The organism is Arthrobacter yangruifuii, from assembly GCF_009192775.1.
In the GTDB taxonomy this organism is placed as follows: domain Bacteria; phylum Actinomycetota; class Actinomycetes; order Actinomycetales; family Micrococcaceae; genus Arthrobacter_B; species Arthrobacter_B yangruifuii.
The window spans coordinates 113631-170136 of the sequence record NZ_VTFX01000005.1 but is presented as its reverse complement, the minus strand read 5'-3'; the positions used below and the strand labels follow the sequence as shown (position 1 = coordinate 170136).

52 protein-coding genes (1 of these 52 running past the window's edge) are annotated in these 56506 nt (G+C 66.4%); 33 read left to right on the top strand and 19 right to left on the bottom strand.

Going from position 1 to position 56506, the window contains the following annotated elements:
• The 3 genes from GD627_RS11750 to GD627_RS11740 form a co-directional block, all read left to right on the top strand.
• Window positions 1–1020 carry the 3' portion of a 5-oxoprolinase subunit B/C family protein gene (locus tag GD627_RS11750; RefSeq protein WP_152272657.1) on the top strand. Its footprint begins 828 nt before the window's first position, so 1020 of the gene's 1848 nt are visible here — the last part of the coding sequence; its start codon lies off the left edge, out of view; its stop codon occupies window positions 1018–1020.
• Window positions 1017–2777, top strand: a complete 1761-nt coding sequence (locus GD627_RS11745) for an acetyl/propionyl/methylcrotonyl-CoA carboxylase subunit alpha (protein WP_152272656.1) — start codon at window positions 1017–1019, stop codon at window positions 2775–2777. The genes GD627_RS11750 and GD627_RS11745 overlap by 4 nt, the downstream gene beginning before the upstream one ends.
• 352 nt (window positions 2778–3129) lie before the next feature.
• Window positions 3130–4716, top strand: coding sequence for an HNH endonuclease signature motif containing protein (locus GD627_RS11740; protein ID WP_152272655.1), 1587 nt, complete (start codon window positions 3130–3132; stop codon window positions 4714–4716).
• A 50-nt stretch (window positions 4717–4766) separates the two neighbouring features.
• Here GD627_RS11740 and GD627_RS11735 read toward each other — a convergent pair whose 3' ends face one another.
• Both GD627_RS11735 and GD627_RS11730 read right to left on the bottom strand, forming a co-directional pair.
• Window positions 4767–5951 carry an NRAMP family divalent metal transporter gene (locus tag GD627_RS11735; RefSeq protein WP_194266061.1) on the bottom strand — a complete coding sequence of 395 codons (1185 nt, stop codon included), beginning with the start codon at window positions 5949–5951 and terminating at the stop codon, window positions 4767–4769.
• 356 nt (window positions 5952–6307) lie between these two features.
• The gene (locus tag GD627_RS11730) at window positions 6308–7075 is read right to left on the bottom strand and encodes an MBL fold metallo-hydrolase (RefSeq protein WP_152272653.1); all 768 of its coding nucleotides are present in this window, start codon (window positions 7073–7075) and stop codon (window positions 6308–6310) included.
• 210 nt (window positions 7076–7285) lie between these two features.
• On the opposite strand from GD627_RS11730, the gene GD627_RS11725 reads away from it, so the two are divergent.
• From GD627_RS11725 to GD627_RS11700, 6 genes are all read left to right on the top strand, one after another.
• The gene (locus GD627_RS11725; protein ID WP_152273071.1) at window positions 7286–7654 is read left to right on the top strand and encodes an ArsR/SmtB family transcription factor; all 369 of its coding nucleotides are present in this window, start codon (window positions 7286–7288) and stop codon (window positions 7652–7654) included.
• Window positions 7651–8157, top strand: coding sequence for an SRPBCC family protein (locus GD627_RS11720; RefSeq protein ID WP_152272652.1), 507 nt, complete (start codon window positions 7651–7653; stop codon window positions 8155–8157). The genes GD627_RS11725 and GD627_RS11720 overlap by 4 nt, the downstream gene beginning before the upstream one ends.
• A complete protein-coding gene (locus GD627_RS11715; protein ID WP_152272651.1) occupies window positions 8157–8645 on the top strand; it encodes an SRPBCC family protein in 489 nt (162 codons plus the stop codon). The genes GD627_RS11720 and GD627_RS11715 overlap by 1 nt, the downstream gene beginning before the upstream one ends.
• A 9-nt stretch (window positions 8646–8654) precedes the next feature.
• The gene (locus GD627_RS11710; RefSeq protein ID WP_152272650.1) at window positions 8655–9092 is read left to right on the top strand and encodes a VOC family protein; all 438 of its coding nucleotides are present in this window, start codon (window positions 8655–8657) and stop codon (window positions 9090–9092) included.
• 145 nt (window positions 9093–9237) lie between these two features.
• Window positions 9238–9777, top strand: a complete 540-nt coding sequence (locus tag GD627_RS11705) for a hypothetical protein (protein WP_152272649.1) — start codon at window positions 9238–9240, stop codon at window positions 9775–9777.
• 318 nt (window positions 9778–10095) lie between these two features.
• Window positions 10096–11466 carry an amino acid permease gene (locus GD627_RS11700; protein WP_246165525.1) on the top strand — a complete coding sequence of 457 codons (1371 nt, stop codon included), beginning with the start codon at window positions 10096–10098 and terminating at the stop codon, window positions 11464–11466.
• Between the two features lie 10 nt (window positions 11467–11476).
• Here GD627_RS11700 and GD627_RS11695 read toward each other — a convergent pair whose 3' ends face one another.
• Entirely contained in the window at window positions 11477–11782 is a 306-nt protein-coding gene (locus GD627_RS11695) for a hypothetical protein (protein ID WP_152272647.1), read from the bottom strand.
• 79 nt (window positions 11783–11861) lie between these two features.
• On the bottom strand, window positions 11862–12149 hold the full coding sequence (locus tag GD627_RS11690; RefSeq protein WP_152272646.1) for a hypothetical protein: 288 nt from the start codon (window positions 12147–12149) through the stop codon (window positions 11862–11864).
• A 158-nt stretch (window positions 12150–12307) separates the two neighbouring features.
• Here GD627_RS11690 and gluQRS point away from each other — a divergent pair, with 158 nt between their 5' ends.
• On the top strand, window positions 12308–13198 hold the full coding sequence (gene gluQRS, locus GD627_RS11685) for a tRNA glutamyl-Q(34) synthetase GluQRS (protein WP_152273070.1): 891 nt from the start codon (window positions 12308–12310) through the stop codon (window positions 13196–13198).
• A gap of 40 nt (window positions 13199–13238) precedes the next feature.
• Window positions 13239–15026 (top strand): glycoside hydrolase family 15 protein, encoded by a 1788-nt coding sequence (locus tag GD627_RS11680; protein WP_152272645.1) that lies wholly within the window; start codon window positions 13239–13241, stop codon window positions 15024–15026.
• Here the strand turns inward: GD627_RS11680 and GD627_RS11675 are convergent.
• A complete protein-coding gene (locus tag GD627_RS11675; RefSeq protein WP_152272644.1) occupies window positions 15023–16090 on the bottom strand; it encodes a GmrSD restriction endonuclease domain-containing protein in 1068 nt (355 codons plus the stop codon). The genes GD627_RS11680 and GD627_RS11675 overlap by 4 nt on opposite strands.
• A 457-nt stretch (window positions 16091–16547) precedes the next feature.
• On the opposite strand from GD627_RS11675, the gene ppk2 reads away from it, so the two are divergent.
• Together ppk2 and GD627_RS11665 are read left to right on the top strand one after the other, a co-directional pair.
• A complete protein-coding gene (ppk2, locus tag GD627_RS11670; RefSeq protein WP_146362878.1) occupies window positions 16548–17585 on the top strand; it encodes a polyphosphate kinase 2 in 1038 nt (345 codons plus the stop codon).
• A 64-nt stretch (window positions 17586–17649) separates the two neighbouring features.
• Window positions 17650–18447 carry an alpha/beta fold hydrolase gene (locus GD627_RS11665; RefSeq protein WP_152272643.1) on the top strand — a complete coding sequence of 266 codons (798 nt, stop codon included), beginning with the start codon at window positions 17650–17652 and terminating at the stop codon, window positions 18445–18447.
• Window positions 18448–18452: 5 nt separating this feature from the next.
• On the opposite strand, the gene GD627_RS11660 is transcribed toward GD627_RS11665, so the two are convergent.
• A complete protein-coding gene (locus tag GD627_RS11660; RefSeq protein WP_152272642.1) occupies window positions 18453–19028 on the bottom strand; it encodes a GNAT family N-acetyltransferase in 576 nt (191 codons plus the stop codon).
• 165 nt (window positions 19029–19193) lie between these two features.
• Here GD627_RS11660 and GD627_RS11655 point away from each other — a divergent pair, with 165 nt between their 5' ends.
• The 7 genes from GD627_RS11655 to GD627_RS11625 all read left to right on the top strand — a co-directional run bounded on the left by GD627_RS11655 (window position 19194) and on the right by GD627_RS11625 (window position 28030).
• The gene (locus GD627_RS11655; protein WP_152272641.1) at window positions 19194–20225 is read left to right on the top strand and encodes a 2-keto-3-deoxygluconate permease; all 1032 of its coding nucleotides are present in this window, start codon (window positions 19194–19196) and stop codon (window positions 20223–20225) included.
• The gene (locus GD627_RS11650) at window positions 20225–21523 is read left to right on the top strand and encodes a four-carbon acid sugar kinase family protein (RefSeq protein ID WP_152272640.1); all 1299 of its coding nucleotides are present in this window, start codon (window positions 20225–20227) and stop codon (window positions 21521–21523) included. The genes GD627_RS11655 and GD627_RS11650 overlap by 1 nt, the downstream gene beginning before the upstream one ends.
• Window positions 21520–22545, top strand: coding sequence for a 4-hydroxythreonine-4-phosphate dehydrogenase PdxA (pdxA, locus tag GD627_RS11645; RefSeq protein WP_152272639.1), 1026 nt, complete (start codon window positions 21520–21522; stop codon window positions 22543–22545). The genes GD627_RS11650 and pdxA overlap by 4 nt, the downstream gene beginning before the upstream one ends.
• 40 nt (window positions 22546–22585) lie before the next feature.
• On the top strand, window positions 22586–23494 hold the full coding sequence (locus GD627_RS11640) for a GntR family transcriptional regulator (protein WP_152272638.1): 909 nt from the start codon (window positions 22586–22588) through the stop codon (window positions 23492–23494).
• Window positions 23495–23681: 187 nt separating this feature from the next.
• Window positions 23682–26993, top strand: coding sequence for a DEAD/DEAH box helicase (locus tag GD627_RS11635; protein ID WP_152272637.1), 3312 nt, complete (start codon window positions 23682–23684; stop codon window positions 26991–26993).
• A 217-nt stretch (window positions 26994–27210) separates the two neighbouring features.
• On the top strand, window positions 27211–27471 hold the full coding sequence (locus GD627_RS11630; RefSeq protein WP_152272636.1) for a hypothetical protein: 261 nt from the start codon (window positions 27211–27213) through the stop codon (window positions 27469–27471).
• Window positions 27472–27577: 106 nt separating this feature from the next.
• The gene (locus tag GD627_RS11625) at window positions 27578–28030 is read left to right on the top strand and encodes a MarR family winged helix-turn-helix transcriptional regulator (RefSeq protein WP_152272635.1); all 453 of its coding nucleotides are present in this window, start codon (window positions 27578–27580) and stop codon (window positions 28028–28030) included.
• A gap of 32 nt (window positions 28031–28062) precedes the next feature.
• Here the strand turns inward: GD627_RS11625 and GD627_RS11620 are convergent, their stop codons facing one another.
• On the bottom strand, window positions 28063–28980 hold the full coding sequence (locus GD627_RS11620; RefSeq protein ID WP_152272634.1) for an NAD(P)-dependent oxidoreductase: 918 nt from the start codon (window positions 28978–28980) through the stop codon (window positions 28063–28065).
• A gap of 97 nt (window positions 28981–29077) precedes the next feature.
• Window positions 29078–29809 (bottom strand): CE1759 family FMN reductase, encoded by a 732-nt coding sequence (locus GD627_RS11615; RefSeq protein WP_152272633.1) that lies wholly within the window; start codon window positions 29807–29809, stop codon window positions 29078–29080.
• A 279-nt stretch (window positions 29810–30088) separates the two neighbouring features.
• Here GD627_RS11615 and GD627_RS11610 point away from each other — a divergent pair, with 279 nt between their 5' ends.
• Window positions 30089–30619, top strand: a complete 531-nt coding sequence (locus GD627_RS11610) for a hypothetical protein (RefSeq protein ID WP_152272632.1) — start codon at window positions 30089–30091, stop codon at window positions 30617–30619.
• Between the two features lie 131 nt (window positions 30620–30750).
• Here GD627_RS11610 and GD627_RS11605 read toward each other — a convergent pair whose 3' ends face one another.
• Window positions 30751–32415, bottom strand: coding sequence for an FAD-binding dehydrogenase (locus GD627_RS11605; protein WP_152272631.1), 1665 nt, complete (start codon window positions 32413–32415; stop codon window positions 30751–30753).
• A 200-nt stretch (window positions 32416–32615) separates the two neighbouring features.
• Between GD627_RS11605 and GD627_RS16490 the strand changes: the two genes are divergently transcribed.
• Window positions 32616–32762 carry a hypothetical protein gene (locus GD627_RS16490; protein ID WP_153297127.1) on the top strand — a complete coding sequence of 49 codons (147 nt, stop codon included), beginning with the start codon at window positions 32616–32618 and terminating at the stop codon, window positions 32760–32762.
• A gap of 185 nt (window positions 32763–32947) precedes the next feature.
• Here GD627_RS16490 and GD627_RS11600 read toward each other — a convergent pair whose 3' ends face one another.
• Complete coding sequence (locus GD627_RS11600; protein ID WP_152272630.1) at window positions 32948–33184, bottom strand: YegP family protein; 237 nt, start codon at window positions 33182–33184, stop codon at window positions 32948–32950.
• Window positions 33185–33311: 127 nt separating this feature from the next.
• Here GD627_RS11600 and GD627_RS11595 point away from each other — a divergent pair, with 127 nt between their 5' ends.
• From GD627_RS11595 to GD627_RS11585, 3 genes are read left to right on the top strand one after another with little or no spacing between them, the layout of a single operon-like run.
• Window positions 33312–33836, top strand: a complete 525-nt coding sequence (locus tag GD627_RS11595) for a very short patch repair endonuclease (RefSeq protein WP_152272629.1) — start codon at window positions 33312–33314, stop codon at window positions 33834–33836.
• Window positions 33837–33847: 11 nt separating this feature from the next.
• A complete protein-coding gene (locus GD627_RS11590) occupies window positions 33848–34540 on the top strand; it encodes an HAD family hydrolase (RefSeq protein ID WP_152272628.1) in 693 nt (230 codons plus the stop codon).
• A gap of 32 nt (window positions 34541–34572) precedes the next feature.
• Window positions 34573–34827: a hypothetical protein gene (locus GD627_RS11585; protein ID WP_152272627.1), complete on the top strand. Its 255-nt coding sequence runs from the start codon at window positions 34573–34575 to the stop codon at window positions 34825–34827.
• A 111-nt stretch (window positions 34828–34938) separates the two neighbouring features.
• Here the strand turns inward: GD627_RS11585 and GD627_RS11580 are convergent, their stop codons facing one another.
• Complete coding sequence (locus GD627_RS11580; RefSeq protein WP_246165468.1) at window positions 34939–37419, bottom strand: Tex family protein; 2481 nt, start codon at window positions 37417–37419, stop codon at window positions 34939–34941.
• Between the two features lie 53 nt (window positions 37420–37472).
• Entirely contained in the window at window positions 37473–37766 is a 294-nt protein-coding gene (locus tag GD627_RS11575) for a DUF503 domain-containing protein (protein WP_152272625.1), read from the bottom strand.
• Between the two features lie 79 nt (window positions 37767–37845).
• Between GD627_RS11575 and GD627_RS11570 the strand changes: the two genes are divergently transcribed.
• From GD627_RS11570 to GD627_RS11550, 5 genes are all read left to right on the top strand, one after another.
• Entirely contained in the window at window positions 37846–38325 is a 480-nt protein-coding gene (locus GD627_RS11570) for a DUF2243 domain-containing protein (protein ID WP_152272624.1), read from the top strand.
• Window positions 38318–39097, top strand: coding sequence for a cytochrome c oxidase assembly protein (locus tag GD627_RS11565; RefSeq protein WP_194266042.1), 780 nt, complete (start codon window positions 38318–38320; stop codon window positions 39095–39097). Before GD627_RS11570 ends, GD627_RS11565 begins: the two co-directional genes overlap by 8 nt.
• Before the next feature lie 127 nt (window positions 39098–39224).
• Window positions 39225–40430: a type III polyketide synthase gene (locus GD627_RS11560; protein WP_152272622.1), complete on the top strand. Its 1206-nt coding sequence runs from the start codon at window positions 39225–39227 to the stop codon at window positions 40428–40430.
• Complete coding sequence (locus tag GD627_RS11555; protein ID WP_152272621.1) at window positions 40427–41167, top strand: class I SAM-dependent methyltransferase; 741 nt, start codon at window positions 40427–40429, stop codon at window positions 41165–41167. The genes GD627_RS11560 and GD627_RS11555 overlap by 4 nt, the downstream gene beginning before the upstream one ends.
• Window positions 41157–42362 (top strand): FAD-dependent oxidoreductase, encoded by a 1206-nt coding sequence (locus GD627_RS11550; protein WP_246165467.1) that lies wholly within the window; start codon window positions 41157–41159, stop codon window positions 42360–42362. The genes GD627_RS11555 and GD627_RS11550 overlap by 11 nt, the downstream gene beginning before the upstream one ends.
• A 6-nt stretch (window positions 42363–42368) precedes the next feature.
• On the opposite strand, the gene GD627_RS11545 is transcribed toward GD627_RS11550, so the two are convergent.
• The 4 genes from GD627_RS11545 to speB all read right to left on the bottom strand — a co-directional run bounded on the left by GD627_RS11545 (window position 42369) and on the right by speB (window position 47323).
• Window positions 42369–44072, bottom strand: coding sequence for an MDR family MFS transporter (locus GD627_RS11545; RefSeq protein ID WP_246165466.1), 1704 nt, complete (start codon window positions 44070–44072; stop codon window positions 42369–42371).
• A complete protein-coding gene (locus GD627_RS11540) occupies window positions 44069–44575 on the bottom strand; it encodes a MarR family winged helix-turn-helix transcriptional regulator (protein WP_152272620.1) in 507 nt (168 codons plus the stop codon). Before GD627_RS11540 ends, GD627_RS11545 begins: the two co-directional genes overlap by 4 nt.
• Before the next feature lie 127 nt (window positions 44576–44702).
• Window positions 44703–46358 (bottom strand): thiamine pyrophosphate-binding protein, encoded by a 1656-nt coding sequence (locus GD627_RS11535; protein WP_152272619.1) that lies wholly within the window; start codon window positions 46356–46358, stop codon window positions 44703–44705.
• The gene (gene speB, locus GD627_RS11530) at window positions 46355–47323 is read right to left on the bottom strand and encodes an agmatinase (protein WP_152272618.1); all 969 of its coding nucleotides are present in this window, start codon (window positions 47321–47323) and stop codon (window positions 46355–46357) included. The genes GD627_RS11535 and speB overlap by 4 nt, the downstream gene beginning before the upstream one ends.
• Before the next feature lie 124 nt (window positions 47324–47447).
• On the opposite strand from speB, the gene GD627_RS11525 reads away from it, so the two are divergent.
• The gene (locus GD627_RS11525) at window positions 47448–49154 is read left to right on the top strand and encodes an FAD-dependent monooxygenase (protein ID WP_152272617.1); all 1707 of its coding nucleotides are present in this window, start codon (window positions 47448–47450) and stop codon (window positions 49152–49154) included.
• Window positions 49155–49160: 6 nt separating this feature from the next.
• Here the strand turns inward: GD627_RS11525 and GD627_RS11520 are convergent, their stop codons facing one another.
• The 3 genes from GD627_RS11520 to GD627_RS11510 form a co-directional block, all read right to left on the bottom strand.
• Complete coding sequence (locus tag GD627_RS11520; protein ID WP_152272616.1) at window positions 49161–49736, bottom strand: helix-turn-helix domain-containing protein; 576 nt, start codon at window positions 49734–49736, stop codon at window positions 49161–49163.
• A 111-nt stretch (window positions 49737–49847) separates the two neighbouring features.
• On the bottom strand, window positions 49848–51017 hold the full coding sequence (locus GD627_RS11515; RefSeq protein ID WP_152272615.1) for an AI-2E family transporter: 1170 nt from the start codon (window positions 51015–51017) through the stop codon (window positions 49848–49850).
• Between the two features lie 16 nt (window positions 51018–51033).
• Window positions 51034–52833, bottom strand: a complete 1800-nt coding sequence (locus tag GD627_RS11510) for a long-chain-fatty-acid--CoA ligase (RefSeq protein WP_152272614.1) — start codon at window positions 52831–52833, stop codon at window positions 51034–51036.
• A 300-nt stretch (window positions 52834–53133) separates the two neighbouring features.
• Here GD627_RS11510 and GD627_RS11505 point away from each other — a divergent pair, with 300 nt between their 5' ends.
• Complete coding sequence (locus tag GD627_RS11505) at window positions 53134–54264, top strand: VIT1/CCC1 transporter family protein (protein WP_146362934.1); 1131 nt, start codon at window positions 53134–53136, stop codon at window positions 54262–54264.
• A 232-nt stretch (window positions 54265–54496) separates the two neighbouring features.
• Window positions 54497–56392, top strand: a complete 1896-nt coding sequence (locus tag GD627_RS11500) for a BCCT family transporter (RefSeq protein WP_152272613.1) — start codon at window positions 54497–54499, stop codon at window positions 56390–56392.
• Window positions 56393–56506: the final 114 nt, after the last annotated feature.

The following is a 56506-nucleotide window of genomic DNA, read 5'->3' as shown; positions in this document are numbered from 1 at the left end:
GACCTCGGCGTGTCCGTCTCCGGTGCCGCAGACCTCCGCTCTGCCCGGCAGGCCAACCGGCTGGTCGGCAATCCTGCCGGGGCCGCCGTGATCGAGAACCTCTTCGGCGGACTCGAACTGGCGGCCCGGGGCGATGCGGTCCTTGCCCTGACCGGCGCGGAGCTGCCCGCCGCCGTCGTCTCCCCGGACGGCACCCGGGACCGTCCCGCACCCCTGAACGCCCCCTTCGCCCTGCTCGACGGGGAGATCCTGACGCTGGGCTTTCCCTTCCGCGGAATCCGCAGCTATGTCGCGGTGCGCGGCGGGATTGCCGTGGAGCCGGTCCTGGGCAGCCGGAGCACGGACACGATGAGCGGTATCGGCCCGCCGGCTTTGGACGCCGGGGTCCGGGTGCCGGTGGGCCCGGTGTCCGGCGCGGTTCCGGTCGGGGACGCGGAGCCGTCGTCGCTGGGGGCCCTGGAGGACGACGGCGCGCATCCCCGGGACGACGTCAGTGCCGGCGCGGGCGCTGACGGCGCGGGCGTTGGTGTCGACGCGGGCGCTGGTATCGGCACCAGCGGCGGCACCCGTCCCGGCACCCTGGGAACCGGAACCACCCCCACCCTGCTGCGGATCACCGCCGGACCGCGCCAGGACTGGTTTGGTCCCGCCGCCGCCGATGCCCTGGCCAACCGCACCTGGTCCACCACCAACGAGTCCAACCGGATCGGGGTGCGGTTCGCTGCCGATCCCCCGGACGCGCAGCCGCTGCAGCGCATCCGGGACGGCGAGCTGGCGAGCGAGGGCGTGGTCACCGGATCGCTGCAGGTCCCGCCGTCGGGCCTGCCCGTCCTTTTCCTGGCCGATCATCCGGTGACGGGCGGCTACCCGGTGATCGCCGTCGTCGTTCCGCAGGACCTGCCCGTGGCCGCCCAGCTGCCGCCAAGCCATCCCGTACGCTTTGTCTTCGTTGACCCCGATTCCCTGGCACCGCTGTCCGCAGCAGAAACAGCCGCCATGTTTCCGGAAGGAACCCCGTGAAAAAGGTCCTGATCGCCAACCGGGGCGAGATTGCCGTGCGCGTGGCCCGCGCCTGTTCGGACGCCGGGATTTCCTCGGCGGCGGTGTATTCGGACCCCGACGCCGACGCGCTGCACGTGCGGGTGGCCGACGAAGCCTACGCGCTGGGCGGTGCTTCCGGCGCGGACACCTACCTGAACATTTCCAAGCTGATTGACGCCGCGCACCGGGCCGGTGCCGACGCCGTCCATCCCGGCTACGGGTTCCTGTCCGAGAACGCGGACTTTGCGCAGGCGGTGCTCGACGCCGGGCTGACCTGGATCGGTCCGTCGCCGCAGGCCATCCGCGATCTGGGCAACAAGGTGACGGCGCGGGAGATTGCCGTCCGGGCCGGCGCTCCGCTGGTTCCCGGCACCCGAGGTCCGGCGCAGAGCGCGGAAGAAGTCCGGGAGTTCGCCGAGGAGTACGGGCTGCCGGTGGCCATCAAGGCCGCGTACGGCGGCGGCGGGCGCGGGATGAAGATCGCCCGGCGGATGGAGGATGTGGAGGACGCGTTCGAATCCGCCGTCCGGGAGGCCGTCTCCGCCTTCGGCCGCGGCGAGTGTTTTGCGGAACGGTTCCTCGACCGGCCCCGGCATGTGGAGGCGCAGGTGCTGGCCGATACGCACGGGAACGTCGTCGTCGTCGGAACCCGCGACTGTTCGCTGCAGCGCCGGAACCAGAAGCTCGTGGAGGAAGCGCCGGCGCCGTTCCTGAGTGACGAGCAGCGCGCAACCATCCATGCGTCGGCCAAGGCCATCTGCCGGGAAGCCGGCTATACCGGTGCCGGAACGGTCGAATACCTGGTCTCCCCCGACGAGCTGATCAGTTTCCTGGAGGTCAACACCCGGCTGCAGGTCGAGCATCCCGTGACCGAGGAAACCACCGGCGTGGACCTGGTCCGGGAGCAGTTCCGGATTGCCGACGGGCTGCCGCTGTCCCTCACACAGGAGCCGGTGCCGTACGGGCATGCGTTTGAGTTCCGGCTCAATGCCGAGGATCCCGCGCGGGGTTTCCTGCCCGGCCCGGGTCTGGTGGAGGCGTTCGAGCCGCCGACGGGTCCCGGCATCCGGATGGATTCGGGCGTCCGGTCCGGCTCCGTGGTGCCGGCGGAGTATGACTCGCTGATGGCCAAGCTGATTGTCTGGGGTGAGGACCGGCCGCAGGCCCTGCGCCGTGCCCGGGCTGCTTTGGACGAACTGGTGATCCGCGGCGTGCCGACGGTGGTGCCGTTCCACCGCGCCGTGGTCCGGGCCGACGCGTTCACCGCTACCGACCGGCTGGGGGTCTACACCACGTGGATCGAGTCGGAATTTGCCGAGCCGTTGGCTGCCTCGCCGGAAATCGCCGCGTCGCTCGCGGGTGGAAAGCGGGAAACCTTCACGGTCGACGTCGACGGCCGGGCGGTGTCCGTGGGTGTTCCGGCGGCACTGTTGAATGCGTTGCGTGCGGGCGGTTCCGGTTCGGCTGCGTCATCGGGTTCGGCGGTCGGGGATGGGGCGCGGGACTCCGCGCCGGCCGATGACGCCGTTCTGGCCTCGCCGATGGCCGGGAACCTGGTGAAGTGGGTGGCCGACGACGGCGCTGAAATCACGGAGGGCGATCCAGTGGCGGTGCTGGAGGCGATGAAGATGGAAACGACGGTCCGGGCGCACCGTTCCGGTGTCTTCTCCCGGTCGGCCACCGAGCCTGGAGCTGCCGTCCGGCGGGGCGATGCCCTTGGGGAGATCCGTTCCTGAGCCTGGGTCGGAACTCCGGCGAGTCGTCGATGGTCTCCAGGCCTTCTGCGGGTTGCATCCGTGCTCTTCCCCCACGCACTCGTTCTCCCCACTCTTCCTCCCCCGCCCGGATCACGCTTCCTCTCCCCACTCTTCCTCCCCCGGCCGGATCATCCATCCTCCTCCCCCCGCCCTCCTCATCCCCTCCCCGCATCACCGTCCTCTTCCCCCCCCCGCCCGCATCACTCTTCCTCCCCAGCCGGGGCATCACTCGTCCTCCCCAGCCGGGGTCCTGTCGTATGTCACCGCCTCGTTCTCCACAACCGGACTCACTGCGGACGACTGACGCCCGGCATCTTGATGGAATCAGTCCATGCAGTCATACGAGTTCCACGTGTCGGAGACCGGAGCAGCGTGCACCGGTCAGGAGACCTGTGCTGATGCAGCGGCCCCGGTCGATGATGGACTCAGCGGCGACCTGCGGCTTCGGAATCTTCAGTCCCTCGGACGGGAAAGCATCCTGCGTACCGTGGAGAGTCTTGCCTCTCTTATCGGGTGGGCGCAGGCGCAGGAGGCCCGGGCCGTAACTCGGCTGGACGAGTTGGTGACCCGCGACGTGGATCCTGACGGAAGCCAGGGCGATATCTGCGATTCACAGACCGCGTTCCGGCTGGTCGCCTCCGAATTGGGTGCGCTCCTGTCCCTCCCGCCCATGACTGCCCAGCGTCTGGTTATTGATTCCTCCACGCTTTGTTCAGAGTGCCCAGCTGTTCTGGCAGACCTGGAAGCGGGCAGGCTCAGCTACCGGAAAGCGCAGATCATCTGCTCTACGGTCGCCTCCCTGCCGGAGCCCACACGCGTCAAGCTGGAAAGCCAACTGTTGTCCGAGGCTCAAGGGCTCACGGCCGCGCAACTGGAGCGGAAAGCCCGCAGGCTTTACGAGGGCATGGTGCCCGAGTCCGAGCTGGCCGTAAGACACCGCCGTGCCCGTAGTGATCGGCGTGTAACCCTGGAACCCCAGCAGGACGGCATGTGTTTCCTCGGAGCTCGGCTTCCGGCTCCCGAAGGCCAGGCCATCTTCACCGGGCTGACTACCTGCGCCCGGTCGGAGCAAGCTGCCGGCGATTCCCGCACCGTGGACCAGCTCCGGGCAGACATGTTCACATCACTGCTTCTCGGTGGGAACGGTGGCATTGAGGACCGCGAGCGCCCAACTTCCAGATCTGCCCGTTCAGGAGACAGGTTGAACGGTTCTGCAAAAATCTCGCACCGGAACAGTCCGCGCAGGCCTCTCACTCCCCTCGGTCCGCGGGTGAAGGCGGAAGTGATGGTCCTGATCAATGCGGAAACCCTCCTTGGTCTGGACAACAAACCTGCCGAACTGCATGGATACGGGCCCATCAGCGCGGAGGCCGCCCGGGAACTTGTCCGCAGCATCGGGCATTGGACCGGGCTGCTTCGGTCTGGCTCCACCGGCGAGATCCTCGACGTCGGCCGTCAGCGTCGTGTACCTCCCGGTCTCCGCCGCTGGCTGCAGGCACGCGATTCGACCTGCCGTTTCCCGGGTTGCTCCGCCAACGTGATCACGGCCGAGATCGACCACACCGTCCCGTGGGCCAGGGGCGGACCTACCGTTCACGGGCTCGAATGCCTGTGCCGGAAACACCATGCCTTGAAAACCGCAGGTTTCTGGACTGCCCGGCAGCCCGCACCTGGTCTCCTCGAGTGGACGTCTCCGGCAGGCCGCAGGTACCAAACACGGGCGCACCTGCACCTATCCATGGGCGGGAACACGACAGGACCTGTGGGCGCGAAGAAGGCCGAAACTTTGGGTGGGAACGAAACTTTGGGTGGGAGCAGGACCGGAGTGCGGCAGAATTCCGCGCTTGGCGATGCAGCACCCGCGTTCGGTGCCGGCAACCGGGATCATGCCGCCGTCGGCGATCCTCCACCCTTCTGAGCGGACCGGACCGGCTGAATGGGTCTGCTCCCTGAATGGGTCCGCTACGGCTATGCCCAGAGGGCCCGCAACCCCGCAATCGAGTTCCACCCCAGATACAGGGTCAGCAACCAGGCCAGGACACCGATAAGGAGCAGCCACCGCGGATACTGATATCCCGACAGGAGGTCCCGGCGTCGCCAGGCGGCCCAGAGCAGGACGGCAAACCCGAGCGGCAGAATGAGGCCGTTGAAGGCCCCGGCAAAAACCAGCAGGGTCTGCGGCGGCTGGCCCAACAGCAGATAGGCACCAGCGCACACCGCGATGAAGGCAACCGTGAGGAGGTTCCGGACCCGGTCGCTGCCGGAAAGCTTCGTGATGAAGGAAACCGAGGTGTACGAAGCCCCAATCACGGAAGTCAGGGCCGCAGCCCAGAACACGATGCCAAAGAGCCGGATGCCGATTTCACCGGCGGCAATTCGAAAGGCGTCTGCAGCCAGGTTCTGGCCGGTCAGCACCGCCCCGCCGGAAACCACACCCAGGACCGCCAGAAACAGCAGTACCCGCATCACACCCGTGACAATCACCCCGAGCAGCGCCGCCCGTGTGATGGGCCGGATGTTCTCGAGACCGGAGTTCCCCGAGTCGACCATCCGGTGCGCTCCGGCATAGGTGATGTATCCACCGACCGTGCCGCCGATCAGAGTGGTGATCGCTAGGAAATCCACCTGTTCGGGCAGGACGGTGTTCTTCAAGGCGCTGCCCACCGGAGGCGCGGCAACGATGGCGACGTAAAGCATGAGCAGGATCATCAGCACACCCAGGACCACGACCACCCTGTCCAAGGCCAACCCTGCCCGCTTCGAAAGGAAAATGAGAATGGCCAGTACGGCGGATAGGGCGGCGCCGATCTTCGGATCCAGTCCAAGCATGGCGTTCAGTCCAAGCCCGGTTCCCGCCACGTTGCCGACGTTGAAGACAAGCCCGCCGACGAACACCAGGATGGCCAGCACCAGCCCCGCACCAGGAAGGACCTTGTTGCCCAGCACCTGGGCACGCAGCCCGGATATGCCGATGATTCGCCAGACATTCAGTTGGACGGCGATGTCCACCAGGATCGACACCAGAATGGCAAAGGCAAAAGCAGCACCAAGCTGAACGGTGAACACCGTGGTCTGGGTGATGAACCCGGGTCCGATGGCGCTGGTCGCCATAAGGAACATGGCGCCCAGAATGGCTGACCGCTTCGGATCCATCTTCCTGCGTCGTTTTCGCGCCGGCGCCGCGGACGCCCTGGGAGTGCCGGGAGCGCCCGGTGTGCCGGACTCGCTGGGAGCGCCAGGAGTGCCGGACTCGCCGGACTCGCCGGAGGGACCCGTCGATGGATCATGCGGCTGCTCGTCCATGTGCTCATCCCTTTGACGCGGGCCGATGGGGATAAATCGCCGCCAGTTTACGGGCGCAGGGAGGACAGGTGAAGATCCGAAGGGGGTGGCTCAGCGGAGAAGACCGGAAGGAACGGTGACGCGGTAAGACCAGGGAGCTCCGCACCCCCGTCGGAGCCAGCAGAACAAACGCCCAGACCCCTGCCACCAGGACAGACGCCCAAGCCCTATGACGTCCTGGTACCGGCCCGGCGGCGCACGACGTCGACGGCCTCCACAATCCCCATCTTCAGCGCCGGACCGTGCCCGGGCAGGATGAGCGACGCGTCCAGCCCGGCCAGTTCTGCGAGCGCACTGTCCGCCCGGACGCCGTCGTGCTGGAATATCGGATGGAGCGACTGCGGGCCGTTGCGGGTGCTGATCGCGTGCCCGGTCACCAGCGCATCACCGGTGATCACGGCCTTGGCTGCCGGCAGATAGAAGGACGTATGCCCGGGAGTGTGCCCCGGAGTCGGTACGGCAACGGGACCGCCGGGAAGCGATGCGAGCAGAGCATCGTCCCAAACTTCCGCCGTCAGAACGGACACCGGCGTCCTGCCGCCGGCACGAAGCGCACGGGTGCCCCAGCGCAGGACGCGGGGTTTCCAGGCGCGGACCAGCACCTGTCCGGGCGAGACCTGGATTTTCTCCACTCCCACCAGCTGGCGGTGCTCCGCCGCGCTGCTGAACACGGGAGTGCAATATTGACGGGCAAAGTGGGCCGCGGTGCCTGCATGGTCAACATGGGCATGCGTCACCAGTACCGCGTCGCCGTCTGCCGGATCCAGACCCGCGTCCCGGATCGATTCGCGGACCAACGGCAGATCCCCCGGATAACCGCCGTCGACCAGCGTGAACCGCTCGCCACGGCGGAGAATGGTCCAGTTCGACGCCGGCCCCTCCACGAAGAAGACATCGGGTGCCGCTTCGGTGACGGTATATCCGGCTCGTTTCATGGTTCTCTTCCCTTTGACGCAGGTGCCCTGCAGACATGTCGTCCGCGCCACACCACCCTACCCGGAGGCGCCGGTTCCGGATTCCACCGCCCCGAAACGCATCAGCTAAAACCCCTTGACCCGCCCGGCAGCCGGGCGTAGCTTCGTTATCAACCGCAAGGTTGAACAACCAGCACCTTGATTACACATCCACAGAAGCTGACCCTCCGCATGGAATCCCACAGCGACGAACCCCTTCTGGACAAGGCTTTCCTGGCCCTGGCCGATCCGGCCCGCCGCCGGATCATCGCCCGGCTGTCCCGGGGCCCTGCCACGGTCAACGAACTGGCGGAACCCTTCGAGATCTCCAAACAGGCAATCTCGAAGCACATCCAGGTCCTCGAGCAGGCACAGCTCGTCACGCGCAGCCGTGACGCCCAGCGCCGGCCCGTCCACCTGAACCCCGCACGGTTGGAGGCGCTCACCGCCTGGATCGGCCAGTACCGGCTGGTCCGCGAGGAGCAGTTCCGCAGCCTAGACGCCGTGCTCAACGCACAGGCCGCAGCGAAAGGCGGCCCGCAGGCAAAGGATCCATCATGACCAACGCACTGCAGCTCACCGTCCCGGACGGTGTCCCGTTCATCGATTTCAGCCGGGAACTCGACTATCCCGTGGCACAGGTCTTCCGCGCCTACTCCGAACCGGACCTTCTGGTCCAGTGGCTCGGCCCGCGGGGGATGAAGATGGACATCAACCACTACGATTTCCGCACCGGCGGGTCCTACAGCTACATCCACACCGGACCTGAGGGAATCCCCTACGAATTCCGCGGCATCTTCCACACTGTGCGGGAGAACGAATTCGCCATCCAGACCTTCGAGTTCTCCGGTTACCCGGATATCACCAGCCTGGAATTCATGACCATGGAAGCACTCGACGGCGGCCGTACCCGGATCAGCGCCCATGCCGTCTACCCCTCGATGGAGGCTCGTGACGGCATGGCTGCCTCGGGCATGGAGGCCGGCGTCGCCGAAGGCTTCGACCGGATGGAGGAACTGCTCGCCCAGCTCCAGCCGGAGGCACTGCAGGGAAGGGGCGCGTGATGAGCAACCCCCTGACCCTGCATGCCCCCGCAGGAGAACCCTTCCTGGAGTATCAGCGCGAATTCGAATTCCCGGCGGGCGCCGTCTTCCAGGGCCACATGGACCCGGACCTCTTTGTCCAGTGGATTGGGGCTGCGGAGTTCACCGCCCGGCTGGATGTGTTCGAGCCGCGGTCCGGCGGCGCCTACCGGGTCATCCAGTCCCAGGACGACGGCGGGGAGTTTGCCTTCCGCGGTGTGTTCCACACCGTGCGCCAGGACGAGTTCGTGCTGCAGACCTTCGAGTTCGAGGGCTACCCGGACGTGGTGACACTCGAATACAACACCTTCACGGAACTGCCCGGCGGCAGGAGCCGGCTGACCGGCCATTCCCTGTACCCGTCGGTCCAGTACCGGGACGAGTTCCTGGGCAACGGCATGGAAGACAGCATGTCGGCCGGCTATGACCAGCTGGATCAGCTGCTCTTCTCCGTGCAGACCGGAAGGTAGGTGTCGGCTATGGATTGGACCCTGGAAGTGGTGGTGGTCCCGGTCAGCGACCTGGACCGGGCCATCACCTTCTACCGCGAGCAGGCGGGTTTTCACCTGGACCACCGGACGTCAAACGCCCGGATGGATTTCGCGCAGTTGACTCCCACGGGCTCCGGCTGCTCGATCCTGGTGGGGGACGCGGCTTCCAGCCAGGGCATGGCGCCCGGCTCGCTGCGCGGTCTGCAGTTGGTGGTTTCCGATGCGCAGTCCGCCCGGCAGGAGCTGCTGGACCGGGGCGTCGACGCCGGTGAGATCACCGTCTTCGACGAGCGCGACGGGGGAACGTTTTTCAGCTTCCCGGACCCGGACGGCAACACCTGGACGGTGCAGGAAATGAAGGTCCGGGCTGACAATCCCCTGATTCCCCCGGATGCCCGTATCAGCTACGCCCGGGACCCCAGCTGACTCCAAACGAATCCGACGAACCTCTATTGACAGACCGGCGCATTGACCCGAACATGCCTTCCTCGGGGTTGACACTCTCCTACTGAGGAGTAGCGTGGGGGCTCCCCAAAGGCAACGGGACGATCCCGTTGCACGAAGGAGCGACATGTTGAGCACGAGCAAAAGAATGGCCGTCCTACTGTCAACCGCCGGACTCATCTCCGGCTCCGCGGTCCTGGCGACGCCTGCGGCGGCAGCCGGCACCGAATGTGAACCCGGTGACGTGAAAACAAGCTTCAACCATCACTACGTCACCACCAGCAAGGAAGCCGTCTCTTCGATCACGCTGTCTAACGTGTCCGGATCGGAGGCGCCGACGTCAGTTACCGCGAAAACCGATGGCACGGCCACTGCCTCGGTCTCGGGACCCGTCCCCTTTGACGAAATCCTCGCGCCCCTGCAGGCACAGGTCAGCGCCGACGCATCGGCCCGGGAAACCTGGACGGAATCAGACGCCGTGAAAGTGACCGGGCCGATGCCGGCCGGGCAGTCGCGTGTCGCCGAATACGGCTTCACCATCGTGACGTTTTCCGGAGCCCAGCAGACCTGCCAGCTGGACGGGCAATTTGGTCCGCAGGCCCGCTTCGCCGGCACTGCACCCACCGGCACCTACGTGGAGAACTACACGCTGCCGTACGTTCCGTAGCCGGTGATCGTTCCGTAGCCGGTGATCGTTCCGTAGCCGGTGATCAACGACGACGGCGGGGCTTCCCAACGGAGGCCCCGCCGTCGTCCGTGTTCCCAAGGGCGTGTCCCCACAGCCCGTGAGACCGCCCCGTGAGACCGCCCCGGCAGACAACAGTCCCGCCGCCCCATGCCCGGCGGAAAGCAGCGACGCGCCGCAGGCGTAATATGGATTGGCCCCTTATTCGGCCGACCTCCCCACATTCCAAGGTGTGTTCTCTTGAAGTCCTCCTTTACCCAGGCGCTGGCCCGCGGGCTGAATGTCCGGCATATCCGCTTCATGGCGCTCGGCTCGGCCATCGGCACCGGCCTGTTCTACGGATCCGCGTCCGCCATCCAGTCCGCCGGACCGTCCGTCCTGCTGGCCTACATGATCGGCGGCGCGGCTGTGTTCCTGGTCATGCGGGCCCTCGGCGAAATGGCCGTCCGCCATCCGGTGACCGGTTCCTTCGGCCACTACGCCAGCCGCTACCTCGGTCCGTTCGCCGGATTCATCACCGGCTGGACGTTTGCCTTCGAAATGGCCATTGTCGCGATTGCCGATGTCACGGCCTTCGGCATCTACATGGGTTTCTGGTTCGAGGACGTCCCGCGCTGGATCTGGATTCTCGCCGTCATTTTCCTCATTGCGGCACTGAACCTGATGCGGGTGAAGGTCTTCGGGGAAACCGAATTCTGGCTCTCACTGATCAAGGTGGCGGCGATCATCGCGATGATCATCGGCGGGGCGGTGATTGTGGTGTTCGGGTTCGGACTGCCCGACGCCGCGAACCCCGGGCTGGACACGATGCTGGGGTCCGGAGGGTTCTTCGCCAACGGCTTCTGGGGCCTGCTGGCGTCCTTCTCGATTGTGATGTTCGCCTTCGGCGGCATTGAAACCATCGGCATCACGGCCGGTGAAGCGGACAATCCCAAGAAGGCCATCCCCGCTGCGGTGAACACCGTACCGGTGCGTATCCTGCTCTTCTACGTCTGCGCCCTGGGCATCCTCATGATGATCTTCCCGTGGCAGGACATCAACGGGGAGACCAGCCCGTTCGTGCAGATTTTCGATGCCCTGGGCATCCCGGCGGCAGCGCACATCCTCAACGCCGTCGTCATCACGGCTGCGCTCTCCGCCATCAACTCGGACATCTTCGGTGCCGGCCGCGTGTTGTACGGACTTGCCCAGGAGGGCCAGGCCCCGGCGTCGTTCGCGAAAGTTTCCCGGCGCGGCGTGCCGTGGATGACCGTGGCGACCATGGCCGCCGTGCTGCTCGTCGGCGTCGTCCTCAACGCCCTGCTGCCGGAATCCCTGTTCACGATCATCGCCTCCATCGCCACGTTTGCCACCGTGTGGGTATGGCTGATGATCCTGCTCTCGCACATCGCCATGAAGCGCGACATCAAGCGCCGGAACCTGCCGGCGTCGGAATTCGGCGTGCCGTTCTGGCCGGCTGCGTCCTACGCGGCGCTGGCCTTTATGGTCTTCATCGTGGTGCTGCTGGGCATCATGCCGGGCACCCGGGTGGCCCTGATTGTGGGCGCCGTGTGGATTGTGCTGCTGTTCGCCGCCTACCGGCTGTGGGTCCGCGGCGACGGGCGGGTGCGCGCGGAGCTGGTGGATGAAACGGGCGCCGGAGCCCGCGGCAGCGAAGAAAGCCGGGTCTGATCCCCCGGTCCTAGCCCCAGTGAATGGCGGTGGCGATCACCGAGGCCAGCAGCCCGGCCACGGCCAATATCCCGCCGATCACCCGGTTCGGCAGGTCCAGCCAGGACGGCCGGTTGGTCAGAAAGGTGTAGAGCCCGGTGCACAGGGCGATCAGCCCGGCGGATCCCAGCAGTCCGGTGAATCCGGTGGCCACTCCCTGGGCAATGATGAGCAGCAGCATCACCACGCCCACCACCACGATGGTCCACCGGGAGCCGCCCGACGTCGTTGTGCGCTTTCCGCCTGATGAGCTGCGTCCCGCGTAACCACTAGTCATGGAATCTTCCCAACCGGGGCCGCCGTTCCGCCCAGCACGGAAAGCGGCGGGAGCCTCTGTGCCGAAAATGGTACTCCCGCTATCCCGGAAGAAGTCTGGACGTTCCGTGTGAATGTTCGCCCGGGGGTGCGTCGGGCAGCCGGACGGTACGGAACAGGGCCAGCTGGAACCGGCCGAGCCGCAGCGTGGCCACCGGCCAGTCGGCTTTCGCGGGCTCGGACCGGGTCCACTCCGGCCCGTTCCGTCCGGACAGACCGTCCCGCCCCGATCGTTCCCGCATGGCCCGCGCCATATTGTTCCGCCGTTCCGTTTCGGCCGACCGCAGCCGGTGTTCCACCCGGGCGAGTTCGAGCTCCATGAGTCCCATAAGCGCCACGGTAGGCAGCACCCCGGCGGGCACGCCACGGCTATGCGGACACCCTCGGTCCGCAGACCGGACGGGTGCCGGTTCCCCGGGTGGGCGCGCTGCCGCCCGGGGCATCAGCACCCGGGGCGCCGCTGCCCGAATAGACTGAAGAGGTGCCTATGTCCTCCGCCGCCGGCCGTTTTGCCCCCAGTCCCACCGGTGAACTGCATGTGGGCAACCTGCGTACCGGCCTGTTGGCCTGGCTTTTTGCCCGCAGCACGGGCCGCCGGTTCCTGCTGCGCATGGAGGATCTGGACCGCGTCCGCTCCGGTGCCGAATCCGCGCAGCTTCGCGACCTTGCCGCCATTGGCCTGGACTGGGACGGCGGCATCGTCCGGCAGTCCGAACGCGGTGACCTGTATCTGGAGGCAATCGCCCGGCTGCGGAACGCGGGGCTGGTGTATGAGTGCTTCTGCACCCGGCGGGAAGTGGCCGAAGCAGCGTCCGCTCCGCACGCACCGCCGGGCGCCTATCCTGGCACCTGCCGCCATCAGACCGAGGAACAACGTGCCCGACGACGGCGCGAACGTCCGGCCGCCCTGCGTCTCCGCGCACAGGTGGATGAGTTCACCGTGACCGACGAGCTGCACGGCAGCTACACCTCGGCCGTTGATGATCTGGTGCTGCTGCGCAATGACGGCGTCCCCTCCTACAACCTCGCCGTGGTCCTGGATGACGGACTGCAGGGCATTGACCAGGTGGTGCGCGGGGATGACCTGCTCAGCTCGGCACCCCGGCAGGCGTACCTCGGCTCCCTGCTCGGCCTGCCCCCGGTGCGCTACGCCCACGTCCCGCTGGCCCTGAATACCGCCGGGCAGCGGCTGGCCAAGCGCGACGGGGCCGTCACGCTTCCCGATCTGGCCGCCGTCGGCCTGGACGCCGCGGCCGTCCGGACCCTGATCCTCGCGTCGCTGGGCCTGCCGGGGACCCTGGACGACGCGCTGGCGGTCTTTGACCCGGCACGGATTCCGCGGGAGCCCTGGATCTTTGACGCCCGGAAAAGTACCTGACCCACGCCCGCAGACAGACGCCCACCAGAAGGAGCTGCACATGAGCCTGCCCCAACCTGACCGGACCGACGGCTATGTGGACCTGCGCTCCTATGGGGCCATCGGCGACGGACGCACCGTGGCGCTGGTGGCCCTGGACGGCTCCATCGATTGGTATCCCACGCCGGACCTGGATTCCACGCCGGCATTCGCCCGTCTGCTGGACGCGGAAAACGGCGGCCAGATTGAACTGCGTCCCGTCGCGGACTTCACCGTGGAGCGGTCCTACGTTGAAGGCACCAATGTCCTGGCCACCACGTTCACCACGGCGGGCGGCAGCGTGCGGATCACCGACTCGCTGAACACCGGAGTGGCCGGCCGGCTGCCCTGGGGTGAGCTGGCCCGGCGGATCGAGGGGCTCGACGGCGAGGTGGACATGCGCTGGGCCGTCACCCCGGGCAGCAGCTTCAACACCGCGTCCCCGTGGGTGCAGCAGTCAGTGCACGGACCCGTGCTGCAGGTCCAGGGCACCACCATGGCCGTCCGCGGCCGGCACATCGGCGAGGAACGGGTCTCTGACCGTGCGGTCAGCGGCCGCTTCACCACCGGCACCGGCTCGCACCATCTGTTGGCCCTGGTGTCCACCCACGAGGAACCGCTGCCGTTGCCGGATCTGGACACCATCAACGACGGCGTGGACCGGACCATTGCCAACTGGCAGGACTGGTCCCGGGAGTTCCAGTACGAGGGACGCTGGGCGCACGCCGTCGAACGCAGTGCCCTGGCCCTGAAGCTGCTGCTGCACAGCCCCACCGGGGCCATTGCCGCCGCCGCCACGACTTCCCTGCCGGAGAACGTGAACGGCGGAAAGAACTGGGACTACCGCTACGCCTGGGTCCGGGATACCGCGTACACCCTGCATGCCATGATCCGCTTCGGACTGCGCGAGGAAGTGCACGCCGCCGTTTCCGGAATGCTGAAGAGTGTCCGGGAACAGGGCACGGACCTCAAGGTTTTCACCCGGCTCAACGGCAGCCGTGCCGAAGGGGCGGAAATACTGGATATGCCCGGCTGGCGCGGCATCGGCCCTGTGGTCAACGGCAACGACGCCGCAGCCCAGCTGCAGATGGGCGTCTTTGGCGACCTGTTCAACATTGTCCAGATGTACGTGGACGCCGGGCATGTCCTGGACACCGGCACCGGCCGGTATCTGGCCGATCTGGCGGACCTGGCCTGCGACGTGTGGCAGCGCAAGGACTCCGGCATGTGGGAACTGAATGAGGAACGGCACTACACCACCTCCAAGCTGGGCTGCTGGCACGCACTGAGCTGCGCCTCTCACCTGGCCGATCTCGGGCAGATCCCCGGAAACCCGGAACGCTGGCGCGCGGAACAGGCGCGCATCCGCGACTGGGTGGACACTCATTGCTGGTCCGAGGAACGCGGGAGCTACGTCTGGTATCCCGGCACCGAGCAGCTGGATGCCTCCATCCTGCTCCACGCCATCAGCGGCTTTGACCGCGGCGAACGGATGTCCTCCACCCTCGATGCCCTGCGCAGCGAACTGGGCCGCGGGCCCCTGCTCTACCGGTTCAGCGGCGCCGAGAAGGAGGAAGGGACCTTCGTGGCCTGCGCGTTCTGGATGGCCGCAGCACTGGACTGCGTGGGCCGCCGGGACGAGGCCGCCGCGCTGATGGATGAACTGGTGCCGCTGGCCAACGACGTCGGCCTGTACACCGAGATGATTGCCGAAGAAGACTCTTCATTCCTGGGCAATTTCCCGCAGGGTCTGTCCCATCTGGCGTTGATCACGGCAGCCCTGACCCTTGCGGAGGACCGCTCCGCTTAGGACGTGCAGCCCACTCCGTCACCGTCACGGTCGAATTTCGGATCCCAACCGGGGTTTCCGGGGCGGATCGGTGCTGCGCCCGCCGCCTTGACGGCCGTGCAGTTGGCATAGGTAACCGATCCGCCCGGGGCTGCGGGGGCCGGTGCGGGGGCGGCGGGTACTGCAGGAGCGGGCGCGGCGGGTGCTGCCGGTGCAGGTTGCACGGCAGGTGCCTGCTCGGCGGCCGGGGCAGGCTGCGCGGTATCGGCGGAGGCCGCGCGTGTGCCCTCGCGGGCGGGAACCGGTTCCTCCGGGCAGCCGGCCAGGACGGCGGCGATGGCATCGTGTTCGGCCTGCGTCATCCACAGCCGGTATTCGGCCTTGACCGCGGTCTGCCGGGCAACATACTCGCAGCGGAACGCCTTGTTTGCCGGCAGCCAGGTGGCGGCGTCGCCGTCGGACTTGGAACCGTTTGCGGGCCCGTCGGCGGCCAGGAGGTTGAGCGGATCATTGGCCAGCTGCCGGCGCTCCTCGGCGGTCAGCTGCTGGGCCCCCTTCTGCCAGGCATCGGACAGGGCCACCACGTGGTCAATCTGGACGGCTGTGCTTGTGGCGTTGCCGCGGACAAACGCAATGGTGGTTCCCGTATAGGGGTCCAGGAACGTGCCCGAGGCCACCACGCATTCCTTGGTGCCGTCCTTGTAAACGACATCCACGAGGTCCCGGGCGAGGATGTCGTTGCGCGTGTCGCAGCCGTTGTGGTCCGTATCGGCCCAGGCCGGGCCGAACTGCTCGCGGTCATAACCGGTCTTCGGTGCGCGCCCCTTGATCGGGATGCCGGCCAGTTGATCCAGGGCAGTCCCGGCTGCGGCCGGCGCCTGCTCGGCTGGTTCCTGCCCGGCCGGTTCCTGCTCAGCGGGCGCCGGTGCAGCGGATGCTTCATCCGAGGGCCGGGCTGAGGCCGACTCCGAGACGTCAGCGGACGGAAGAGGAGCGGAACTGCTGCCGGTAACCGGGGTGCAGCCCACGGCACCGAGGGAAAGAAGCGCAACGAAGGACAGAGCTTTAATGCGTAGTGAAGTCATCACTATCCATTATGGAGGATTCACAGGGCATGCCTTTACGCGCGCCCGGTTCCCCCTGGCTTGAAGCAGAACAACTGAATTCGCCCCGGATCAATCCAGTGCGGCGCTCTCTTTCGATGAGGCAAATTCTGGAATTGTTCACCGCAGTATTTTGTGACACACATCAATAGACGGGTCTCCAGGCTCGGGATTGCCTTTGTAGCCTTTTAGGGGAAACCGCTTTCGCGCACCGCCCGCCGCGTCGGCGCCCGGACCTCCTGTCCCGGGAACCTCCTGTCCTGAAAATCTCCTGTCCAGGGAAGCACCTGTCCCGGGAAGCACCGCGCAGGACCGGGCCCGTGCCGTCCGGGCCTCGCCGGCCTGGTTGCTGCAAGGGGAAGCCTCTTCCCTCCCCCGCCGCTTCACAGTAGGTTCATAAGCCAACGGACATCCGTTCACGCCTCCCGCAGGAGATTTCATGGCAACCACTAAGAACAGCACCAAGGACGTCGTGGCCAAGCAGCCGCCGGCCACCGATGAGCTGAACAAGGACCAGCCAAGCCCGAACGGGCGGCGCGTGACCGTCGCGGAGGATTACAGCCAGGAACTCGACGAGCTGCAGGACCTCAGAAAGAAGGGCAAAAAGCTCAAAATCAAGGTCGACGACGACGCCTGGCGCCAAAATTACCCCTACGACACCAAGCTCAACCGGCGGACCTATGACAGGCAGAAACGCCTTCTCCAGATTGAGCTGCTGAAGATGCAGCTGTGGGTCAAGGAATCCGGCCAGAAAATGCTCATCATTTTCGAGGGCCGCGACGCCGCAGGAAAAGGCGGCGCCATCAAGCGGTTCGACGAGCATCTGAATCCCCGCGGCGCACGCGTGGTGGCATTGGAAAAACCCACGTCCGAGGAACAGACCCAGTGGTACTTCCAACGGTATATCCGGACCCTGCCCAGCGGCGGAGAGATCGTCATGATGGACCGGTCCTGGTACAACCGGGCCGGCGTCGAACGCGTGATGGGCTACTGCACTCCGGCCCAGTACCTGGAATTCATGCGGGAGGTTCCGGAGCTCGAACGCATGCTCGTCAATTCCGGCACCCTGCTGCACAAGCTGTGGTTTTCAGTGGGGCGGGCGGAGCAGGCGGCGCGGTTTGCTGCCCGTGAAACCGACCCCGTGAAACAGTGGAAGCTCTCCCCCACCGATCTGGCCAGCCTGGACAAATGGGACGCCTACACCGAGGCAAAGGAAGCCATGTTCTTTTACACGGACACCGGAGACGCTCCCTGGACCACGGTGAAATCCAACGACAAAAAACGCGCTCGGCTCGAGGCGATGCGGCATGTGCTGAACACCGTGGATTACCCGAACAAGGACGTGTCCGTTGCCCGTCCGCCGGACCCGCTGATTGTCGGACGGGCCTACAACCATTTCGAAGAGGGCGAAGAACCGCACGGCAGCTTCCCTGTGGTGAAGCCGCAGGGAAACGCTGCGGTTAAGGACCCGGGATAGCCGGACAACCCGCCGCGCGGTAAGGCGTCCGCCCGCATAGCCGGAGCACGCGTAGGCTGCTGCGGTGATAGCCCGTGACATAGGAACCGGCCGCCCGCTAGTGCTCGTGCACGGATTCGGGGTGGACCACCGGATCATGCTGCCCTTGGAAAGCACATTCAAAACCCTCGCCTGGCGCCGCATCTATCTGGACCTGCCGTGGACCGGGAACGGATCTCCCAGCTCGGCCGCCAGTGCTCAGGACGTCGCAGACGGCGTCGTGGAGGAGATCCGGAACCGGCTCGGCGACGAGCCGTTCGCTCTGCTGGGGAACTCCTTTGGCGGCATGATTGCCCGGCACGTTGCCCACACCCTGAAGAACCAGGTGCTCGGGCTGGCCACCCTGGCACCGGTGTTTACGGCAGCACATGAAGACCGGATACTGCCGGACCGGCGCGTTATCCAGCAGGACCCGGGACTGGCCGAGGGCATGGCATCCGCCCGGGACACGGCAGACTTCCGGGACGTGGCAGTCCTGCAGACAGCCGGCACCTACGCCGCGTTCTCCGCCTATGTTGTCCCCGGTCTCCGAGGGGCAAATCAGGCACTCATGGATGAGATTGCGGCGGCCTACGCGCTCGACGACGAGCCGGAGTCCGCGCATCCGGAGCCCTTTGCTGCACCATCCCTGCACATTTTCGGCCGTCAGGACCACGTCACCGGATACGAGGACGGCTGGGCACATCGGGAGCATTACCCGCGTGGAACGTTCAGTGTGCTGGATGCCGCCGGACACAACCTCCATCTGGAGCGGCCGGAGCTGGTCTCGGCGCTCATCCGGGACTGGCTCGAACGCATTGAAGACTGCCCGGGATCTCCTTAACCGGCCTAACCCGCTTCCCGGTACTCCTCTTCCAGCATTCCCAGAAGAACCTGGTCGTGGAACTCTCCGCGGTGGAAGGCTGCTGCACGGCGGCGCCCTTCTTCCCTGAAACCCAGGGACCGGTACAGATGAATTGCCCGCTGGTTATAGGACCACGTCTGCAGTTCAGCCTTATGCGCACCCATTTCCTCGAAGACAATCCGCAGTCCCAGCTGCAGGGATTCCCGCCCCAGGCCCTGGTCCTGGAATTCGGGGCCGATAATGATGGCCATGGTGGCAATCCGTTCGGGAACGGACATTCCCCAGACACTGATATGTCCAACGAGCTTCTCGGCGGGATTGACAATGCTGTAGCCGAAGCCTGACGGCGACTCGTTTTTGCTCCACGTCCGGAACATCGCGGCAGTAGTTTCCAGAGGGCGGGCCGTCACCCGCTCCTGCTGCAGAATGGCCTGGGAAGGGTCATTCCACCATTCGGACAAGTGCGCAAGGTCGGGGTCACGGAGCTCGCGGAAGCGGACATGCTCACCGGAAAACATGAACGCTGACCATTCCTGGAGACCGCCGCCGGAATTATCCATGCGGCGATAATAGCGCCTCCTCCCCCGGGCCGACGCGGAAGGCCCGGACCAAAACAAAAGCGACGGGTCAATCCCGCTTGTGTGATTCGCGCAACACTCCTACTCTTGGTACATCTTGTCCGTACCAAGAGTATGGATCGACATTCACAGAGAGAAGATTCGCCAATGGCAGCCGAATCACTTCCCCAGTCCCGCGTCCCCCTCTTCGACGGCATGAACCGGATCCCCGGCGGCCTCATGCTGATCCCGCTGATTCTAGGCTCCGTTGTCGGCACGTTCTTTCCCGGATTCCTGGAGATGGGCAGTTTCACCACCGCCCTCTTCGCGGACTCCGCCCTCCCCCTCATCGCCATCCTGATTTTCGCCACCGGCATGCAGATCACTGCCAAAGCCTCCGGACCGGTCCTCGCCACCACGGGCGTAGTCTTGCTGTTCAAGACCATCATTCCCGCGGCGCTGGTGGCCGCACTGGGTCTGCTCGTGGGTGTCGACGGCATTCTCGGGATTTCAATCCTTGCCCTGCTGGCCTCCTTCGATAACAGCAACGGCGGATTGTGGCTTGCCTTCACCGGACGCTACGGCGACTACCGGGACCGCGGCGCCTACATGGCCTCCGCAATTAATGACGGCCCCTTCTTCACCCTGCTTTTCCTGGGCCTGTCCGGGCTGGGAAACATTCCCCTGCTGACCTTGGTAGCGGCGATCATCCCACTCGTTCTCGGCTTCATTGTCGGCAACCTCGATGCCAAATGGACGGAGGTCATGCGGCCCGTCCCGAACATCGTGATTCCGTTCTTTGCCTTCGCGCTCGGTACCAGCATTGACCTTGGCGCTGTTCTCTCCGGCGGAATCGGCGGCATTTTCGTCGGCATTGCGGCGACTCTGATCACGGGCGCCCTGGTCTATTCCGGCTACCGTTTCGTCCTGCGCCGCGGCGCCAAATCGGGTGTTGGAATTGCCTCCGCCACCACTGCCGGCAATTCAATTGCGACACCGGCCATTGTGGCGGCCGCAGATCCCACTTTCGCCCCCTACGTAGATGTGGCAACCGCCCAGGTTGCCTCCGCCGTCCTCGTCACCGCCATCTTCGCTCCGCTCCTGGCGACCTGGGTATTGAAGCGGCAGGGCGGGCTGGATACCTCCGGAGCGGCACCCGGGGATGCCCAGGACCGTCCCGGGCTCGAACAGGTGAATTGATGTCTCTGTCCCCGGGTCTGAACCCAATTGTCGGTATTGTGGCCGACGACGTGACGGGAGCCACGGACTCAGTGGTGCAGTTCTCCCGTTCCGGCTGGCCCTCGCGTCTGCTCCTGGACAGTTCTGGCTCCCGTCGGTTTGAACCGGGAAGTGCCGTGGCCCTGACCTCGGACGCGCGTCCGATGGACACGGTGTCGGCACGGAACGCGACGGAGCTGTCCGTGGAAAACCTCGTCCGTTCCGGCGCCGACCACCTGTACCTGAAAATCGATTCCACCATGCGCGGCAGCGTGGCCGGCCAGCTGGCCGGCGCACTGTCCGCGTGGGAAAAGCTTCATCCCGGCTGTTTCGCGGTCCTCTGCCCTGCCTATCCCGCCATGGGACGCACGGTCAAGAACGGCCTTCTGCGGGTGCACGGCCTGCCGGTGGAGGATTCTCCGGCCGGCCGGGATCCGGTAACACCGGTGAGGACGAGCGATCTGGCCTCCCTGCTGCCCGGCATCCGCACACTTCCCCTGACCGGAGCCTCACCCGAGGAAAACGCCCGGATCCTGCAGAGGGCGGCCGCTGAGGACGGGATGGTGGCCGTGGACGCCGCAACCGAGGCCGAGTTGCAGGTTCTCGCCGATGCGCTTGTTGCCGCGGGGCCCCTTGCCATTCCGGCCGGTTCCGCAGGACTGGCCATAGCCATGGCACGGTCCTGGGCAGAGGTGCGCCACGCCCCGGCCGCGCCGGAACCCGCGTCCTCTGCCCCGGCAGCGCAAACCGTCGTCGTCGTCAGCTCGGTTCACGACATTGCACGCGCCCAGGCCGCATACCTGTGCGCCCACCTGGCCCCGGCCGATCTGCAGGTCCTGCAACCGGATCCGTCGCTGCTGCACAACGGCATCGCGCTCGGAGAGTGGACCGCCGCCCGGCTGGCGGAACACGTCCTGCCTCCCCGGGTGCTCCTCATTCTCTCCCCCGCCGCAGACGTGCAGCTGCCCCTTTCCGGTGCCGCCGTCGCCCGACGCCTGGCGGCGGTAGTACAGCAGACGGTGGAGACCGGCGACGTCGGTTCCCTGGTACTCGTGGGCGGCGACGGCGCCCACGCTGTCCTGGATGCCCTCAGTGCCACGTCCCTGCTGATCACCGGAGCCGTGCAGGAGGGAATTCCGCGCGGCTACATCGAAGGCGGCGGCGCCTCCGGGCGAGTCGTCGTCACGAAGGCCGGCGGGTTCGGAGACATCACCGCCCTGCTGGACACCGTCAACGACCTGACCAATTACACAGCACTACCATCGGAGACACACTCATGAGCAACCCCGTCCTGGCCGTAACCCTCGGCGACGTAGCGGGAATCGGTCCGGAGATTACGGCAAAAGCCCTCCTCGGACACGACGATCTGCGCCTTGAATGCACACCCATCGTGATCGGTGACGAGGCGGCCATGCGCGCAGGAGTAGTCAACGTCGGCGGGGACCCGGATGTGGTCCATGTCCTGGAATCCGTTGAGGACGCCACCAATAAGCCCGGCACCATTGAACTCCTGCAAACGGGTCCGTCCCTGGCGGATGTTCCGCTGGGAGAGCTCAGCCCCGTCGCCGGTGATGCCTCCTACCGCTTTGTGGTCGAAGCCTGCCGGCTGGCCCGCGAAGGCAAGGTCCAGGGCATCGTGACCGCCCCCTTGAACAAGGCAGCCATGCACGCGGGCGGACACAAATGGCCGGGCCATACGGAATTGCTCGCCCATGAATTCGGGGTGGAGAACTTCAGCCTCGTCCTGTCCGCCGGCGACCTGTACTTCTTCCATCTGACCACCCACGTCTCCCTGCGCCGGGCCATCGATGACATCACCCCGGAGCGGACGGGTAACGTCATTGAACTGGTGAGCGCCTTCACGAAGGCCCTGGGGCGGCCGGACGAGCCCATCGGCCTGGCCGGCCTGAATCCGCATGCCGGTGAAAACAGGCTCTTCGGCGACGAGGATGCTGACATCCTGGCACCGGCCGTAGCAGCTGCGCGCGCGGCAGGAATCAACGTTTCGGGACCGCTGCCCGCCGATGCCCTCATTCCTGCCGCCGTGAACGGTAAGTGGAACATGGTGATTGCCTGTTACCACGATCAGGGCCACGCGCCGTTCAAAGCCGTGTACGGCGACGACGGCGTCAACATCACCGTGGGCCTGCCGGTGGTGCGCGTGTCCGTAGACCACGGCACCGCCTTCGATATCGCCGGAAAGGGAATTGCCCGGGAAACGAGCCTTGTCCTCTCCCTCCGACGTGCAGCCGCGCTGGCGCCCGGGTGGGAGCACGTCTGGCGGACGGCGCAGCAGAAGTAGACGCCGAATCCCCGTCCCGGGTCGGCCATAATGGGTTGTGATGCATACGACTGACGACCCGGGACGCGCTCTGGGAGGCAACGAGCCGCTCCACCTGCAGCTCCGTGAGCACCTGCGCGCACAAATCATGAATCATTCCCTGCCTCCGGGGACTTCTCTGCCCAGCGAGGCACAGCTGCAGGCGCGTTTCGGTGTTTCCCGCTCAGTTGTCCGGCAGGCCCTTGGAGCGCTTGAAGCGGACGGGCTCATCCTGCGCGGCCGCGGCCGGGGAAGTACGGTGGCCCCCCGCCGCGAACACCACCGGCTGGTGCATCGGACCTCGGGCCTCTCAACGCAGGTTGCCGGTACGGGAGCGGCCGTAGGCACGGAGGTCCTGTCGCTTAGCGTGCAGGAGTCGAATGCGGCGACGTCGGTGCTGGAATCCCCGCAGGTCCTGGCCATCGAGCGGCTCAGGACGGCTGACGGGGTCCATATAGCGGTCATCCACACGTGGCTCCCGCTGCCCCAGTTCGCTTCCCTCACCGCTGCCGACCTGACGGATTCCTCACTTCACGCCGTAATGCACGCGGTGTTCGGTGTGGAGATAGTTTCCGGCAAACGCCAGATCCGTGCAGTGCCCGGCGACCGGGATCTGACGTCGCTGCTACGGCTGAAGCCGTCCTCGCCTGTCCTCCTGCTGGAGGGAACCAGCTATGACGCCGACGGACGAGCCGTCGAGGTGTTTTCCACTTGGCACCATCCGGACCATGTCGTTTTCGACATCAATGTGGAGTCCGATCCAACCGCGCAGCAGCCGGCCGGTGCCGGCCCGGTGCCGGCCGCGACCGCTGACGTTGCAGGCCCTCCGGAGGATGGCGCCGACGCCGGCGCGGTTGCCGGGCAGGCCCGAATGCTTGGAGCTGAGCTGCTGCGCCTGGCCGGCAACCTGGAGAGGCTCCCGAGGGCGTAGAGCCACGGACGGCGCAGCCCGGAGAGCGGGCAGACTGGGGAGCTGCAGGCAGGGAAAGCGTTGACACGCAGATCACGCCGTTGTGATCCGCGCAACTACTATCCTAAACAGCATCTGCCGGGCCGCGCCAAATCCTCCCGCGGAGCCCGAAAACGGAACCGTCAGTACTGCATGAGACGATAAAACCATGCTCGAAACCCCTCCCCTCGTAGACGTCACCGACGTCATCCGCGTGGTCGGCGGTTCGGCCTTCCAGCGGGGTCAGACCTACGCCAAAGGCGGCGCCGTGGAGGCCCTGGAGTGGGATGCCGAAGCTGAGGTACTGCGCGCGCAGGTCCGTGGCAGCGCGGCTGTTCCCTATCGGACGCTGCTCCAGCTCGGCGCCAAACGCCAGGGCGACTACCGGTTGCTGGATAACCACTGCAGCTGCCCGCTGGGCTTTGACTGCAAGCACGTGGCCGCAGCAGCCCTGCAGAGCAACACCGAGCATCTGATTTCCCGGCAGGAACTCTTTGCTCCGGCCGCCCGTCCGGCCGTACCGGCCTGGCAGCAATCACTGCAGACCCTCATTGATGCAGATCATGCAGACAGCACCAGGCCCGCCGAAACCACGCCCCTGGCACTGCAGTTCGAACTGCGGAACGTGGCCGCAGCCGCGGCGTCCCGCTGGGGCACACCCACCCCGCGGAGCCTGCACCGGGCCACCCCGTTCCGGCTCGGTGTCCGCCCCGTCGTACGCAACGCCAAGGGCAACTGGGTCAAGAACAACCTCGCCTGGAGCAATATCAGCTACCAGACCTACGGGCTGCGGCTGGACCCGGACCAGCACCGCTGGTTCTCGCAGTTCCCCTCCCTGCACCGTTCCAACGGCGTGAATTACTTCGGGCAGAACGATTCCTGGCTGTACCTGGACGACTTCGCGAATCCCCTGCTCTGGCAACTGCTGGAAGAGGCCGTCCGGCTGGGCATTCCGTTTGTCGGCACCAAAAAAGACACTGCTGTCCGGGTGGGCAAGCTGGCCACCCTGTCCCTGGATGTCCGGGCCGCAGGCGGGGACACTCCGGGGCCGCTGCAGCTGCTGCCGACGCTCGAAGTGGACGGCGCGCAGGTACCGCTGGAGGACGCCGGCATCATCGGCAACCACGGGATTTACCTCCGGTCGCCGCAGAACACCATTACCCTCGCGCCCACTGCAAAAACCCTCACGGAACAGGACAAGGGCCTGCTGCTGCAGGGCGCTCCGGTGATGGTGCCGAAGGCGGACGCTCCGGTGTTTCTGGAGAAGTTTTACCCCCGGCTGCGGCAGGTACTGCCGGTCACCAGCAGCGATGACTCGGTGGAGTTCCCGGAGATCGAGCCGCCGGTCCTGGTGCTCACCGCCGCGTTCGGCCCCGAGGACTCCTTGACCCTGACCTGGAACTGGGCCTACCGGCACGGAAGCTCCTCCACCCGGCTGCCGTTTACCCGGGCACCAAAGACCGGCGGGTCAGCGGACGACGTCGACACCTCCTACCGGGACATCCCCGCGGAGGCGGAACTCGTGGCCGCCGTGGGGAAAACACTGCAGGCCGTACCCCGCGACCGGACGCTGCGCGGCATCGAGGCTGCCGAGTTCACCGAACATGTCCTGCCGGAGCTCGAGAAGCTCGACGGCGTCCAGGTGGACATCTCCGGCACACGGCCCGATTACCGCGAGCTGCTCGAGGCACCGAAGCTGAAAATCACCACGGTGGAGACCGAACGCCGCGACTGGTTCGATCTGGCCGTGATGGTGACCGTGGAGGGACGGCTGGTGCCGTTCGCGGACATCTTCAAGGCCATCGCCCAAGGCAAAACCAAACTGCTGCTGGTGGACCGCACCTACCTCTCCCTGGACCGTCCCGAGTTTGAGCACCTGCACGCGCTGATCAACGAGGCCCAGGGCCTGCAGGAATGGGATACCGGGGAACTGTCCATCAGCCGGTACCAGGCCGGGCTGTGGTCCGAGCTTCAGGAGCTGGCGGAGGAAACCGAGGAAGCCGCTGCGTGGCGCGAATCCGTTTCGGCGCTGCTGGACCTGGAATCCGTGGACCCGGTGCCGCTGCCGGCCGGGCTGCAGGCTAACCTGCGGCCGTACCAGCATGAAGGGTACAACTGGCTGGCGTTCCTTTGGAACCATGGCCTGGGCGGGATCCTCGCGGATGACATGGGGCTCGGCAAGACCCTGCAGACCCTGGCCCTGCTTGCCCATGCCCGGGAGCAGCGCCCAAGTGCACCGGCGCATCCGTTCCTGGTGGTGGCACCCACCTCGGTGGTCCCCAACTGGGCCTCCGAAGCGGCCCGCTTCACCCCGGGACTGAAGGTGGTCTCGGTTTCCGATACCACCGGCAAGTCCAAGGTGCCGTTGGCAGAGGTGGTGGCAGGCGCCGACGTCGTCCTCACCTCCTATGCCGTGTTCCGCCTGGACTTCGCCTCCTACCGGAAGCTGGAGTGGGACGGCCTGATCCTGGACGAGGCACAGTTCGTCAAGAACCGGGTCACCCGGGTCCACCAGTGCGCCCGGGACCTGCCCGCTCCCTTCAAGCTGGCCATCACCGGCACCCCGATGGAAAACAACCTGATGGAGCTCTGGGGGTTGTTCGCCATTGTGGCCCCGGGACTGTTCCCCTCTGCCCGCAGGTTTGCCGATGAGTACCAGCGGCCCATCGAACGCGGCGACAGCCCCGACCTGCTGTCCCGTCTACGGCGGCGCATTCGACCGCTGCTGATGCGCCGTACCAAGGAAGCCGTGGCCAAGGACCTGCCGGAAAAGCAGGAACAGGTCCTCGAGGTGGAACTGCATCCCAAGCACCGCAAGATCTACGAGACCCATCTGCAGCGCGAACGCCAGAAGCTGATGGGCCTGATCCAGGACATGGACCGGAACCGGATGATCGTGTTCCGCTCCCTCACCCTGCTGCGGATGCTCAGCCTGGATGCCTCACTCGTCGAGGCGGAGGAATACGAGGGCGTGCCCTCGGCCAAGCTGGACGTGCTCTTTGACCAGCTCGAAGACATCACCGCCGAAGGCCACCGCGCCCTGATCTTCAGCCAGTTCACATCCTTCCTGAAGAAGGCTGCCGAACGCCTCGACGCGGCGGGCATCAAATACGCCTACCTCGACGGCTCCACGCGCAACCGTGCCGAAGTGATTGCCTCCTTCAAGGACGGCGTGGTCCCTGTGTTCCTGATCAGCCTCAAGGCGGGCGGATTCGGATTGAATCTGACGGAGGCGGACTACGTCTTCCTGCTAGATCCGTGGTGGAATCCGGCGGCGGAGGCGCAGGCGGTGGACCGGACGCACCGGATCGGGCAGAAGAACAACGTGATGGTCTACCGAATGGTGGCCCGGGACACCATCGAGGAAAAGGTCATGGCGCTCAAGGAGCAAAAGGCCAAGCTGTTCAGTTCGGTCATGGACGACGACGCCGTGTTCAGCTCCGCGCTCACCGCCGACGACATCCGGTCACTGCTGCAGTAGCGGACCTGCGCTGGAACCGCTGCGGTAACGGACCGGTACCTGCAGCGGTTCCGGACGTGAATTCGGGCACCCTGTGTCCGCGGACAGCCGCTCAATCCCGCGCCGGCGCCGGACCGGCCGGATTCCATGGCCCGTGGAACCGATTACCTTGGAAACAGGGCCCGCTTCCGCCGTCGGACGGCCGCGGGTCGAGCAACATGCGTACCAAGGAAAGACAATGAGCGTCCAGGAATCAACGCTGGTCCGGCCGGCCGGGACCCGCCCCAAGGATGAAGACGATCTGGTGCACGTTTTCTGCACCCCCTGCAAGCGTCGGGCACGCAGCCGTGCACGCCGCCCGGTCCCCTACTGCGGCAAACAGATGCCCAACCGTCCGCTGCAGGACGATACCGGGGACCTTCCCGTGTGTGCGGTGTGCCTGGACCTCGCCCGGTCCGCGCCCTGCCCCCGGTGCGGCACCCAGGCCCGCTTCGACTGAGCAAAACCCCCGCCTGGTCCGGCGCAGCCCCAAACCCACCTCGACTGCGCCAGATGCCTGTACCGCTGCCATTCCCTGCACGGGGTTTGATTTGTACAGTGGAGTGATGGCGAATCAGGAACGGCCCATCGGATTCTGGCTCAAACTCGTCGACCAGCTGGTCGATGACCAATTTGTCGCCAGCTTTGAAGAGCACGGCGTCACCCGCCGGCAATGGCAGATGATGAACCTGCTGGTGGAAGGGCCTGCCACTTCCAAGGAGTTGTCGGACGGGCTGCGTCCGTTCTTCCCGGCGGTGGAGACCGGCACGTCTGCGGAGCTCATCGAAGAGCTGCGCGAATCCGGATGGGTGCTGCTCCAGGATGGCCAGTACCATCTCACCGACCTCGGCAGCAGGAGCCTGGAAAACCTCCGCGGTGCGGTGGACCGCATCCGGCAACTCATGACGGAAAATATTACCGAAGCGGAATATGCGGCACTGCTCACGGCCCTGCAGCGCATGGCCGGCAACCTCGGCTGGGACGGCGACGTCGCATCCGGCCCCCGCGTGGACACCTGAGCTGTAGGCACAGCGGGTGGGCATGGCTGGTCTCAGTAGCCGGCCCGGACGTCCACCCGACCCTCCAGGGGAAACCCCGTCCCGAGGTTGCGGACGTTGCGCTCCACCCGGGCCGCAAGCAGCGGTCGGATCATGTCCGGGGTTTCGCCCGTATGCGGCGTGATCAGGGCCCGGGGCTCGGACCAGAGGGGATGCCCGTCCGGCAGGGGCTGCGGGTCCGTGACATCAAGGGCTGCCCCGGCAAGCCTTCCCTCTGCCAGTGCGGCGACCAGGGCACCGGTGTCTACCATCGGGCCGCGCGCAATATTTACCAGGAACGCCTCCGGCCGCAGGAGAGCCAGACGGCGGGCATCGATCAGGCGTGCGGTTTCGGCGGTCATCGGCGCAGCCAGCACCAGGACATCCGCATCCCGCAGTGCTTCATCCAGGCCGTCGTCGGTCACGGTTTTTTCCGCTCCCGGCACCGGCTCAGGATGCGCACGGACCACCGTGATGTGTTCCGTGAAAGCCGATACCAGCCGGAGGATTTCCCGTCCCACACCACCGGCCCCCACAATCACCACCCGCTTACCGTGCAGCGAGGTGCCCTGCGGGCTGCCCCAGCTTTGTGCACGGGCGAACGCATCCACGCCACGCAGCACCGCAAGGATCAGGGCCAGGGCAAACTCCCCCACCGGCTGCCCGAAGGCGCCCTTGCCACTGGTCCATTGGCGGTCCGGATAGCGCTGCATCAGGTCTTCGTATTGGTCCACACCTGCCAGCGGAAGCTGGATCCAGGCAATGCCGGGATATTCGGCCAGGAGCGTTTCCAGCGTGTTCCCGTCCAGTCCTTCGGTCAGGACCAGCCCGCGGGTTGCCTTCGAAACCGGCTCAACGACGCCTCCGCCGGCCTGGACCGCGGACACCAGGTCACCGCGTGGCTCCGGAAGGACTGCAATCTTCGGTTCCATGAACGGACCCCGTTCGGCATCGGCTGGCAGTCCCAGAAGTATAGTCGCGCGGCACACCACTCCGGCAGATGCCGGAGCGGTCTGCCGCGCACAGGGGCTACTTGCGGATCCTGGCCAGCAGCTCTTCGAACGGCAGGGACTGCGCGGGCGACGCCTGTGTCGGCGACGTTTGCGCGGGCGACGTTTGCGCGGGCGACGTTTGTGCCGACGACGTTTGGGCCGGCGACGGCAGGGCGGATGCCGGGCGGGCATCCCGGGAAGGGCGGCCTGGCTGCTCAGGGAGGTCCCCCATCAGGGCAACAAGTTCACCGGCGGCGCGGCGGACGCGCTGATCGAGGGAAACGGCGCCGGCTTCGCCTTCACCCCAGTCGCCCGGCGCGGCGTAAACGGCGGTGGGGGCCGTCCGGGCGCGGAGGTAGCTGAACATGGGGCGCATCGAATAGTCCAGCACCATGGAATGGCGGGGGCTGCCGCCGGTGGCACCGATCAGCACGGGTTTGCCGTCCAGTGCCGAGTTGTCGATGACATCAAAGAAGGATTTGAACAAGCCGCTCATGGAGGCCGTGAAGACGGGCGACACGGCAATGAGTGCATCGGCGGCCGCCAGTTCATTGATGGCCGCTTCCAGCCGGGGAGGGGCGTAACCGGTGACCATCGTGTTGGCAATGTCCACCGCATATTCCCGGAGTTCGAAGGTGCTCACCGCCGCACTCAGACCGCTTGCTTCGATTTCGGCCCGGGAGGCCGCTGCCAGGGCGTCGGCGAGCATCCGCGACGACGACGGAACGCCCAACCCGCCGGACACCACCACTAGCCTGCGATCAGTCATCCCATTCTCCTTTTCATGCATTTGCATACACTGGGGAACCGTTCCGGACGTACCTTTTATTCCCGGCGGGTTATTCCTGTCGGGGTATTCCTGCCGGGCGGCAGCGTCTCCACCCGGGCCGGGCCGTGAATCGTCCCTTCGGCGGAGCCCCGAATCCAAGGACGGAGCAGAAACCCGGAGAATCTCCGTCGCTATGGGGAGTTCCCCGGGCCAGGACTTGGCTAGGCTGGCCGTACAGCAACAAACATCGTCACTAAAAACACAACGGGGGAATTCACTATGACCACGCCTAACTACAGCTACGGAGCTTTCAGCAGTGGAGGATCCGCACCCGCACCCGCCGTGCCGCAGCGCCCCGCAGCGGTGGAGCGCGGCTTCTGGCTGCTGATCGCCTCAGCCGTCGTGAGCGTCATCGTGCTGATCCTGTCCATGGTCACACTCACCTCTGATGAAGGCCGCGCCGACCTGGCGGCCGCCGGCGGACTCACCGGGGCGGAGGTGGACACGGCTGTCACCATTGGGCTGGTCACTGTCATCGTCATCGGCGTGATCAGCCTTGCTGTCAACGTCCTGTTCGCCGTATTCGCCCGCAAGGGCCACAGCTGGGCACGCATTGTCATGGCCGTATTCGCCGGCCTGTCCCTCACCGCCCTGTTCGGGGTGGATGGCTCGACTGAGAGCATCCTCAGCCTGGTCTCCCTCCTGCTGCTGATCGCGGGCGTGGTTCTGCTGTTCCTGGCCCCGGCCAACGCCTACTACAGCCAGATGCAGGCATACCGGCAGGCAAAGAAGATGGGTTACGCGGGCTAATTCTCCGTGCCCCGCACCGGCCGGGACAGCATCCACCGGATGCTGTCCCGGCCGGGCCGTTTAAGCGGTAAAGCCCTGTCCCCTGCCGGAAGCCCCCCCTAGCCGGAAGCCCTACCCCATAGCCGGAGCCGCTACCCCGCTGCGGCGCGGCCGGCAGCTCGTCCGCTGAACAGGCAGCCGCCCAGGAACGTCCCTTCCAAGGACCGGTAGCCGTGCATTCCGCCACCGCCGAAACCCGCAGCCTCCCCGGCTGCGAAAAGCCCGGGAACCGGAGCGCCGTCGTCGGCCAGGACCCGCGACTGCAGGTCCGTCTGCAGCCCGCCCAGCGATTTACGGGTGAGGACTGACAAGCGGACGGCGATCAGGGGTCCCGCCTTCGGATCCAGGATGGCATGCGGTGCCGCGGTACGGATCAGCCGGTCACCCAGATAGGTCCGTGCTCCGCGGATGGCCGTGACCTGGGAATCCTTGGTGAACGGGTTACGGATTTCGCGGTCCCGGGACTCCAGCTCGTGCCGCACCGCCCCGGCGGACAGCTCCGGGGCGTCCCCCCGGGAGCTTTTGGCGAGCCGGTTCATGCCGGCAACCAGGTCCTCCACCGAGTCCGCGGTGATGAAATCCTCGCCGTGGTCCAGGAACGCCTGCACGGGCGCCGGAACGCCGGCGGTGGCGCGTTTGAGGACGTCGCGGAGGGATTTTCCGGTGAGGTCCGGGTTCTGCTCGGACCCCGAAAGAGCGAATTCCTTGCGGATGATTGCCTTGTTCAGGATGAACCAGCTGTAGTCGAAGCCGCTGCCGCGCAGGTGTTCCAGGGTGCCCAAAGTATCGAAACCGGGAAACAGCGGCACGGGCAGCCGCCGTCCAGCCGCATCCAGCCACAGTGAGGACGGACCGGGCAGGATGCGGATGCCATGGTTTTTCCAGACCGGATCCCAGTTCCGGATTCCCTCCACGTAATGCCACATGCGGTCCGGGTTGATCACCCGTCCACCGGCTGCTGAGGCAATGCCGATGCCGCGGCCGTCCACGTATTCCGGCACGCCGCTGAGCATAGTCCCCGGTGCCGCACCCATCCGCTGCGGCCATGCAGCACGGACGGCATCATGGTCCCCGCCGATGCCTCCGGTGGTCAGCACCACGGCATCGGCCGTGAACTCGAAGCCTCCCACCACGGTGCGGCTGGACGCCGTGCCGCGCGGCGCCGTCGTCGGCTCCAGGACACTGCCGCGCACTCCCGTCACGGCACCGCCGGTGAGGACGAGGTCATCGAGGCGGTGGCGGAACGCGAAGCGCACCAGTCCGCGTTCGACGCCGTCGCGCACCCGGGCCTCGAACGGTGCGGTGATCCCGGGGCCGGTCCCCCAGGTGATATGGAAACGCGGAACGGAATTGCCCGGTCCGTTGGCCCCGTAGCCGCCGCGCTCCGCCCATCCCACGACGGGAAAGAACCGGTGGCCCAGCTGCTGCAGCCAGGCACGCTTCTCCCCCGCAGCGAAGTGCACATAGGCCTCCGCCCACCGGCGGGCCCAGTCGTCCTCCGTGCGGTCAAAACCCGCCGTGCCGAGCCAATCCTGCCATGCCAGATCCACCGAATCCTTCACCCGCAGCCGGCGCTGCTCAGGGGAATCCACCAGGAACAGCCCGCCGAAGGACCACCAGGCCTGGCCGCCCAGGTTCTGGGCTCCCTCCTGTTCCACCAGGATGACCGAGCGTCCGGCGTCTACGAGTTCGGCCGTGGCTACCAGGCCGGCAAGTCCGGCACCTACAACAATGACGTCCGCGTCTTTGGGCTGCATCCGGCTCACGCTACCGGGGACGGCGGGCACGGACCAGCAACCCGCCGCGGGGCGTGTTCCCCGTCAACCGGGACTTTCCGCGCCGTTGCACCGTCCGGGGGTTCTAGACTCGCCCCTGGGTTTCTAGACTGAAAGGCAGGGCCGCTCCGAAGGAGAACCGGCGACTGCCGGTGCCGGCCGTGGAAGAAGTGGAGAAGCTCATGAGCGAACAGGGCAACGCGGAAAACGACGCCGACCGGACGCGTTCGCAGCAGCCTGCCGAAGGCGACGGCGAGAACGACGGCGAGAAGAGCCAGCCGCAGGAGCACTCGCAGGAACCGGCCGAAGGCGGCGAAGACCAGAGCTAGTGCATTCTCCGGCCGTATCGGGACGCAAGTGCAGATCCCCCGGTCCGGCCAGCAAAAACAGGCCTCCGGTTCCGGGAACCGAAGGCCTGTTTCATGTGCGCGGTGCTCTTTTATCTGCGCGGTGCTTTTTCATCTGCGCGGTGCTTTGATGCTGCGGTGCGCCGATCCATCAATCCATCAATCCGTCAGCTGGCTGCCGCCTTCCGGGCCGAGTCCGTGGCCTGGCTCAGTTCGTCTGAATCCCGGCTCTGATCCACAACCGGCCCAGTTCCTGCGATTTCCCGCATCTGCGCAATTCCCGCAGCAGCGTCCTGTTTCGTTTCGAAAGTCGTGGACACCGCCATCAGCGTCCCGTCGCCTGCGACGAGCTTAATGCGGTAACTTCCCTCGTGAGCGTCCACCAGCTTGAAGTAGCCCGACATCGCTTACCTCCTTGTAAGGGGTCTATCAGTGCCTTCAATACTAAGCCACCTTATGAGTTTCCAGGGCCTTCTTCCCGGAACTCAAGTAGTGCGCAACCCAATCGTGATGTCTTCCTAGACTGGATCCATGGCCGATACCGTCAGTCCGGAGCAGCGCAGCCGCAACATGTCCCGTATCCGCGGCAAGGACACCGGACCCGAGCTCCTGATCCGCGGCATTCTGCACGCCGCCGGGTACCGGTTCCGGCTGCATGGCTCTTTCGGCAAGGTCCGGCTGCCGGGAAAGCCGGACCTGGTATTCGCCGGGCGTAAAAAGGTCCTCTTCGTCAATGGCTGTTTCTGGCACTTCCACTCCTGCCGTGCCGGTCAGCATGCTCCCAAGACCAACAGCGACTTCTGGGCAGCGAAGCGAAACCGGACCGTTGAGCGCGACGCCGCCGCCCAGGCGCGGCTGGCGGCGGAGGGATGGGATGTCCTGGTGGTTTGGGAGTGCGAGCTGCGGGACCGCAGTCTCCTCGAAGAACAGCTGCGGACCTTCCTGGGTCCGCCCGGGCGGGTTCCTGCCGCCGTTTCCCCGGTTCCTGCTGGGGCAGCGGCATCACCGCAGGCGCCGTTAGACTCGGACCCGGAGATCAGTACCAATCAAGAGTGAGGCGGCACTTCATGAGCAGCACAGGCAACGGCAAGCGGGGCGTCCTTTTCGATGTGGACGGAACCCTGGTGGATTCCAACTATCTGCATGCGGTCGCGTGGTGGCAGGCTTTCCGCCGGATGGAACACGACGTTCCGATGTCTGCCATTCACCGCGCCATCGGCATGGGTGGTGACAAGCTGGTGGAACATCTGCTTGGCGAGGACCGCAACAAGGACGAAGATGAGCAGCTCGACGCCACGCACGGCGCCATCTTTTCGACGTGGTGGCCGTCCCTCCGGTCCTTCGACGGTGCCAGTGACCTGCTGAACGCCTGCTCGGACAAGGACCTCACCGTGGTCCTGGCTTCCTCCGCTTCCGAAGCCGAGCTGAAGTTCCTGCGCACCGTCATCGAAGCCGACGCCGCGATCACCGGCGCCACCAGTTCCAGCGACGCGGAGGCCAGCAAGCCGTCCCCGGACATTCTCGAAGCGGCCCTCGAGGCCGGGGGGCTGCAGGCCCAGGACACCATCTTTGTCGGCGATTCCGTATGGGACGTCAAGGCCGCCGGGAAACTCTCGATTCCCACCATCGGAGTGACGTGCGGCGGCACGAGTGAAGCGGAACTGCGTGAGGCCGGAGCCCAGGAAGTGTACGAGAACCCCCGCGACCTGCTGGCGGCCCTGGACACCAGCCTACTCGGTCAACTGATCGCCCGCAGCTAACCACTGGCCAGGCACTCCCGAGAGGACACCCCATGACCACCGAACCCACCGGACCGTCCAACGACGCCGAGGACCCCCTTGGCCCCAGCGCTCCGCAGCCGCACCCCACCGGGGAACCCCGCACTCCGGGCAGCGCCCCGCATTCGGCCGGCAACATCCGGGACGATCAGGGCACCTCTGCCGCCGGCTCAGTGCCGGCCGCTCCGGAAAAAGCCGACGAGGCAGCAGAGGCGGCGCAGCCCGCCGACGCGGACGCCGACGCCGACGCCGACGCCGACCAGGCCTAACCGGCGCAGATTAGGCCCAACAGCCCTCCAGGCCTAACAGGCCTATTTCAGCAGGCCGGCCGCCCGCAGCGCATCGGCCATAGCTCCGGCGGGTACTCCCGGTGCCGCTCCCTAGCGGGACGCGGCACCGGGCTTTTGCTTCCCGCCCGCCTGGTCCGGGCCCGGGATACCGGTCCTGCCGGCGCCCGACGCCGGGATGCCGGTCCTGCCGGTGCCCGACGCGGCGCTCCCGGCCTTTGTGCCCGCCTTTGCCCTGTCATACCTGCCGGGGCCGGAGGCAGCACCGGCCGGGCTGCCGCTGCCTGAGGTGCGGCCGCCCGAGGTGCCGCCGGCCTCCCTGCCGGGAGATTTGCCGGGGCCGGGCCTGCCAGCGGGCCCCGCGGCGTCGTCGTCAAGGCGAAGCGTGAGGGAAATCCGTTTCCGTTCCGGATCGGCCTCCACCACCTTGACCCGGACCACCTGACCGGACCGGACCACCTGGCGCGGATCAGAAATGAAGGTGTGCGACATAGCGGAAATGTGGACCAGACCGTCCTGATGCACCCCCACGTCCACAAACGCGCCGAAGGCCGCGACGTTGGTGACCACGCCGTTGAGGATCATCCCCGGGCGCAGATCGGCAATCCGTTCAATCCCGTCGGAGAAGGTGGCCGTCTCGAAGGCGGGCCGCGGGTCCCGCCCGGGCTTCCGGAGCTCGGCAATGATGTCCAGGACGGTGGGAAGGCCCACCTGGTCATCCACGAAGGCAGCCGGATTGATCCCGTCCAGCACGGCTCCGGACGTGCTCATGGTCTCCCCCGCTGCAGCGAGGACCTTCCGGGCCACCGGGTAGGACTCCGGGTGGACACTGGTGCCGTCCAACGGCTCAGTGCCGGAACTGATCCGCAGGAAGCCCGCGCACTGCTCATAGGCCTTCGCGCCCAACCGGGGCACCTTCAGCAGGTCCCTGCGGCGGGCAAACGGTCCGTTGGCATTGCGGTAGGCCACAATGTTTTCGCTCAGCAGCGGACCCACGCCGGCCACCCTGGTCAGCAGGGACGGCGAGGCGGTGTTCACGTCCACGCCCACCGCATTGACGCAGTCCTCGATCACCGCGTCGAGGGAGCGCTCCAGCTTCGCCGGCGTCACGTCATGCTGGTACTGGCCCACCCCGATGGATTTCGGATCGATCTTCACAAGTTCTGCCAGCGGATCCTGCAGCCGCCGGGCAATCGAGACTGCACCGCGCAGGGAGACGTCCATCCCGGGCAGCTCAGCCGAGGCCAGGGCGGAGGCCGAGTACACCGATGCGCCGGCCTCTGACACCACCAGTTTGCGGACCACACCCCCGGACACCTCCTTGATCAGCTCTGCCGCCAGCCGGTCTGTCTCCCGTGAAGCGGTGCCGTTGCCGATCGCGATCAGTTCCACCCCGTGCTGCTGCACCAGCCCGGCAAGCGTAGCCAAGGCGTCCTTCCAGCGGCGCGCCGGGGCGTGCGGGTAGACCGTCTCCGTGGCCACCACCTTCCCGGTGCCGTCCACCACCGCCACCTTCACTCCGGTGCGCAGGCCGGGATCCAGCCCCAGGGTGGTGCGGTTCCCGGCGGGGGCGGCGAGCAGGACGTCGCGCAGGTTGGCCGCGAAGACCCGCACCGCCTCGGTTTCGGCATCGGCGAAGAGCCGCATGCGCAGGTCCGCGGACAGCTTGGCCAGAATCCGGCGCCAGGCCAGCTGCACGGTCTGCAGCAGCCAGGCGTCGGCAGGGCGTCCGCGGTCTGCGACGCCAAGGCGGGCGGCAACGGTCCGCTCGTAACGGGCGCGGGCGGCGGCCAGGGCGTCGGCGTCCGCGGGGTCACCCTCGGTCAGGGCCAGTTCCAGAATGCCTTCCTTCTCGCCCCGCAGCAGGGCCAGCACACGGTGCGAAGGCATTCCGGCGGGAGACTGGGAAAAATCGTAGTAGTCGGTGAATTTCCGCCCATCCGCTTCCTTTCCGGGCCGCACCTGCGAGCGCATCCGTCCCTGCCGCCAAAGCTTCTCTCGCTGTTCGGTCAGCAGGTCCGCGTCCTGGGAAAGCCGTTCAATCAGGATGGCCCGCGCGCCGGCGAGGGCTTCGGCAGCATCCGGAACTCCCTCGCGCAGATACCGTGCTGCTTCGGCCTCCGGAGAGCGCCGGGGATCGGACAGCAGCGCATCCGCCAGCGGTTCCAGGCCAGCCTCGCGGGCGGTCTGCGCCTTGGTCCGCCGCTTGCTCCGGTAGGGCAGGTAAATGTCTTCGAGCCGGGACTTGGTTTCCGCGCCGGCGACGGCGGCACGCAGCTGGGCGGTGAGCTTCCCCTGGGCCTCGATCGCCTCGAGAATGGTCCGCCGCCGGTCCTGCAGTTCGCGCAGGTACCTCAGCCGCTCATCCAGATCCCGCAGCTGGGCATCGTCCAGGGTCCCCGTTGCTTCCTTACGGTAACGGGCAATGAACGGAACGGTGGCGCCGCCGTCGAGCAGCTCCACCGCCGCCCGGACCTGCCACGGCGCCACCCCCAACTCGGCGGCCAGCTGGGCAACCACCTGCTCTTCGGCGGCTTCGGAAACGTTGACTGGTTCTACGGCACTTAGACTCACCCGGCCAATTGTTCCCCATTTGTCCCGTAGATGGGCAGATGCCGGTGCCGGGCCTAGTCCTGGCTGGTGAACAGTTGACGCCGCGCGCTCAGCAGTTCCACTTCGGGCCGGCCGGCGACCAGACGTTCCGCGGCATCCAGCACCTCCACCACGTGGGAGCGGTCCGCAGCCACCAGGCCCACACCAATGCCGGACCGGCGGTGCAGATCCAGGGATCCAACCTCAGCGGAGGAGACGTCCAGCCTGCGCCGCAGTTCAGCGAGGATCGGCCGCACCACCGACCGTTTCTCCTTGAGGGAATGCACGTCTCCCAGCAGCAGGTCCAGTTCCAGCGCTCCAATCCACATGAAACACATCCTTGCCCGGAGCATGGGTGCATGTCACGCCGGCCCTGCGGGTCCGGTGCCCCGGTGTTATGTTCGAAGGATGAGCGCTCCCCTCCGCCCGCGCCGATCCCCGCGCCGGCGCAACCTCGTTTCCGGCCTGCTGTTCGGTATTGGACTGGCCGCTTTCGTAGACGAAGTGGTGTTCCACCAACTGCTGCAGTGGCACCATTTCTATGACCGCTCCACCACCTCCGTGGGATTGCTTTCGGACGGCTTGTTCCACGCCTTCGGCTGGTTTGCGGCGGTAGCAGGGCTCTTCCTCTTCGCTGACCTGCGGCGCTGGCACGAGGCCCTTCTGCAGCGTTGGACCGGCGGCGTCCTGCTGGGCGCCGGCGTCTTCCAGCTCTATGACGGAACGGTGCAGCACAAGCTGCTGGGACTGCACCAGATCCGCTATGAGGTGGACCTGCTCGTGTATGACACCGTGTGGAACGCCGTCGCCGTACTGCTGGTCCTTGCCGGAGCGTGGCTCACGTACCGCACCCGGGCAGCCGTGCCGCAGGAACAGGCGGATGCATAGCCACGGCGGCGGAGGCGGCGCGGAGTCGCTGTTCTTCATTCCGGCCGTGGCAGCCCTGGTTGCCTACTGGGCGGGCGCCATGTCTCCGCGCTCCGGCCGGTGGCCCTGGTACCGCACCGTGTTCTTCACCGCGGGCGTGGCCGCCGTCCTGGTAACGGTCCTCAATCCCCTGGCCCAACTGGCGCACCGGGACTTCGCCGTACTCAGCGTCACCCATCTTCTTGCCGGGATGCTGTCCCCGCTGCTGCTGGTGCTGTCCCGGCCGTTCACCCTGGCACTGCGCACCCTTGACGTCTTTCCCGCCCGCCGGCTCTCCCGGCTGCTGCGCAGCAGATTCGTCCGGTTCCTATCCTTCCCGGTCACCGCCGCGGTGCTCAATACCGGCGGGATGATCCTGATGTTCCGCACCGGGCTGCTGACCGCCATGCAGGAGTCCATGCCGGTGCACTGGCTGGTGACCTTCCATCTGCTGGCCGCGGGCTACCTGTTCACAGCCTCCGTCATCGGGCGGGATCCCTCCCCGCACCGGGCCAGCTACCGACTCCGCGCAGTGGTCCTGGTGCTGTCCATTGCCGCGCACAACATTCTCGCCAAAACCATCTACGCCGACCCGCCCGCCGGCATCCCTGCAGCGGCGGCGGAACAAGGCGCGTTGGTGATGTATTACGGCGGAGGGGTGCTGGAACTGGCCCTGATTATCCTGCTGTGCCGGCAATGGTATGCCTCCGCCCGGCCGAGGGGCCGTGCCGCGTCCGTCGATCGGCAGCAGTAGGCCCCGCCAGCCGACACCCTGCACCGAGTGCCGGAAGGAGCAGGAAGTTCCAAAACCAGTAGCTTGAGGCAACTGTTGAGCAGGACCGGGCATTGTGTGCAGCATCACTATCCCTTAACAATGGACTATGACGGTTACCCTCAGGTCCCTGGAAACTGCACTCCCGCCCACTGTTCTGGTGCAGTCGGAGGTGCGCGACGCCTTCGCCACACAACCCGGTTTAACCCGGCTCGGTGAGCGGCTGGTGCGTACCTGCTTCAATTCGGCTGCCATCGACACACGCCGCACCGCACTGACCGAACTCTCCCTTACGGATACCTCGGAGCATCCACTGTTCTATGACGCCGCCAGCGGACTGCTGCTGCGGCCCAGCACCAAGACCCGGAACGACATCTTTGCGGTCGAGGCCACCAAGCTCTTCATCGAGGCCGCGGCCAAGGCGCTGGACGCGTGTGCCGGCATTACTGCTGCCGACATCACCCATGTCATCACCGTTTCCTGCACCGGCTTCTTCAACCCCGGACCGGACTATAAGGTGACCCGCGCCCTGGGGCTGAACCCGTCCGTTCAGCGCTACCATCTGGGGTTCATGGGCTGCTATGCGGCGTTCCCGGCCATGCGGGCCGCCAAATCCTTCTGCGAGGCCGATCCGGGGGCAGTGGTCCTGGTGGTCAGCGCCGAACTCTGTTCCCTGCATGTCCGCACCTCCAATGACCCGGATGCCATCATGGGGTCCTCGCTCTTCGCCGACGGTGCTGCCGCCGCCGTCATCACCGCCCGCGAGGACCTGCCGGATTCCGGACCGGCCATCGCTCTGGACCACTTTGAAACCATCCTGACCCCGGTCGGGGAGGAAGCCATGGCCTGGAACATCGGTGATGAGGGGTTCGAAATGGTGCTGGGCACCTACGTTCCGCACATCATCGACGATCACATCATCGGCGCCCTGAAACCCCTGCTGGCCCACGACGAAGCGGTGAGCTCCCGCCCCTACCGGGAGATCGAACACTGGGCCATCCATCCCGGCGGGCGCAGCATCCTGGACAAGGTCGAGGCGAAACTCGACCTCACCGAGCAGCAACTGATGCCGGCCCGGGAAACCCTGCGCACGGTGGGAAACATGAGCAGCGCCACCGTCCTGTTCGTCCTGAAAAGCATCCTCGAGCAGCCCTTTACCGGCGGTAACGAGAGGATCTGCTCCATGGCCTTCGGTCCGGGACTGACAGTGGAAACCGGATTGTTCACCCGTGTAGGTGGCCCGGCCGTGGCGGCAGTCCCGGCGGAGCAGGGTGCCGAGGACACGGTGCCGGCCCAAATCCCCGCCGCCGTATGACCCCTGGTTTCCCGTCCCTGGACACCCGGGCAGTGGATGCAGTGGAGGAAATGGACCGGCCCGACGCCGATCCGCAGCGCCTGGACCGCACCTACGCCCAGTTCTGGCTCATCAATGCGGCGGTCTCGGGGTGGCGCCGGAACTATGTGCGTTACCTCCGGCCGGTGTTTGCCGAACGCGGCGGCGGCACCCTGCTGGATATCGGCTCCGGCGGCGGGGATGTTCCCCGCTGCATCGCCCGCTGGGCGCGCCGGGACGGCTTCGCGGTGGAGATCACCGCCATCGATCCGGATCCGCGCGCACATGCCTTCGCCTCGGCCCTCCCGGCACTGCCGGGACTCTCCTTCCGCCGCGCCTACAGTTCTGATCTGGTGGCGGAGGGACGGACCTACGACGTAGTGGTCTCCAACCACATGCTGCACCATCTGGCACCGGCGGAACTGCAGGCACTGCTGGCGGACTCGGAGCAGCTGGGACTGAAGCTGTGCCTGCACAGCGATATTGAGCGCAGCCGCTGGGCGTATGCGCTGTTTTCCCTCGGCACCCTGCCGTTTTTCCCGGGTTCCTTCATCCGGGTGGACGGGCTGACCTCCATCCGCCGCAGTTTTACGGCGGCGGAACTTGCCGAGGTGACACCGCCGGGCTGGCAGGGCCTGCAGCAGTGGCCCTGGCAGAACCTGCTGGTGTTTCCACCGCGCCCCGGGGCGGATACGGGGGAAAACCGCCGTGTGGGCTGAGACTGCTCCCGTCACCGCGCCAGATGCCTCAGCACCGGCCGCCCCCAGCGTTCCCCGCAGCTCTGCCGACGTGGTGGTGGTGGGCGGCGGGCCGGTGGGAATGTACCTTGCCGTCCTGCTGCTGCAGGAGGGGGTGTCCGTTCAGGTGCTCGAACAAAGGGTGAACCGCAGCGGGCATTCCCGGGCCATTGGAGTCCATCCGCCGGCGCTGGAGTCCCTGGCGAAGGCCGGCATCGCCGAAGCCATGACCCGCGAGGGCATCCGCATTACGCACGGGGAGGCCCGGAGTGCCGGCCGGAGAGTGGCCCGGCTGGATTTCGCCGCGGCATCGGCACGGTATCCCTTTGTCCTTACCCTGCCGCAGGTCCGGACCGAACAGCTGTTGGAGCAACGCCTGCATGCCCTCGATCCCGGGGCACTGGTCCGGGCGGCCCGGGTGGATGCCGTGACGGACAGCGGTGCCGCGGTCCGGGTGCACGGAACCGGCGGCGGCGGGCCGTTCACGGTAGATGCGTCGCTCCTGGTAGCGGCCGACGGCGCTAGGTCCTCGATCCGGTCCGCACTGGAAACCCGCTGGTCCGCCCGCGAACTGCCGGACACGTACCTGATGGGAGATTACCCCGACGGCACCGGGGACGGGCCGCTCGCGGTGCTCTACCTCGAGCCCGAGGGAATTGTGGAGTCCTTCCCCCTGCCCGGCGGGCTGCGCCGCTGGGTGGTCCATACCGATGCGCTGGAGCAGGATCCCACCGCGGTGCACCTGGCGGAGCTGGTTCGCCGGCGGACCGGACATCGGCTGGATAGTGCGGGGAATTCCATGCTGAGTGCTTTCGGCGTCCGCATTGGCCGGGCGCACCGGCTGGTATCCGGACGTACTGTCCTGATCGGGGATGCCGCCCACCAGATCAGCCCGATCGGCGGCCAGGGCATGAATCTGGGGTGGCTGGATGCCGCGGCCCTTGCCCCGATTATCGCCGACTCGCTGCGCGGATTACCGGCGGGAGGGGCGCTGCGGGACTTCGAACGGCGGCGTCGCCGCGACGCCGCCGTTGCCTCGGCCCAGGCTCAGCTCAACATGGTGCTGGGCCGGCCGCTCCCCGCGGGGATGATGGCCCTGCGCAACGCCGGGCTGGAACGGATGTTCCAGGTCCCGGCGCTGGGCGGGGTAGTTGCACGGCGTTTCAGCATGCAGTAGCTACTGCTACGCCCGGGTGGTACCGCTCTTTTCCGGATCGCCGGCCAGCCGTGTCCCTTCGCTGCCGGCGTTCGGGACGGTGGCCGGTTCAACGGTGGACATGGCGCCGGTGTGGAGGATCTCGGCGCCTCCTGCCAGACCCGGTTCAACGGGGTTGGAGGACGTGGGCTTGATGTCCAGGGTCCGGCGCAGTGCCTTCTCCTTGATGAACAGCACTGCTACGAGTGCGATGATGGCCACCGCGGCAGCGATCTTGAAGATATCCGCCGTGCCTTCGGCATAGGCGATCCGGAAGAACTCCTGGACTGCCGGCGGAAGCCCGCCGAGGTCCAGGGTGGCCGTGGTTCCGCTGCCGTCGGTCGGCATGCCCGCATTGTTCAGTTCCTCCGTGACGCGGCGGCTGACGGAGCTGGAAAGGACTGCACCCAGCACCGAGACGCCGATGGCGCCGCCCACCGTGCGGAAGAAGGCAACGGAGGCGCTGGCGGAACCAATGTCGGAGGTTTTGACCGTGTTCTGCACAGCCAGCACCAGGTTCTGCATCAGCAGGCCCATGCCCACCCCGAGGACGAAGATGAACAGGCCTACGAGGACCATCTGGGTTTCATGGTCAATGAATCCGGCCAGTCCGGTGCCAATGATTACCAGGATCGTGCCGATGATCAGGAACCGCTTCCACTTGCCGAAGCGGGTGATGAGCAGGCCGGATCCAACGGATCCCAGCAGGTTGCCGGCAATCATGGGAAGCATCAGCAGCCCGGCTTCGGTGGGGCTGAAGCCGCGGGCCAGCTGGAAGTACTGCCCCAGGAAGGTGGTGGAACCGAACATCGCGATGCCCACGGCAACGGAGGCGATGATGGCCAGCGCAGTGGTCCGCTCGGTAACGATCTTCAGCGGAATGATCGGTTCGGCAACCTTGGATTCCACCAGCACCAGCAGTGCCAGCAGGATGATGGAGCCGCCCACCATGGCGGCCGTTTCCCAGGACCACCAGTCGTAGTAGTCGGGCTTGCCGGCAAAGGAGACCCAGATCAGGAGCAGGGAGACGCCTGCGGTGAGCAGGATCGAGCCCAGCCAGTCGATCTTGGCGGGACGGCGTACGTGCTGCAGGTGCAGGGTGACCTGGAGCAGGAAGAGCGCGACGACGGCGAGCGGGACACACAGGAAGAAGGTCCAGCGCCAGCCCAGCGGGCTGTCCACGATGAAGCCGCCCAGCAGCGGGCCGCCGGCGGTGGCCACTGCCATCACGGCGCCCATGTATCCGGAGTACCGGCCGCGTTCCCGCGGCGGAATGATGGACCCGATGATGGCCTGTGCCAGTGCGGTCAGGCCGCCCATGCCCAGGCCCTGGATGACGCGTGCGGTCAGCAGCAGATCCATGGAGTGGGAGAAGCCGGCGAGGACGGAACCGGCAACGAAGATGACGATGCTCAGCTGCACCAGCAGCTTCTTGTTAAACAGGTCCGCCAGTTTCCCCCAGATGGGGGTGCTTACGGCGTTGGCCAGCAGGGCGGCCGTGACCACCCAGGCAAAGTCGGTCTGGGTTCCGTGCAGGTCGGCCATGATCGTGGGCAGCGCGTTGGCCACGATGGTGGTGCTCAGCATTGCCGTGAACAGCGCGGCAAGCAGGCCGGTGAGGGCCTGCAGGATCTGTCGGTGGCTCATCTCGCCGGGAACGTGTTTCTTCCGGGCGGTCTTGGTTTCGGTCACTTAGTTGTTAGCTCCTGGGGAAGGGATACGGGGGTTTCCGGAGTCGGCGCGGTGGTCCCGGGCGCTCGGCGGAATGAGGCAAAAAGCGAGTCGGAGAGTGATCCCAGGGTGGTGGAGGCAAGCTGCGCCTCCTCCTCGGACCAGTCGGCCAGGGCTTCCTGCAGCAGGACGGTCCGGCCGGCGAGGGCTTCTCGGAGGACGGACTCGCCCAGCTCGGTCAGGCTGATGAGGTAGGCGCGTCGGTCCTGCGGGTGCGGGCGGCGGCGGACATACCCGAGTTCTTCCAGCTCTGCTACGTGCCGGCTCATCCCGGCGGGGCCGATGCCAAGTTTGGCGGCGAGTTCGGTTGCCCGCAGCTCGCCGTCTTCGCCGATCATCCGCATGACGCCCTGCAGTGCCACTCCGGGGCCGCCGGTGTTGGCACCGTGCTGGGTCAGGCAGCGCAAGGTGCGTTGCAGCGTGTGGATTGTCCGGATCAGGTCATCCGCCGTTTCTTGCTGCATGGGGACGGGTCTCCGAAGGTAAGACATTGTTAGTTGACTTAGGCAACTATACAAGCAAATTTGCCTAGGTCAACTAACTAAATGGAAAGCCGTGCTTCCGGCCGCGGATCCGACGGCCGGAAGGCGCCTAGGCCAGATGGGTGGGCGCGAACAGGCCGATGCGGGCCTCGACCACCACCACGTTGGGGCCTTCGGCAGCAAAGGATTCCTCCAGCGCGGTGCGGATATCCCCGGGAGCGCAGCGGCGGGCCGGAACCCCGAAGGATTCCGCGAGCAAAACAAAATCCGGGCGTGCCAGTTCGGTGGCGGTGGCCTTGCCGAAGGCTTCCTCCATGTATTCGCGCAGGATGCCGTAGCCGCCGTCGTCGACAATCAGCCAGGTCACCGGAAGGTGATGCTGCCTGGCCGTGGCCAGTTCGGCAATGGAATACATGGCCGAACCGTCCCCGGACACCGCGAGCACCCGCTCCCCCAGGCCCACGGCTCCCCCGATCGCGCCGGGATAGCCGTAACCCAGTCCGCCGGCGCCCTGCGCCGAATGGAACTGTCCGGACTTCGCATCCCAGCAGCTCCAGGCCCAGTAAGCGGAGATGGTCATGTCCCAGTAGGTCTGCATGCCGTCCGGGACGGCGGCGCGGATGTCGGCCATGAACCGGCGTTCCCTCTCCAGTCCCTGGGTGTCCAGCCGGGCCTGCACGCGGGCCAGGGCGCCGGCGACCATGTCCTCGGTGCCCTGGCCGTGCCAGTCGGGGAGGTGTTCGGCTGCCGGCAGGGCAGCGTTGAAGGCGTCCAAAGCCTGCCGGGCATCGGCGCGGATGCCGAGGGCCGGACGGTTGGACTCCAGGACGCGGGGTTCGGCGTCGATCTGGATAATGCGTCCGCGCGGAGCCATGGTGAAGTAATTGGAGGTCACTTCGCCCAGCGACGAGCCGATCACCACCAGGACATCGGCGTCCTCGAGCACCTCGGTCATATGCCGGTCCTCCATCCAGGACTGCAGGGACAGCGGATGGTTCCAGGGGAAGGCACCGTTGCCGCCGGGCGTGCAGATCACCGGGGCGTGCAGCTTCTCGGCAAGGGACAGGAGCGCGGCTTCGGCTCCGCTGCGCCGTACGCCGCCGCCGGCAATGACGGCGGGGCGGCGGGCGTCAGAGAGCCAGCGGACAGCTTCCTTGACCAGTTCACTGCGCGGCGGGTTGTCGAACGGCTCCGCGAGCGCGTCTTCCACGGCCGGCACCATCACCGGGTCGAGCAGTACGTTCTGCGGAACTTCGATCCACACCGGTCCGGCAGGGGAGGAAATGGCTTCGGTCCAGGCGTCCTGAATGGCCGAGGGAATGCCGGAGGCATGCTGGATCAGCCGCTGGCTCTTGGTGACATTGGCCGCTGATGCCTTCTGGTCATCGAGCTGGTGCAGCATACCCCGGCGCCGGGCGCCGAGGCCGTCAAGGGGAATCTGGCTGGCCACCACGATCATCGGCACACCCGTGGCATAGGCCTCCTGCAGTCCGGCCAAAGACGTCAGGGCACCGGGACCGGTGGAGAGGAACAGCACGCCTACCTGCCCGGTCGCACGGGAGAAACCGTCGGCGGCAAAGGCCGAGTTGTTTTCCACCCGGGAAGAAATGAACTCCAGCCGTGACCGGGAAAGCGCATCAAAGAGTCCCAGGGCGTGCTGGCCGGGAATGCCGAACACCTTGCTGGCCCCGAGGGCCTCCAGGGTTTCCACCACCAGGTCTCCGCCGTTGCGGACGGGACCGGAGTCTTCCGAAGCCCTGCTCATGCGGACAGTCCCATCAGGGTGATGAGGTCATAGGCCACGTGCGAGGCAGCCACCGCGGTGATGTCGGCGTGGTCATAAGCCGGGGCGACCTCGACGACGTCGGCACCCACCAGGTTCAGCCCGCGCAGTCCGCGGAGAATCTCCAGCAGCTCACGGCTGGTCATGCCGCCGGCCTCGGGGGTTCCGGTGCCCGGCGCGTGGGCCGGGTCCAGGACATCGATGTCCACGGAGATGTACAGCGGCCGGCCGCCGATGCGGTCCCGCAGCTTCGCCACCACCTCGTCCACGCCCTGCCGGAAGACGTCGGAGGAGGTGAGGATGCCGAAGCCGAAGCGGCGGTCATCCTCCAGGTCTTTCTTGCCGTACAGCGGGCCGCGGGTGCCGACGTGCGAGATGGCTTCGGTGTCCAGGATGCCTTCCTCGACCGCGCGGCGGAACGGGGTGCCGTGCGTGTACTCCGCACCGAAGTATGTGTCCCAGGTGTCCAGATGGGCATCAAAGTGCAGCATGGCCACCGGGGACCCTGCACGCTCGGCAGCGGCCCGCAGCAGCGGCAGGGCGATGGTGTGGTCTCCGCCCAGGGTCAGCAGCTTGGTGCCGTGTTCCGTCAGGTCCAGGGCGTTCTGCTGGACCGTCTCAATGGCCTCGTTGATATTGAACGGATTCACGGCCATATCCCCGGCGTCGGCCACCTGCAGGTTTTCGAACGGCGAGGCATCCAGCGCCGGGTTGTACGGGCGCAGCAGCCGGCTCGCTTCCCGGACGTGGTTGCCGCCGAACCGGGCGCCGGGGCGGTAGGACACACCGCTGTCAAAGGGCACCCCCACCACGGCAACGTCTGCCTGCTCCACCTGGTCCAGCCGGGGCAGCCGGGCGAAGGTGGCAGCCCCCGCATAGCGCGGGACCTGGGCGGCATCGACGGGTCCGATATGGCCGTTGGCGTTCACGCGGGGAAGGTTGTTCATGGGTGCTGTCTCCGGTTCCGTGGTGGGCGCCGTTGCCCGGCACCAAGGGTTACCTGAGGGTAACCAAAAGTTTACCTAAAAGCTAAAGTGGAACTGCCGTCGGGGTCAAGACTAGGCTGAGAGCATGGCGGCCCACGATAACAGCGAAGACCCTAACTACGACGTCGATGTCCTGATTGTGGGAGCCGGCCCCACGGGGCTAGCCCTCGCTGCCCAGCTGGCCGCCTTCGGGGCGAGTTTCCGCATTATTGACCGGCGCCAGTCCCCAGGGACAGAATCGCGGGCCATCGCCATCCAGCCCCGCACCCTGGAAGCACTGCGTCCCTTCGGCGTGAGCGGCGAGCTGGTTGCCGCCGGGCATCCTGCCCGCGAGCTGCACCTCCATCTGCCGGAGGAAACTCTGGAAATGGATCTGTTCGACACCGGGCTGGAGGACTCGGCCTTCCAGCAGCTGTTGTTCCTGTCGCAGGCGGAAACCGAACGCATCCTGACCCGGCATCTGCTCTCCCGCCGGGTCAGCATTGAACGCGGTGCCGAGCTGCAGGACCTGGAGCGGCTGGATCCGGAGGACCCGTTTGCCGGCATGGAAGCGAAGATCCAGCGGATGGACCGCGGTATCGAACGCATCCGGGCGCGCTACGTTGTCGGTGCGGACGGCGCCGAAAGCACGGTCCGCTCCAAGGCAGGCATGGACTGGCGCGGTGGCGCCTACCCGGACACCTTTATCCTGGCGGACCTCGAAATAGACGGCGCGGAACCGGATGCCGTGCATTCCTACCCCACGGAGGACGGCTTCCTCTTCCTGTTCCCGCTGGCCGGCGCGGCCACCTGGCGGATGATCGCCATCAAGCCGCCGCATAAGCCGGCCACGCTGGAAACGCTCCAGGAATTGGCCGATACGTTCTCGCACGGCGCGCTGAAGGTCCGGGATCCGCAGTGGATCAGCACCTTCCGCCTTTCGCACCAGGTGGCCGAATACTTCCAGCAGGGCTCCGTCTTCCTGGCCGGCGATGCAGCCCACGTCCACTCCCCCGTGGCCGCCCAGGGCATGAACACCGGCATCCAGGACGCGTTGAACCTGGGCTGGAAGCTCGCATTGGGGGCCCGCGGCCTGGCCAGTGACGAACTGATCGACAGCTACGACGCCGAGCGCCGCCCGGTGGGCCGGGACGTGGTGTCCACGACGGACCGCATCTTCAAACTGGCCACCAGCCGCAACGGGCTGAAAAAGCTCCCCCGTACCAAGCTCCTGCCCGCCGTGGCCCCCAAGGCGATGGCCTGGGACGGACTGCGGTCACGGCTCTTCCGCACCATGGCGCAGTTCAACGTCAACTACCGCGGCAGCAGCATCGTCGACGCCGGTTCCTCCCGCCTTCCGCACCTCCTGGCCCGCGGACCGCGTCCGGGTGACCGCCTTCCGGACGCCGATGTCATCCAGCAAAAGCGGGAACGGCGCCTGCAGGATCTGGTGGCCACTCCCGGCTTCTCCGTCCTCCTCAGCGGACCCGGCTGGCCGCAGGACACCCCGCACCAGCTCCGCGCAGCGCTGCCCCAGCTCGCCGGCCTGCTGAACATCCAGCAGTTGACCGCCGGCAGCAGCCTCCTTGCGGATGCTCCCGGCCTGATCAAGGACGTCAGCGGCCTGGCGTTCCACCGCCTGGGGCTGAGCTCCCGGCGCCCTGAACTGCTGATCATCCGCCCCGACGGCTATGTGGGCTACCGCTCCGGCGGCCTGCACATCACCGCAGCGGTGGAGTACCTGCAGCGCCTGACCCGGAATTCCGAAGTGGAGCCGGCCGCCGGCAACGCCCGGCCCGGATCCGCTGCCTAGCGCAGCCTAGGCCCCTCCGGGGCTGACCAACGTCCAGAGCACCACTGCTTCTTCCTCGGACGGGTTGTGCCAGGAGTGCGGCTCGCGGCCGGGGAAGGTCACGGTGTCGCCCGTGGTGAGCGGGATCCGCTCGCTGCCGAGGATGAGTTCGAAGCTGCCCTGGGCAACGTGGAGCACCTCCACCTCGCAGTCCACCGAATAGAGATCGGCTTCACCCGACCCGCCCGGGGCAATCACGGAACGGACCACCTGGACCCGGCGCTCGGTCCTGGCGGTGACCAGCCGTTCCACGATGCCCTCGCCGCCCAGATTGATCCGCGGGGCATCCGCCCATCGCGTCACATTGGTTTCCGGCGCGGCGAAGAGGTCTCCAATGGAAATGGACAGCACCTGGCACAGGGTGAGCAGGGAGGCTACCGACGGAGAGGTCAGGTCCCGTTCCACCCTGCTGAGGAACCCCTTGGTGAGGCCGGTGGCGTCGGCCACCTGCTCAATGGTCAGATGCCGGGCCTGGCGGGCAGAGCGTATCCGCACGCCGATGGCCACCGGGGCGTTGGTTGGTTCTACGGGCAGGGCCTTCATATTTACGAGCATACCGAGGGAAACCCGCACGTCGTGCCCAGGGGAAGACCCGGGCGGGCGGCCGGCACCTCGGCCGCCGAAGCGGAAGAGATGCCGGCCGCCCCGGCCGGACTACTGGTCTGCGGACTCCATTTCCGGCTGTTCCTCCGGATCCGGGATTTCCGGCGCGTCCTTGAGGTCCTCGCCGGTGTCCTCTCCGGTCCAGACCTTGATGACCGCCCAGCTGACGGCAGCAATCGGGACGGCCAGGATGGCGCCGATGATGCCCGCCAGGATGGTTCCGGCGGTGAGGGCCAGCAGGATGACGAGGGCATGGATGCTCAGGGACTTGCCCATCACCACCGGCTGCAGGAAGTTTCCCTCCAGCTGGTTCACGGCGATGATCACGATGATCACGATCAGGGCAACAACCGGCCCGTTGGCGACGAGTGCGATCAGCGCGGCGAAGACCCCGGCTGCCGTGGCGCCGACCAGCGGAATGAAGGAGCCGACAAAAACAATCACGGTCAGCGGCAGCGCCAGCGGAACCTGCAGGATGAACAGGGCCGCACCGATGCACACTGCGTCGACCAGCGCCACGATGGCGGTGCCCCGGATGTACCCGCCCAGGACCTCCATCACGCGGAAGCCCGAGAGGCGGGCCTTGTCGCGCCGGTCCCCTCTGGGGAAGAGCCGCAGGAAGAACGCCCAGATGCGGTCGCCGTCCTTGAGGAAATAGAACAGCACCACTGCCATCAGCAGGAATCCGGTGACGAAGGACGTCGCAGCGGAAATACCCGCAATGGCCCCGCTGCTGACCGTGCTGCTGGTGGCGAAGTCAATCACGCTGTCCCGTGCGGTGGCGAGCATGGAGTCATCCACCGGCAACGGCCCGTTGCGCACAAAGTCGTACAGCTTGTCGAAGCCTGCAACGGCCTGGTCCACCAGGTCGCCCCACTCGCTGCGGATGGCGAAGGCGATCCCGGTCACCAGCCCGCCGAGGACGGCGAGCAGTAGAAGGAAGGATAATCCCGTTGCCAGGGCGCTGGGCCAGCCTTTCCTGCGCAGCCAGTTCACAAACGGGGCAATGGCGGCACCGAGAATCAGCGCCAGCAGCACGGGGATGACCACCAGGGTGACCTGTCGCAGGCAGTAAACCGTGACGGCCACCAGCAGCAGGATCAGCAGGATCTGCGCCGAGCGCTGCCCGGCATGCCCTAGCGGACCGCTCCAGTAGCGTCCGGGCCTCGCATGGTCCGGCAGGGTATCCCTTTCGGCCCGTTCCGGAGATGGTGCGCTCATGTTCGCTCTTTCCTGCTCAGGGCTTGTCCTGGTGGTCAGTAGGGGAAATCGGGTCGCCGGCACCGTCCGCCGGCGTACTCACGGTATCCGACGCGGCGTGTCCGTTCTGCAGGCTGTCACGCACGTGTCGTCGCAGGACCTTGCCGATCATGGACTTGGGCAGCTCCTGGATCTCCACGATCCTGCGCGGCACCTTGTAGGCCGCCAGTTCCTTGCGGACATACGCGCGCAGTTCCTCTGCGTTGAAGCGGGTGCCGGCCTTCGACACCACGGCGGCCACCACGTCCTCCCCGCCGCCGGAGCGGAGCACGCCGACCACCGCAACGTCATCCACGGATTCATGGCGCTTCAGGGCGTCCTCCACCTCGGAGGGGGACACATTGAAACCGCCGGTGATGATCAGTTCCTTGATCCGGTCCACGATGGTGACAAACCCGTCCCCATCCACGGTGACGATGTCCCCGGTCCGGAACCATCCGCCGTCGAGCAGTACAGCTTCGGTTTCACGGGGCTTGTTCCAGTACCCGGAGAAAACCTGCGGACCCTTGATCAGCAGTTCGCCCCGCTCTCCCTGGGGTACGTCGACGGTGGGATGCTCCGGATCCACCACCCGGATATCGGTTAGCGGGAAGGGAACGCCCACTGTTCCCGTTTTCCGGGACTTGGCAAACGGGTTGCCCAGGGCGATGGGAGACGTTTCCGTCAAGCCGTAGCCTTCGATCAGGAGGCCGCCGGTGGCTTCTTCCCAGATCTCGACTGTGCGGGGCGGGAGGTTCATGGCACCGGAAATGGCCGACCGGACGCCCTTGAGGGAAATGTTCTGCTGTTTGGCCGCTTCAGCCAGTCGCTCGTAGATCGGCGGCACGGCGGGAAGGAAGGTGGCCGGGGTTTTCTTCATGGCCTTGAGCGTCATGTCGACGTCGAATTTGGGGAACAACACCACCTGTGCGCCCAGGCTCATGGCGGTGGTGAGGCACAGGGTCAACCCGTAGGCATGGAACATGGGCAGTACGGCATAGAAGGTTTCATTACCGGGCCGCAGCCCGGGCACCCAGGCACGTCCCTGCGCCGCGTTGGCCACGAGGTTCGCGTGGGTGAGCATCGCACCCTTGGGGTCGGCCGTGGTTCCGCTGGTGTACTGGATTGCCGCCAGATCCGCCGGCATCGGGCGGGGATAGCGTTTGCGCAGGGGGCGGTTGTCCAGCAGGTCCTGCCACCGGACGAGTTTGCGCGGGTGCCGCGGGGGCCGCTTCTCCGCGGACAGTGCGGCACGCGCCTGGCGCAGGGCAGGGACCGGCAGCTTCAACGCCAGCCGGTTGACCAGCGGCATGGCCGGGATCAACTCGACCGAGACGATGCTGCGGACGGGAATATCCGCCGGCAGCTTCTGGATGTTCTCCACTACCTTGTCCCAGACCACGGCCACGGTGGCGCCGTGGTCCTCGAACTGGTGCCGCAGTTCACGGTCCGTGTAGAGCGGGTTATGCTCCACGACCACTGCTCCCAGCCGCAGCGCCGCGTAGAACGCGACGACGTGCTGAGGCGAGTTGGGCAGCACAAGCGCCACCCGGTCCCCCTTACGGACACCGAGCTTCAGCAATCCTGCTGCTGCCCGCCGGATCTGGTCCCCCAGATCCCCGTAGGAAGTGGTGGCACCGAAAAACTGCAGGGCGGGCTTGGACCGGTACTTGCGGACCGAGTTCTCCACCACGTCAACGAGTGATTCGTCCGGGATGCTGAAACCCTCCAGGACCCCCTCGCTGTAGTGGCGGGTCCATGGGCGGTCCGGATCAGTAAGAGGGTAGTTTATGCTCACAATCCGACTTTAGCGCCTGCCCGTGTCGGACAAGAAGTCAGGGTGCTTACGATCGGGAAGGCGTGTTCGCGCGAACCGGCCGGTTCCGGGATTCAAGTACACTGGAACACGCGAAGGGGAGTAGCTCCGGCCCGGACTGTCACAGGTCCGCCCAGCCGAGGCCTGTCGACATACTGGATGCTGAGGCGTCCCGGCAGTCCACCCGCCGGCAGACCAGCCGCGGGCGAGCGAGACCTTCGGTCAGAAGAGTTATCTATTCACTGACCGGATTCCCCCTTTCCGGTCCCTGTCAGGAGCACCGTGACTTCCGATTCCCCGCCGGAGCCTTACTCCAGCGACCCCGCTTCGCCGTCCAACGCAGATCTGAAGCGCTGGCGGCAGTACCTCGCCGATGAGCGGGCCGAAGCGGCCACCTACCGGTACCTGGCCGAACGCCGCGAGGGTGAAGAACGCGACATCCTCCTGGCGCTGGCCGAGGCCGAGGGACGGCATGAGGAGCACTGGCGGACCCTGCTGGGCGACGACGCCGGACGCCCCACGCGCGCCTCCTTCCGCAACCGGATGCTCGGGCTGCTGGCCCGCCGTTTCGGTTCCGTCTTCGTGCTGGCACTGGCGCAGCGCGCCGAGGCACGCTCCCCCTATGCCCAGGATCCCAACGCCACAAGCGCGATGGCTGCCGATGAACAAATCCACGAAGAAGTGATCCGGGGTCTGGCGACCAGGGGACGGACCCGGTTGTCGGGAAACTTCCGGGCCGCAGTGTTCGGCGCCAATGACGGGCTGGTCAGCAACCTGGCTCTCATCATGGGCATCGGCGCCACCGGCGTGTCCAGCACCTTCATCCTGATCAGCGGCCTGGCCGGCCTGCTGTCCGGCGCGTTGTCCATGGGGGCGGGTGAATACGTTTCGGTCCGGTCCCAGCGTGAACTCCTGGAAGCCTCCCAGCCCACCCAGATCACGCTCTCGGCCGCGAAGTCCCTGGACATTGACGCCAACGAACTGGTCCTGGTGTACCGGGCGCGCGGCATGACCAAAGAAGCCGCCGAGCACCGTGCGGCCGAACGGATGGGCCTGTTCAGCTGCGACTGCGACCCGAGTTTCTCCCTCAACCCCGAAGCCGATAACGAAGGCAAGCGGGACGAGCACGAGTCCGTGGGGACCGGCCTCGGTGCCGCCGCGTCCAGCTTCTGCTTCTTCGCCTCCGGTGCAGTGGTTCCGGTACTGCCCTACCTGTTCGGCCTGACCGGTACAACCGCGGTCACCCTGTCCTGCATCCTGGTAGGGCTCGCGCTGCTGATGACCGGCGCCGTCGTCGGCCTGCTCTCCGGAGCCTCCCCGCTCAAGCGGGCACTGCGCCAGCTCGCCATCGGCCTGGGCGCTGCGGGGGCTACATATCTGCTGGGCATGATCTTCGGCACTACGGCGCTCTGACACCCCCGAATTCCGGGTGTTCAATTTGACTTGACGCGCCGTGGGCCGAGAGGCTGAGAGTGAAACGCTCGCGAATTATGTAAAGGGACGCAGACGTCTGGCAGCGTTACTTTATAGATTCTCCGCGGACGGGGAACCCTCCGCGCATGCTGACATCAAGAGTGGCTGCCGTCTGTCTGCCCGGATCCTCGACGAGGGTTCGGGCCCTTTTGCGCTGACATAAGGAAGGCCTATGGCTACCACTGAAGGTCCACCGCACGACGCCGGCAGGCACGCGGGAGATCCCCTCGCGCCGGTCCCCGCCACCACCCACTCCTCCGTGACAACGGAGGATCCCTCCTCGTCATCGATCCCCATCGTGGAGCAGGAACACGAACTCGTCCAGCAGATGATCGAGGGACAGCGCGAACAGGAAGCGGCGCTCAGCCGAGGCATTCCGGCAAAGTTGGACAAGGTGCTTTTCGCGGTCACCGGCGCCCTTGCCCTGGCGTTCATTGCCTGGGGCTTCTTCGCCACCGAAAACCTCTCCTCCGTCTCGCAGACTGCGCTGGACTGGGTGATTACCAACGCCGGATGGTTCTTCGTCCTGCTGGCCTCGTTCCTCGTGGTTTACGTGATCTGGCTGGCAGTGGGCCGCTACGGCAGGATTCCGCTGGGCAAGGACGGCGAAGAGCCGCAGTTCAAGACCGTTTCATGGATCTCCATGATGTTTGCGGCAGGCATGGGCATCGGCCTGATGTTCTACGGCGTGGCCGAACCCCTGTTCTATTACATCTCCCCTCCCCCCGGCACGGTTGAGGGCCAGACACCCGAAGCGCTGCAGACGGCCATGGGAACCTCGCTGTTCCACTGGGGCCTGCATCCGTGGGCGATGTACGCCGTCGTGGGCATTGCCATGGCCTACGGCACCTACCGTCTCGGCCGCCGGCAGCTGATTTCCTCGGCCTTCACCTCGCTCTTCGGTGCGAAGCGCGTGGACGGCGCCCTGGGCAAGGTGCTGAACATCTTCGCCATCTTCGCCACGCTCTTCGGCACCGCGGCTTCGCTGGGACTGGGCGCCCTCCAGATCGGCAGCGGCCTGCAGTCCGTCGGGTTCCTCGGGACCGCCGGGACCACCGTCCTGGTCGCCATTGTCGCCATTCTGACCGGCTGCTTCGTGGCCTCTGCCGTTTCCGGCATTTCGCGCGGCATCCAGTGGCTGTCCAACATCAACATGGTCCTCGCCGTGGTGCTGGCCGCCGTCGTTTTCGTGGTCGGACCGACCCTGTTCATCCTCAACGTGGTTCCGGCAGCCATCGGCGACTACGTCACCAACCTCGCCTCCATGGCCTCCCGCACTGAGGTTTCCGGCGACGAATCAATGCGCGCCTGGCTCTCCAGCTGGACCATTTTCTACTGGGCCTGGTGGCTGTCCTGGACACCGTTCGTCGGCATGTTCATTGCCCGGATCAGCCGTGGCCGCACCATCCGCCAGTTCGTCACCGGCGTGCTGATTGTTCCCTTCGTGGTCAGCGTGGTCTGGTTCTCCATCTTCGGCGGCGCCGCCATCGGAACCCAGCGCAACGCTGACGCCGCCGGCACGCCCGGACTGACCACTATGGTCGACGGCGAGCCCAGCATCGACTTTGACGGTTCGCTGTTCGACCTCATCACCGCACTGCCCATGCCGAACCTGCTGGCAGCCGCGGTAGGCATCCTCGCCATGGTGCTGGTGGCCATCTTCTTCGTCACCGGTGCGGATTCCGCTTCGATCATCATGGCGTCGCTGAGCTCCAACGGGGCCGAGCATCCGTCCCGCGGCGTCATCGTCTTCTGGGGCGTGCTGACCGGTGCCGTCGCGGCGGTGATGCTCCTGGCCGGCGGTGACGAGCCTGCCGAAGCACTGGACGGCCTGCAGCGGATCACCATTGTGGCGGCCCTGCCGTTCGCGGTGGTCATGCTGCTGCTGACCGTTGCCCTGGCCAAGGACCTGGCCAAGGACCCGCTGTCGCTGCGCCGCCGGCTTGCCGTGTCGGTGGTGGGCCGGGCCATCCAGTCGGGCGTGGAGGAGCACGGCTCCTCCTTCGACCTGCACACCACCGAGCACGACGACGGCACCCAGCCGCCGGCCGGGCCGGCACGCAAGTAGCATTTCGGGAAAACACAACGGCGGCGGCACGGATTCCGTGCCGCCGCCGTTGTGTTCTCCGGTGAAAGCGACCCCTACCAGCCACCGCGACGGTGTTCAATAGACCACCGCGAA

Excerpts from the sequence above, each read along its gene's own strand:
- GD627_RS11535 (WP_152272619.1), bottom strand. The coding sequence starts at position 46,358 with ATGAGCAGGGCTTCGGAAGACTCCGGTCCCGTCCGCAACGGCGGAGAC.
- GD627_RS11575 (WP_152272625.1), bottom strand. The coding sequence starts at position 37,766 with ATGTGGATTGGAGCGCTGGAACTGGACCTGCTGCTGGGAGACGTGCAT.
- GD627_RS11615 (WP_152272633.1), bottom strand. The coding sequence starts at position 29,809 with ATGACTGATCGCAGGCTAGTGGTGGTGTCCGGCGGGTTGGGCGTTCCG.
- GD627_RS11690 (WP_152272646.1), bottom strand. The coding sequence starts at position 12,149 with ATGGGACTCATGGAGCTCGAACTCGCCCGGGTGGAACACCGGCTGCGG.
- GD627_RS11735 (WP_194266061.1), bottom strand. The coding sequence starts at position 5,951 with ATGGATCCGAAGCGGTCAGCCATTCTGGGCGCCATGTTCCTTATGGCG.
- GD627_RS11635 (WP_152272637.1), top strand. The coding sequence starts at position 23,682 with ATGCTCGAAACCCCTCCCCTCGTAGACGTCACCGACGTCATCCGCGTG.
- gluQRS (WP_152273070.1), top strand. The coding sequence starts at position 12,308 with ATGTCCTCCGCCGCCGGCCGTTTTGCCCCCAGTCCCACCGGTGAACTG.
- GD627_RS11655 (WP_152272641.1), top strand. The coding sequence starts at position 19,194 with ATGGCAGCCGAATCACTTCCCCAGTCCCGCGTCCCCCTCTTCGACGGC.
- GD627_RS11695 (WP_152272647.1), bottom strand. The coding sequence starts at position 11,782 with ATGACTAGTGGTTACGCGGGACGCAGCTCATCAGGCGGAAAGCGCACA.
- GD627_RS11650 (WP_152272640.1), top strand. The coding sequence starts at position 20,225 with ATGTCTCTGTCCCCGGGTCTGAACCCAATTGTCGGTATTGTGGCCGAC.
- GD627_RS11680 (WP_152272645.1), top strand. The coding sequence starts at position 13,239 with ATGAGCCTGCCCCAACCTGACCGGACCGACGGCTATGTGGACCTGCGC.
- GD627_RS11555 (WP_152272621.1), top strand. The coding sequence starts at position 40,427 with ATGACCCCTGGTTTCCCGTCCCTGGACACCCGGGCAGTGGATGCAGTG.
- GD627_RS16490 (WP_153297127.1), top strand. The coding sequence starts at position 32,616 with ATGAGCGAACAGGGCAACGCGGAAAACGACGCCGACCGGACGCGTTCG.
- GD627_RS11600 (WP_152272630.1), bottom strand. The coding sequence starts at position 33,184 with ATGTCGGGCTACTTCAAGCTGGTGGACGCTCACGAGGGAAGTTACCGC.
- GD627_RS11540 (WP_152272620.1), bottom strand. The coding sequence starts at position 44,575 with ATGCAGCAAGAAACGGCGGATGACCTGATCCGGACAATCCACACGCTG.
- GD627_RS11590 (WP_152272628.1), top strand. The coding sequence starts at position 33,848 with ATGAGCAGCACAGGCAACGGCAAGCGGGGCGTCCTTTTCGATGTGGAC.
- GD627_RS11700 (WP_246165525.1), top strand. The coding sequence starts at position 10,096 with ATGGCGCTCGGCTCGGCCATCGGCACCGGCCTGTTCTACGGATCCGCG.
- GD627_RS11625 (WP_152272635.1), top strand. The coding sequence starts at position 27,578 with ATGGCGAATCAGGAACGGCCCATCGGATTCTGGCTCAAACTCGTCGAC.
- GD627_RS11675 (WP_152272644.1), bottom strand. The coding sequence starts at position 16,090 with ATGACTTCACTACGCATTAAAGCTCTGTCCTTCGTTGCGCTTCTTTCC.
- GD627_RS11585 (WP_152272627.1), top strand. The coding sequence starts at position 34,573 with ATGACCACCGAACCCACCGGACCGTCCAACGACGCCGAGGACCCCCTT.
- pdxA (WP_152272639.1), top strand. The coding sequence starts at position 21,520 with ATGAGCAACCCCGTCCTGGCCGTAACCCTCGGCGACGTAGCGGGAATC.
- GD627_RS11525 (WP_152272617.1), top strand. The coding sequence starts at position 47,448 with ATGGCGGCCCACGATAACAGCGAAGACCCTAACTACGACGTCGATGTC.
- GD627_RS11660 (WP_152272642.1), bottom strand. The coding sequence starts at position 19,028 with ATGGATAATTCCGGCGGCGGTCTCCAGGAATGGTCAGCGTTCATGTTT.
- GD627_RS11515 (WP_152272615.1), bottom strand. The coding sequence starts at position 51,017 with ATGAGCGCACCATCTCCGGAACGGGCCGAAAGGGATACCCTGCCGGAC.
- GD627_RS11520 (WP_152272616.1), bottom strand. The coding sequence starts at position 49,736 with ATGAAGGCCCTGCCCGTAGAACCAACCAACGCCCCGGTGGCCATCGGC.
- GD627_RS11500 (WP_152272613.1), top strand. The coding sequence starts at position 54,497 with ATGGCTACCACTGAAGGTCCACCGCACGACGCCGGCAGGCACGCGGGA.
- GD627_RS11740 (WP_152272655.1), top strand. The coding sequence starts at position 3,130 with ATGCAGTCATACGAGTTCCACGTGTCGGAGACCGGAGCAGCGTGCACC.
- GD627_RS11730 (WP_152272653.1), bottom strand. The coding sequence starts at position 7,075 with ATGAAACGAGCCGGATATACCGTCACCGAAGCGGCACCCGATGTCTTC.
- GD627_RS11595 (WP_152272629.1), top strand. The coding sequence starts at position 33,312 with ATGGCCGATACCGTCAGTCCGGAGCAGCGCAGCCGCAACATGTCCCGT.
- GD627_RS11605 (WP_152272631.1), bottom strand. The coding sequence starts at position 32,415 with ATGCAGCCCAAAGACGCGGACGTCATTGTTGTAGGTGCCGGACTTGCC.
- GD627_RS11640 (WP_152272638.1), top strand. The coding sequence starts at position 22,586 with ATGCATACGACTGACGACCCGGGACGCGCTCTGGGAGGCAACGAGCCG.
- GD627_RS11630 (WP_152272636.1), top strand. The coding sequence starts at position 27,211 with ATGAGCGTCCAGGAATCAACGCTGGTCCGGCCGGCCGGGACCCGCCCC.
- ppk2 (WP_146362878.1), top strand. The coding sequence starts at position 16,548 with ATGGCAACCACTAAGAACAGCACCAAGGACGTCGTGGCCAAGCAGCCG.
- GD627_RS11610 (WP_152272632.1), top strand. The coding sequence starts at position 30,089 with ATGACCACGCCTAACTACAGCTACGGAGCTTTCAGCAGTGGAGGATCC.
- GD627_RS11620 (WP_152272634.1), bottom strand. The coding sequence starts at position 28,980 with ATGGAACCGAAGATTGCAGTCCTTCCGGAGCCACGCGGTGACCTGGTG.
- GD627_RS11715 (WP_152272651.1), top strand. The coding sequence starts at position 8,157 with ATGAGCAACCCCCTGACCCTGCATGCCCCCGCAGGAGAACCCTTCCTG.
- GD627_RS11705 (WP_152272649.1), top strand. The coding sequence starts at position 9,238 with ATGTTGAGCACGAGCAAAAGAATGGCCGTCCTACTGTCAACCGCCGGA.
- GD627_RS11570 (WP_152272624.1), top strand. The coding sequence starts at position 37,846 with ATGAGCGCTCCCCTCCGCCCGCGCCGATCCCCGCGCCGGCGCAACCTC.
- GD627_RS11725 (WP_152273071.1), top strand. The coding sequence starts at position 7,286 with ATGGAATCCCACAGCGACGAACCCCTTCTGGACAAGGCTTTCCTGGCC.
- GD627_RS11710 (WP_152272650.1), top strand. The coding sequence starts at position 8,655 with ATGGATTGGACCCTGGAAGTGGTGGTGGTCCCGGTCAGCGACCTGGAC.
- GD627_RS11560 (WP_152272622.1), top strand. The coding sequence starts at position 39,225 with ATGACGGTTACCCTCAGGTCCCTGGAAACTGCACTCCCGCCCACTGTT.
- GD627_RS11565 (WP_194266042.1), top strand. The coding sequence starts at position 38,318 with ATGCATAGCCACGGCGGCGGAGGCGGCGCGGAGTCGCTGTTCTTCATT.
- speB (WP_152272618.1), bottom strand. The coding sequence starts at position 47,323 with ATGAACAACCTTCCCCGCGTGAACGCCAACGGCCATATCGGACCCGTC.
- GD627_RS11720 (WP_152272652.1), top strand. The coding sequence starts at position 7,651 with ATGACCAACGCACTGCAGCTCACCGTCCCGGACGGTGTCCCGTTCATC.